Consider the following 57,671-nt stretch of genomic DNA (forward strand, 5'->3'; position numbering starts at 1 on the left):
ATTATACGGAATTACGGATAAAACTATACAAAACGGGGGGTATTTTCTTATGTGAGAGAAATAACTTCTACGACAATTTACTAAGAAAGCAATTAGCCTATAGTTATTTTTGCACTAGACACCTTACTTTAACTTTCCTCATACATCTGAGTAGCTACTTTAAGCAATCTTTTTTGCTCTTTTTTAAGCTCTCGTTTGCGACGAAAATATTTTAGTAATTCTTCGCTGACTTTTGCTCCGCGTACTCCAGAAGTAACCTCAGGGATATGATTCATTGTAAAGTCCGAGTACAGGTTAAATCTACCACCTATAGCACCCGTTTTAAAATCTTGTGCTCCAAAAACTATGCGTGCACAACGAGCATGTAAAATTGCTCCTGCACACATTGGACAAGGCTCAAGAGTAGTATAAATAGTCGAACCAACCAGACGATAATTTTCTACCCTTCTCCCCGCTTCCCTAATAGCTAACACTTCAGCGTGTGCTGTTGCGTCTTGTAAAATTATTGAATTGTTTAAACCTATGCCTACAATTCTATCATCTAGCACTACCATAGCTGCTATAGGGATTTCTCCATAATTTTCTGCTATTTTTGTTAACTCTAAGCATAGTTCCATAAAGAATAGATCTTTATCTTCTTGGCTAGTGGTGTCGACAAAAATAGGTTTTAAATTATAAAAGGGCTCTAATTCTCGAGCTATTGCTTCTGGATAGATAGATAGTGCCATATTTCTCTAGTTATAGAATTTCTCTACAAAGTCATTGTCATTTTTGTTCGAAAATTTCTTTTTATTCTTTTGTGAAATTTTCTCAGCTAACTGTTTACGTTTTTCGTGTTGCTCTTTGTTCTTTTCATCTTGTACTCGAGCTTGTTTGCCACGATACTTACTATCTTTGAAAATAGCACGTTTAATTGTACGTAAATGCTTAGCTTTCTGACGTTTAGCTTCAGATTTAGTTTGTCCTGCAAAATCAGATGGTCTAAATCCTTCAGTTTCAGGTGCTAGACCTACTAAACCTCTTAACATATTAATTTCGTCTAGGTCTGCTTCTAAGTATCCAGATTGCGGAATACTTAATTGACGATTTAAACGGATTCCTGCGTACTCAACACGAATTAAACGAGAAACAATCACGGCTTGACTTTCCCAAATACGACGTACTTCGTGCTTACGCCCTTCACTTAAAGAAACTTCAAACCAAGCATTTGCTTTTTTACGTTGATTATTATTTCCTTCATCAGCTTCTAAACCTGAAATAGGACGAACTTCATCAAATTTAGCAATGCCATCTTCTAATTCAATACCGTCAGTGATTTTTTTGATCATCTGATCAGTTACTTCACCATAAACACGACATAAGTATTTACGTTCAATGTTATAAGATGGGTGCATTAAACGATGTGCTAATTCACCATCATTGGTAAATAATAATAAGCCTGAAGTATTAGCATCTAGACGACCAACTTGTACCCAACGACCAACTGATAAACGTGGTAAACGATCAAATACAGTTTTACGACCTTCTGGATCTTTACGTGAAGAAATTTCACCTTCAGCTTTATGATAGATCAGTACTTGACAAGGCTCTCTTAAAGACGCGCGGTGTTTAATAATTTCTCCATCAACACGTACTTTAATTGAAGAGTCATTTAAGTCAATTTGTTGACCAACTAAAGCTCTTTCGCCATTAACAGAAACTCGCCCTTCTCTAATAAGTTGTTCAGCTTTGCGATTTGAACAAATACCTGTACGAGCTATTACTTTATGTAATCTTTCAGGTCTTACCCCTTTAGATTGTTGTTTAATAGTTTTTAACTTAATTTTACCCGTACTTGAGATATCTGCTACTTCAGCTTTTGCTTTACTTAAGCCTTCAAGGTAAGCTTCACCAACTTGCTCTGCTTCGTAAATTTCTGCTGAACGCGCTAAGATTGAACGACGATGTAAGTTCTTACGAGCTTGTTCTTTTTTTTGTTGTTTTTCTTTTGCTTTTTTAGCGTCTAAAGATTTTTTTTCTTTAGTTGCTTTAATTAATTTTAAAACTTTTTCTGTTATTGACATGATATTTTTCCAATAAAACGGATCTAGTTGTATCTCTACAAATAAACACCTGATTCTAAACTATTTATTATTAAGGAGAAATTAATTTTACTAATTATAGCACAATAAAGTTTAATTTCTCCATAGCTAAACTATCTAATGTAATTACCTTGATCGTTTAATTTAAGTAAGTGTAAATAATTGTAAGACTTAATTAAAGAATTAACATCAAAAACATTACGATTAAGTAAAATCTCGCTAATGCTTTCGTTGTAGAGCTCCATAAATAAACGTCTAAATGGTAATTTAGCATTGGAATTTAACGGTTTATTAATTCCTGTAAAGCTAATAACAACTGGTAAATTATAAGATGGTTTAGGATCTAAATCAGCGTATTTTACAACCTCAATTTCTAGTTTATTTAAAGCGATTAGCTCTTCATTAATATAATCTACCTGATAATTAAATTTGTCAGGTAAAGGTTGCCAATCTAGTCTATGAGTTAAATTTAGATATAGATTTACATGAGGTAAAGCTTTAACAAAATCACTAGTTAAATACTGCAGGTAGTGCTTGCTAATTTGTTGCTCACGAAGTCTCTTTAAATTTAACAACATTACTTGCGAACTAAACACCTCAATTTCTTCAGGATATTTAGCTAAACCACGTTTATACAAATATTTAAAACTATTTAAATAACTATCTTTTAGCTCAAATCTTAAAGATCTTTCTAATAAGTGATCATGACACGCATAAATACTTACATCATCTGCCATTGGATAGTTAAGTAACTCATGTAGATCTTGTAGAACAATAGTTTCAGTATCTAAAAATAGTACTTGATCTTCATTAGGGAGAAGATCTGCAATCAGCAACTTACCATACATGGATTTGTAGAATAAATTACTCGCAAAAGTTAAATTATCCAATACTTCTTTTTGTTCAGCACTTAAAGAACGCACTTTAATTTGGCAATTTTTTAAATGCTTTTGACATTGCTTAACATAATGTAAAAGTAGATCTGACGGATAATCGTAATTTATTAGGTAGATAGTTGTTTCTTCTCTACCATTGGTCGCTAAGAAAATACTTTTGAGAAGAACTTCAAGGTATTGACTTAAACGATGATCAGCAAAAATAACAATACTTCTGGTCATAAAACCTACTTGTGCTAATAATTTAATTTATTTCTAGATTACTATCAACTGGTAGAAGACCATTATCCTCAAAAAACACTTCCATATATTTAAATACTGTACGAGGTTGCTCAGCATGTAACCAGTGAGTAGCACCTTCAACACAGTAGAGTTTTGAACGTGGGAATTGACGAGGAATTGCTAATTGACGCTCTTGGTCAACATATGGAGAATCTCCACCGTAAATAAAAGCACTCGGTCCAGCATAAACACTCTCTTGCCAGATTCCAATGTGATCGTATTCTCTTTCTAAAATAAGCGCATTGAATAAGAACTTATGAGGCTCTTCATTTGTAAAACTTTTTAATAAAAAGTTAATTACTCCAGGATTATCTAGATTTGCTTTTAGGATATCACGACACTCTTCTCTTTCTGTACAATTATTAGCAATTACTTGGTTGATTGCATAGAAAATATCATCGTGTCCACGCTTACCATAAATTACTGGCGCCATATCCAAAACTACTAAACCGCGGCAATAATCAGGATAGTCAAAAGAAATTCGCATAGAAACTTTACCACCCATAGAATGCCCTACAGGAATAATCTCCTTAATGCCATAGTGACTTACTACTTTTAGGACATCAGCAGCCATTTCACTGTATTCCATCTGGTTGCGGTAAAAACTATGACCATGATTTACCAGATCAACACGTAAAATATTAAAACGATCTGCAAAGTGACGACCAATCATGCCTAAATTTTGTAAATCCCCCATTAAACCGTGAATTAACACCAAAGTTGGGCGATCTTTTAAATTTTCATTAAAAGTATATTCGTGATTTAATAAATCTGGATTACGAATTATTGTCATTATCCTCTTTCCTTAAATTACTAATCGCTTTTAGCAGGTTAATTACAAAGTAATTAACCCTCTAAACAACGATTAACAAACGTTACTTATTTAAAATAAACAACTGCATATAGTCAGTTGCTCTTACCGCTTCAGTTGCGACAAAACTATATTTCGAATTTTCTTTTTGCTCAAGAAGATTATTTACACTAATCATTCCTACATGTTCCCTAAATGCTTGGGCATATCTTTCCCTTGGGTATAGTTTTTCTTTAGCAAGATGGTGATTTAAAATTTCATAGAAATTATAGATTTTAGTTACAACTGGTACAGGAATACGTGGTAAAGCAACCTGAATTTTACTATAGGTATTTTTATTTTGCCAAAGATTGAAAAAATCTTCTTCATAATCTTCGACTTCAAGTGACAAATTATAGTCTTCGGTAAAAGTGCGCTCGGTAGTCCCAGAGTACAATCTTTGTTCCCAATCCTTTTCTATTTGCTCATCAGTAAAGTTATAAACAACTAAAGAGCTACCACTTTGTCCTTTACCTATAGCTAACTCAGAAGCAAAAGCATTTGCTTTATGAACCTCATCCAAACCACCTAAAAGTGAAGTTTGTAAAACTTGATTAAACTCTTCTATCTTATCTTCTAGATAATGAAGTTTGTCGCTATAAGTAACTAAGTTATAGCGTAAGACGTTTTTATCTTCTGCTTCTTGATCCAAGCCTAAATTGGCAGGCATTAATTCATAAGACTGTACGGGAAAAAGTTCAGTATAAAGAAAATCATTTTGCAATGAATAAGTATATTGCCCTGCAATGATAGCTTTATACTTAGCTAAATCTTCTTTACTTGTTTCTTTTAAAATTTCTAAAAGATTTTTTGCCGTAAACGCAGTACTTGGAGTAGTTACAAGACAAGCAAGTTTATTAAGGTCTGTTGCAAAACCTGTAGAACTATATTCTTTAGTTCTCAAAGCAAGATTACCTGAAGTTGCAGCTTTAAGATCAGTTACCTCAGCTATTTTTTGTAAATCCTGATCAGTAAATTTCGTTAAGTAATCATGGATTACATCATTTAGCATACTATGAGGCTTTTGAATATAATTCTTTGATTTTTTATCACTGTGTTTTTTGAAGGTAGCTACCTTCATCATAGAACCTCCAAGAAAAAACTAGCTTCTTTAAGTAAGAGAAATTAGAATTCAGCTTTAAATCTGAATTCTAATTTCCTCGTTTCCTAGACTTTTTAATCCTCGTCGTTATCATAAAAGTAAGGATCACTGTCGTAGAAAATAAAATCATCTTCGCCGTCCTCACTACTTAGAAGAAGATCTGGTCCTATTAACCTTGCAAGATCTGCCATTTGCTCTGGATCTATGACAAAATCACTTAGACCACTTTCATCTCTAGTATGTGTAAGGCTTTGAAAGAGTTCTTCATTAGTTTGCGTACTAGCCTTTTCTATATCAAGTAATTTAATTTTGCTATATAGAGGAGCAATTGCTTTCTGCTCATTTAACGAACTAAAATTATCAGGCTCTAATTTTACTTTATCAGCTAATAAAACTAAATTGCGCAGGTTAAATTGCTCTTTTTCATAATAATGGCTAATTAAACCTTTACTTGCTAAATGTGATTTCAGAGCATGTCTTCCCATGCGAGTTAAATCATAGCGTTCAAAAAGTAAGTTATCGTCGCTCTTAGTATCGAGAATCATCTCTTCAATTGAAGCTGGGATAACTGCAATTTGTTTAATTGAGCCAATTACTTGGTAACTTGCAAAGAAATCAGCTAGATCTTTAAAACCTATGAGATATTGATTTTCACTGTACTCAACATCCGCTAGTTTACTACTAACTGCGGGATCGAATAGATCCCAAGTGATTTCACAATCACCAACCAGTCTGTCGTTATGATGAACTGGTGAAGCAAGCTCATACTGCCCTGTTGCATGATTTTTACGTAAGCAATAACCAAGTCCAGCAATAGGTTTAACAATACTTGAGTTTAAATCTTGCGTAAAACTATAACTCATAGGCTCAACGTACCAATTTAAATCCAAGCCATAGCTAAATTTACTTGGGATAACTTCAGCTGAATTATCTCCATACTTAACTAGAGTTTCATATAAACCAGGAACAAAACTAAATAAATTTAGTACCTTATCCTGATGTTCTGGAGTTAACTCTAAAAATTGTAAACCAAACTTACCAGCTAAAATTTCATTATAGCCAACAACTTGAGAGTATTTATTTTCTAAATCTACTGCTGTATAACTATCTTCATCATAAGCGTGATTTAAATCGAACGTACTATGTGCTAAATAGTTGATTGCCACTTGTTCAGTATTACTTAATCTAACTTCTTCTTGCGCTTCCTGTAAGTAAATAATACTAAATCTATCGCTAAAGTTATCTTTAACTAAATAATAGTTATTTGCTTCAACTTTACGAGGACTTGCGTTAAAGAATTCAACTCGCATTTGTAGATGATGAAGCTTGTCAAAGTTTACACTTAAACGATCTTCACTATTTACTAACCAACGCTCTAAAGCATGACCTTTTGCATTGAGTGCAATATTTAATGAACCAAGCTTTTCTTTAGAGTTTAAATGATTTTTACTAAAATCTAGTAACTCTTCATTAAATTTATAGCTTAATGCGCGAGGTAATCTAGTAAAGTTTTGACGCACTAAAATAGCACGTTTAACAATTTTACGTAAACTCTCGTAGAACTTATCGTAAGGTAAGCCTGTAGCCTGGGCTAAGCTCGTTGGTAAAAAGTTACCAGCTTGACTAGCTAAAAATCTGCTACTAAGAATTGCATTTTCTCTTAATTTAAAATTAAAGTACTCTGGACTTTGTGCTTGATAGATTTCATTACTATTTTGCTTTAGTTTTACTTTTAAAGTATCAAGACTTTTAGGTCTTGAAGCTAAAGCACGATTGAAAAATATCTCACTTACCCCTTTATTCGGCAGCCCCTCTAACTCTAAATCTGACTCAATCTTAAATAAAGTATCATTTTTATTAGCTAGACCTACGAGCATATCTGACACAGTTAAAGTATAGAAATTATTTTTACGATCTTTTGCAAAAAAGTTTTCTACTTTCGGCTTGATATTACCAATTTCTTTAAAGAATTTAGTTGTCTCAAAACCATAGGTTTTAAAGATATCTGCATTACGCTTATGAGTATATTCACGGAAGCCTGCTGCTTGAGATGTATATAGAGATAAGAGTTCTTCTGGCGAAATATTATTTAGTTCTAATGGGTTTTTATTAAACCAATTAATTGCACCAAAAGGATTGAAACCTAAACGTTTATATACGTATAAATTAGTATAAGCTTGTGAATGCTCTTTAGCAGTATCTTCTATATCAATCTCTTTTAATGAAGGATAATCAAAGCCTGAAGCACGATAATTATAATCGTATAAGTTACTAATTAATCCAGCACGATTATTTTTATAAACAAAAGCAAAATCTGTTGACAGTTGGTAATGACTTGCACTGTAATTACTTGGTTGTCTAGCTAAATCTTTAATTTCTCGTTGAACAATTGCTGAATTTTGTAACGTAAAAATATCTGTTAGATATTTCCCCTCTTCAAAAGAATAACCAAAATCAAAATTTAAGTTAGCTTTCAAGAAAATGTTAAAACGCGAAACATCTATTCCAGGCATTTGAATAAAAGTTGATAACAATGTTGAGTTATCACCTGGATTAGGCACTCCAATTTGATAAGCTAGTTCACGTCCAAATAATAAATCACCAATATTTTGCTGATTATAATTAGTTATATAATTATAAGCTTCATTATAATTAGCATCGAGCACAGCATAAACATTTGCTAGAAAATAGTTATACTGCAGTTTTAACATAGTTAAACTTTTTGCAGTCATGCTACGCACAGAAGCTTCAGTTAACCAAAGGTTAAACACCTCTAATAGTGGTGCAATTTGGTTCCAGTCACTTAGTGGATAGGTTGGATGCCAAGCAAAAGATGAACTTAAAGTGCTAATCCCTAGCTGGAATAATGTTGGCTGATCATATCGAACGATGAAATCATTTTCTTGTTCAACTACTAAATTATTATAGAGATCTTTTACCTCTTTAATAGCATTAGCATTGACATTTGCTATCTCATCTGTTTGTAAAAGATTACTAAATAAGAAAGCAGACTTATCTAATGGATGCTGTACTACCCCATGATCATGGAGATATCTTTTAATAAGACCTTTTTTATGAAAGTTAGTATAAAAGTAAGAGAATGGAGTTTTAAAGCCTGATGAGAAATTATCATTTAATAAAACATCACGATAGTTAGTTTGTACTAAAGCTAAATCTTTTAAACTAGAAATCACTTGAGCACGATAAGATTCTTTTACTTTACTAAGTAACTCTTCATGTACAGCAAAAGCTGTTAAATTATCTTTGGCAATTAACTTACCAGCCAAAGGAAGCTTATTGTAAAGAGCAAATTCATCTTCTGGAACATAACCATGAATTTTTTCTTCTAAAGCTCTAACCTCTTCTTGCAAGTTAGCAATATTTTTAAAAAGTGCAGGTAATACTGTGTTTTGAACTAATAACTCATTCTTGTGAGTTTCTAATTGTTCAGTAATTAGTTTACTACTTAGGGCAAAGTGTTTTTCTAAGAACTTTAACAGTTCTGGATGAGGAGAATGTGCAGTAGGAGCTAAATAGTTCGCATGTAAGCGTACATAAGCTTCAGTGATAACTTCGCTATCATTTATATCCTTAACCTGAATACCATCTTCATCAGTCTCAACCTTTAGTTCTTCAATATTCTTATCAAAAATATTTGACTTACTTGAAAGGTAAGACATGTGATTAGTACGAAACAACTGTGGGGTAATTCTGTACGACCCCTGCGGTTGAGTTACTAAAGGATTGGTATTTCCTTTCTCTACCTCTTCTTTAACGTTGTCAATTAAACGTTTTAGGTCTTTTCTTACAAAAGTTTCGTAATCTTTACGAACCATACTTCCTCTAAAATAAAGTAAAGTAAAATTAAAATAAAAGGGATGGTTGTACCATCCCCTTTACTTTTATCACTTCGGAGATCTCTTAAATTCTAGCTTTAAGCTCTACTGTTAAGTTGAATACTGCTTTATCAGCTGTTGAGTCTTCATCTTTACAGTAATAACCATTACGTTCAAATTGATAAGAATCTCCAACTTTAGCTTGTTCTAAAGAAGGCTCAATAAAGCCATTAAATGTAACTAAGCTATTTGGATTTAAAATTTCATGAATATCAAAAGATCCAGGAGTTTTGCTTGTAAATAAGTGATCATAGTGACGGAATTCAGCAGGTTTTGCAGTTTTTGCATTTACCCAGTGAATAACACCTTTCACCTTACGACCTTCTGGTTTTTTACCTAAAGTATCTTTATCGTAAGTAGCGTATACCGTTGTTACATTACCAGAAGCATCAGTTTCATATTCCTCTGCCTTGATTACATATGAACCACGTAAACGTACTTCACCTTTATGTAATAGGCGTTTAAAACCTTTGTCTTCTGTTGTAATTGCAAAATCTTCACGCTCAATGTAAAGCTCTGGTCCAAATTCAACTACACGATTACCAAAACTCTCATTTTGTGGGTGATTTGAAATTGTTAAATCCTCTGTACCTTCATAGTTAGTGATAACTACTTTAATAGGATTTAATACAGCCATAGCGCGAGGAGCTTTTTCATTTAGATCATCACGAATACAAGCTTCTAATGCTTGATACTCTACTAAGTTATCTTGTTTTGATACCCCGATACGACGGCAGAACTCACGTAATGCAGCTGGTGTATAACCTCTACGTCTTAAACCTGCTACTGTTGGCATACGAGGGTCGTCCCAACCATTTACTAAGCCTTCATCAACTAATTGCGTTAACTTACGTTTTGAAGTTAGAACATACTCTAAATTTAAACGTGCAAATTCATATTGATGAGGAGTTGCGTCGATAGTAATATTCTCTAATACCCAATCGTAAAGACGACGGTTATCTTGGAATTCTAAAGTACAAATTGAGTGAGTAATCCCCTCAATCGCATCAGAAATACAGTGAGTAAAATCGTACATTGGGTAAATGCACCATTTATCACCTGTTTGGTGGTGACTTGCGAATTTAATACGGTATAGCACAGGGTCACGCATTACCATAAATGGAGAAGCCATATCAATTTTGGCACGTAGACTTGCTTTACCTTCTGCAAATTCACCATTGCGCATTTTTTCAAATAAAGCTAAATTTTCTTCTACCGAGCGATCACGATATGGTGAGTTTTTACCTGGAGAAGTTAAATCACCACGGTACTCTCTAATTTCTTCTGGACTTAACTCGTCTACGTAAGCTAATCCTTTTTTGATTAACTCAATTGCATAACCGTATAGTGCGTCAAAGTAATCAGATGCGTAACGTACTTCACCATCCCACTCAAAACCTAACCAACGTACATCTTTTTCAATTGACTGTACAAAGTCTACTTTTTCTTTTACTGGGTTAGTATCATCAAAACGTAAATTACATTTACCATTAAAGTCTTCTTTAATACCAAAGTTTAAACAGATTGATTTTACATGCCCAATGTGTAAATAACCATTTGGTTCAGGAGGAAAACGCGTGTAAGTTGTTTGATACTTACCTGAAGATAAATCTTCTTCTATAATGTTATAGATAAAATTTGAAGGGCGTTCAACCGACATAAATTCTTTACCTTTTTCAAGCCAGCGTTATAAAATATTTTACGTTGCTCATTATATCATTTTAATCGAGCTAGTACTCTAGTTTATCATAAACTCCCTCATTCTCTTGCTCCAAACTACTAAAAAGTTTAACTTCTTCATTTTAGTGTGCTATATTTAGAGTTGAAAAAATTATTTTTAATTCCTAAAATGTTGCAAATTTTCAAGATCTCTAACTAACAACAGAGGCTTACATGGCAAAATCTTTAGTGATTGTTGAGTCCCCAAATAAAACCGCTACAATCAAAAAGTATCTATCAGAGGACTATATAGTTCTATCCTCAGTAGGACATATTAGAGACCTTCCTACTAACTCTTCTTTTGCGCCTCCTGCAAAAAAAGGCGTTAAGCAAACTCAAGATCAGAAACTACAAAACGCTGTTTTAAAAATGGGTATTAACCCAACTACTTGGGAAGGTGATTTCCAAATTATGGCAGACAAGCTTAAAGTTGTAAAAGAACTTAAGCATGTTGCAAAAAATTGTGATGTTATCTACCTAGCAACCGATTTGGATCGCGAGGGAGAAGCTATTGCATGGCACCTACAAGAAGTTCTTGGACCAGGTAAAACTTATAAACGCGTAATCTTTAATGAAATTACTAAGTCAGCAATTCAAAAAGCATTTGCTAATCCTATTGAACTTAATATGGATCGTGTACATGCGCAACAAACTAGACGTTACTTAGATAGAATTGTTGGTTTCTTAATTTCTCCACTTTTATTTAAAAAAGCTGGTCGTGGGTTATCTGCTGGACGTGTACAATCAGTAGCAACACGCTTAACGGTAGAAAGAGAGCGTGAAATTCGTGCATTTGTGCCTACTGAATACTGGCAAGTTGAAGCCAAGTCAGGTGATTTCCTGTTCAACTTACACTCAATTAATAACACACGCTTAACTACACCTTTAGATAAAAATCCTTACTTTATTGGCAATGAAGAATTAATAAAAGAACATATTGCTAATATAAAATCAGGTAAAGGAATTATTAAATCTATTGAAGTAAAAGATACGGTAACTGCACCAAAAGCACCTTTTACTACCTCTACTTTACAACAACGAGCTTCAACTGTATTAGGTTACGATGTGCGTACAACTATGAGTATTGCCCAGTTCCTATATGAATCTGGTTATATTACTTATATGCGTACTGACTCGGTAAACATTTCACAAGACGCTCGTAATATGGCAAAAGATTATATCTTAGCTAATTATGGTGACGATTATTGGGATGGAGAACGTAGTTACACTTCAGGAAATGATAATTCGCAAGAAGCCCATGAAGCTATTCGTCCAACTAATTTAAACGCGATTTTACCGGCGAACTCAAGAGGCTACAAACTTTATAATTTAATTAAGCAACAGTTCCTTTCTTCATTAATGTCTAATGCTGTTTTCCAAAGCACAACCATCAACTTAGAAGTTGATAACAAAGAGAACTACTTACTTAAATTCTCTGAAAGTTTATTAAAATTTGCTGGTTTCCAAAAAGTATTTGGACGTGAACCAGATAAATTAGTTGATATAACAAGTGGCTTCACTCAAGGGCAAGAGTTATCTTTAACTCAAATAGAAGGCTTACAAAACTTTACAAGCCCTCCAAACCGCTACTCCGAAGCATCACTGGTTAAAGAGCTTGAAAAACGTTCAATTGGTAGACCATCTACCTATGCTAGCATTATTTCAACTATCCAAGAAAGAGGCTATGTAACTCTTGAAAACAAGCGCTTTATGGTGCAAAAAATTGCTGAAATTGTTACAGATAGCTTAGAAGTTAGCTTCCCTGAAATCATGGATTATGACTTCACTGCCCAAATGGAAAAATCTTTAGACGAAATCGCTAAAGGTGATAAGTTATGGACTGAAGAACTTGATGATTTCTGGAAAGAATTTAAACTAAAACTTATTAAGGCAGAATTACCTCCTGAAGAGGGGGGTATGCCTAATAAAGAAGTAGTTGAAACTAATTTTGAATGTCCTTCATGTCATAAGCATAAAATGGCAATTCAGTTCTCTAAGAGCGGAACTTTCTTATCTTGTTTAGGTTATGAAGCTAAAGGTGAAGATAAGTGTAAACATTCTTTAACCTTAGTTAAAGTTGAAGACATGTTAGGCGATGAATATGTGGCTGATAAAGAACTACAACATTGTCCAAAATGTAATTCAAAATTAGAAGAGTACTTTATTGACGCTAAACATAAAATGCAAATTTGCTCTAATGTACCTTATTGTAATTTTACTGAAGTTGAAGAAGGTAACTTTATGAAAGGTTCAAGTTTAGCTAAAGTTCCTTGTGATAAATGTGAAACAATTATGACCTTGCATATGGGACCATTTGGTCGTTATCTACGCTGTGATAATTGTGGTAACACGCGTCGTATTCTAGCTAGTGGTGAAGTAGCTCCTCCACGTAAAGAAGCAATCGAGTTCCCAGAGTTAAAATGTGAAAACGGTACTTCTTTCTTTGTACTAAGAGAATCAGCTAAAGGTATTTTCTTAGGAGCAAACAACTTCCCTCGTTGTCGTGAAACAAAACTAATTACGGTAAAAATTCTTAATCAATTCCGTGATCGCTTACCTGAACATCTGCTATATCTTGCAGATGCTCCAGAAGAAGATCAAGAGGGTAATGATACTGTTGTCCGTTACTCTACTAAGGACAAAATTCAATTCTTAGGTTCAATTGATAAAGAAAGCAACAAGTACACTAAGTTCCGTATGGAATACCTTGATGGTGCTTGGGTAATAGTTGAAAACGCAACAACGGCTAAAAAAGCAACAGCTAAGAAAACTACAAAAAAGGCTAAAACAACTAAGAAAAAAGTTGTTGAATCTTAAATAAAAAAAATAGTCCGCTTATTTGAGCGGACTATTTTTAATTTAAAAACTTAATTTAATTTCTCTGGTTCTGAAACAAAACCAATTTTACTTATACCTGCAGACTTAACTAAATCTAGTAAGCTAATAACATATTTATAGCTTACTTCTTGATCTGCACGGATTGTAACTACAAGATCTGGATTAGTTTGAAACTCTTTGGTTAGGAGTTCTGTCAGATTTTCTTTAGTATAAACTTGATCTTTATAAAAATATTCTCCCTCTTTATTAACTACTAAAGCAACCATTTGAGGAGCTTCTATCATCTTTTGTTGTGATGATTTAGGTAAGCTAATATTTACAGAAGAGGTAAATACTGGCATAGCCAACATAAAAACAATTAGCAGAACAAGCATAACATCAACTAACGGTGTTATGTTGATTTCTGACATTTCTTCGTCTTGGGAATTAAAACTTCCAAAAGCCATTATTCCCCCTTACTTTTTATGTTTAGTAATAAAAGAGTTATATAGGTCATGGGCAAAACCGTCTAACTTACGATTAAAGAGACGATTTCTACGTACAAAGATGTTGTAACACATAACCGCAGGGATAGCAACAAATAAACCAAAAGCTGTGGCAATTAGCACTTCACCAATTGGTCCTGCAATAGTTGCTATGTTTGCGTTACCAGTAGCTGTAATTGAAATTAAAGCACGGTAAATACCCCACACAGTACCAAATAAACCAATAAATGGTGCTGTAGCTCCAATTGTTGCTAAGGCTGATAAACCACCATCTAAAGAGTTTGAAGATCTTTCTAAACTATGACGAATATTACGTTGTAAGTACTCTGCATAGTCTAAAGAATTTGACATAACTCCTTCAGCGCGGGCAAACTCTTCTTTTGACTCAACGGCACTAGCTACTAAAGTTTTTATAAATGAATTACCCTCCATAGCCTGATATGCAGCTTCATATGTAGGGTAGTTTTTAGAATATAGAATCTTTAAGTGCTTTTTACTTTTTGTGCTTACTAAATAAGATTTTATTGCACGGTAAATAATTACTGTCCAGCTATATACACTCATAATTACAAGAATTAAGAAGGTAAACTTTAATACGGCGTCACCTTCATTTAATAATAAGTGCATTACTCCTAAATCCGTAGTAGCTGGAGTCGTGCTTGCTAGTTGCGTAACCTCTTCGCTAATTACTTGTTGTCCTTCATTGGTAGTTGCATTCGTTTCAACTAGGTTAGCTACAGCTGATAAAAAAATGTTAAACATAATTTAAATTGTTAGAGTGATGAATTAATATTAGCTTTAACGCTGATCCAAATAAAATTCTATCGCAAAATCATAAGTCGATCTTACAGGAACTCCACCTTTTGTTGCTGGGATAAAGGTATAGTAGTCTCTTACTGTATTTAGCGCAGCACGATCTAGACGTGGGTAACCTGAAGACTTTTTAATTTGCACACTTGAAGGTTTACCATTTGCCTCAACCACAACAGTTAAGACCACTGTACCTTGCTCGCCTCTTTCTAAAGATTGAAAAGGGTAATTAGGTTTAGGATTATTTAAGTATCCTCCTAGGTGATTAGCACTAGTAGCTACATCTTTACCTACTCCCTCGTTACCTTTAGCTTCACGACCTTGTGCACTTTGTTCTGTATTACTTTTCTGGTTTTGCTTTTCTGTAGATTTTGCTTTAGGTTTAGTTTGTGGCTTTACCTTAGGTTTTGCTTTTTGCTCTACTTTAGGCTTATCCTCTACTTTCTTTTCAGGTTCTTTTTTTTCTGGTTCTTTTTTCTCTGGTTCAGGATTAACATCTGGAGCCTCTTCTGTTTTTACCGATATAGGCTCTTGTTTCACCTCTTGTACCTGAGGAATTTCAGCAACCTCAAAAAACTCTACTTTTGCCGTAGCCTGAAATTTACCAGCAGTCTGATCTAAATAAGTATTAGAAACCAATTTAATTGGCTGATTATTGTTTGATAACAGAGCATATACTACAGCTATATGTCCAAAAATAACCATACTTAAAGCTAATAGTTTTAATCCAATTCCTTCTGAATTATTCTCTTTCATTGTGAATTGTGGATAAATCTAAATAAGAATGATTAATATTAACTAGTTTAAAGTATAGCATAAAGATAATGTTAAAAAGAAAAAACTAAAGCCACCTCTCAAGAAAAAGAGGTAGCTTTAGTTTTTTGATTTTCGCTTAGTTCAAGTTCTTAAACCATTGAACCTAATTTATTTCCACCAATTAAGTGCATGTGGATATGAAAAACTTCTTGTCCAGCATCGCTATTAGTATTTACTGTTAAGCGGTATCCTGACTTATCAATGCCATATTCACGAGCTAAATGACGAGCTACAGTAAACAGTCTACCTAATGCAGGTTCATCTGCTTCTGTAACATCATTAACTGTAGGGATTTCCTTTTTAGGAACAATTAAAAAGTGGTATTTTGCTTGTGGATTAATATCACTAAAAGCAATTACAAGGTCATCTTCATAAACAATGTTAGAAGGGATTTGACGATTAATAATTTTTGTAAAAATTGATTCGCTCATAAATTAATCAAAACCTCATATAATTGTTAAAGGTACAAGTCTATAATACCTTATTTAAATAAGGAAAAGAATAGATTAAATTAATTTTTAATCTTATTTGATTTCCTATATAATTATAAAAAAGATTTCCTTTTAACTTTCCTTTATTGCAAAGGACATTTATTTATTTTATTTTTATGAAGAATTCTCATTACAGCGATGATCAAGACGCATTACATCATAGCTTAGAACATACTGATTTTCGTACAGATGCTATTTGTAGTTTAGAAACTATTAACGATTTTATTCGTTGGACTTACTCTTACTTAAATCAAAATGATGTTTTCTTCGGTCACGGTTATGACAACGCATGGGACGAAGCACGTACTTTAGTTTTACATGTAGTTTCGTTACCATACAATACTGATCAAGATTACCTATTAAGTGCTCGTTTAACAGAAGCTGAAAAAACTAAAATTTTAGATCTACTCTACGCACGTGTGCATAAGCGTATTCCATTAGCTTACTTAATTAATACTTCACGTTTCTTAAACCGTGAATATTATGTTGATGAACGTGTAATTATTCCTCGTTCACCAATTGGCGAGTTAATTCAAGATGGTTTTAAAGAAGTGATGCATGCTTCACCAAGTACTATTCTTGACTTATGTACAGGTTCTGGGGTTCTAGCTTTAGCTTTAGCACAACGTTTCCCAGACGCACAAGTGGATGGAATTGATATTTCTCCAGATGCGATTGATGTAGCTAATATCAACTTAGAATTAGCTAATGATCACCTTCTATCAGATCGTATGGCATTTATTGAATCAGATCTATTTAATGCTTTACCAGAAGGGATTACTTACGATTTAATTGTTTCAAATCCTCCATATGTAGATTCAGACGATTTAGCAAATATGCCTGAAGAATTTAGACATGAGCCAAGTATCTCTTTAGGCTCTGGTGATGACGGTCTAGATATTACTGCGCGTATCCTAAATGAATCAGCAAAACACCTAAATCAAGGTGGGGTATTAGTAGTTGAAGTTGGTAATAGTCGCTATGCCTTAGAAGAGTACCTGCCAAATGTACCATTTAACTGGTTAAATCTAGAAAATGGTGGTCATGGTGTATTCTCTTTAACGAAAAAGGATTTAGAAGAATATGCTGATGATTTTGCTAAATTTGCTCAATTCAAACTTGAGCAACAAGATAATCAGTAATCAACTTTCATATTAACTTTTTTTAATAAACACAGTTGGCTTCAACTGTGTTTTTTGAGTGTTATAAATAATGATGTATGAAGTAAAGGATTACGACTTTAATCTTCCAGAAGAACTTATTGCTCGTTTTCCTACCCCAAACCGTGATGATTCTCGTCTTCTCCACATCTTAGGAGATGATAATCAATCTATCAATGACTTAAAATTTACTAATATTGTTGACCTAATTCCAGAAAATTCTGTTTTAGTTCGCAATAATACCAGAGTTATTCCTGCACGTTGCTATGGACGTAAACCGTCTGGAGCTAAAATTGAAGTTCTGGTAGAGCGTATTGTAAGTGAGTTTGAATTCCTAGCGCATGTTAGAGCAAACCGCAGTCCAAAACCTGGGCAAATTCTTGTTCTTGGAGAGGATAAGATTGGTGCTTCAAGTTTAAATGAGCAAGATTTTGTTTCTTTAGAAAAACTTGCTCAACAATTAAATACTGCTCAAGATTTACAAGATTTAGCAAAAGCAAACAACTACCTAGAGAAAATCCAGCAAATTCTTGACGATAAAGGTTATATCGTCATGTGTACAGGTAGATCTGGTAGTCTATTTAGATTACAAGGCTTAAATAAAGAATCAATTCTTTCTGTGCTTCAACAAATTGGTCATATGCCTCTTCCTCCATATATGGAACGTGAAGATCAAGACTCTGATACCGAAAGATACCAAACTGTGTATGCTAAAGTACCAGGAGCGGTAGCTGCTCCTACCGCTGGGTTACACTTTACCGATAACTTAATAGAAAAACTCCAAGCTAAAGGAGTTGAAATTCTAGAAGTTACACTGCATGTAGGTGCTGGTACTTTTATGCCTATAAAAGTGGATAATATCCGAGAACATCAAATGCACGCAGAGTGGATTGAAATTAGACAAGAAGTTGCGGATAAATTAAATCAAGCTAAAAAAGCTGGTAAAAAAATCGTTGCTATAGGAACGACCTCGGTACGCTCTTTAGAAACTATGGTGCAATATAGTATCAATAAATATATTGACCAACTTGCAGATGATCACCCTAGCAAACTGTACCGTAAACTACTTACGCTTAGAGATTTGCTTGATAAAATTCCTCAAGAAAAACTTATTGAACTTTTACATGAAAGTACAGAAGTTGTTAACTTAACTCCTGAAGAAAAAGTAGCTCAAGAAGCTTTACAAAACTTTTGTGTAAGTAAAAAAAGTTTTGATCAGTTAGCATTCAACCAAGAAAGTAATGCTACATTCTTAGAACAAAGCTGGTCACTGCTGTTAAATCTAGCTCTGCAACACAAAGAGGTATTTAACTCTAGTAATCAAGCAACTTTAGATTTTATTGCAGACTTAGAACAAAGCGAAAAAGAAAAAGATTATAGCTTTACCAACCACTACATTAATACAAAGCTAGAATTAGGAGTTGATATCCCTCTGTTACCTTACACTGGTAATACGGAAATCTTTATCCACCCAGGGCATAAAGTACACTTAGTTGACCACATTGTCACTAACTTCCACTTACCTAAGTCGACTCTTATAATGCTGGTTGCAGGATTTATTGGTTTCGATTATTGCTTAAAAGCATATAACCATGCGATTGCGCAAAAATATCGCTTTTATAGCTACGGAGATTCATCATTTATACCTAATCTCCTAGGTAATGAAGAAATCGAATATCTACTCTAAATCCTTTAATTTATTTATATTTTTTGTTAGTTACTACCTAAAAAATGGTATAATTTACTTCTGTTAATATAGGTAGATAACTTCATAGTTTTAATATCCTTAATAAAGTAGTTTTGCTACTTCTAATTTTTATAAATAAATATGTTATCTTTTAAAAAGTTTAAGCAAGAAGGGTACGCTCGCCGTGGTGAAATTACCATCACTAGAGCTGACGGAAGTGTACACACTATCCAAACTCCTGCTTTTATGCCAGTGGGTACTTATGGTACTGTAAAATCTATGACTCCTGAAGAAGTCAAAGAAATTGGCGCAGAGATTATCTTAGGTAATACTTTCCACCTTTGGTTAAGACCAGGCATGGAAATTATGCGTAAGGCTGGTGGCTTACATAATTTTATGCAGTGGAATAAACCTATCCTTACTGATTCAGGTGGCTTCCAAGTATTCAGTTTAGGCGATATCCGTAAAATCAAAGAGGAAGGTGTTTACTTTAGATCACCAGTAGATGGTTCTAATGTTTTCCTTAGTCCAGAGATTTCAATGGATGTTCAATATGCTCTAAACTCTGACATTGTCATGATTTTTGATGAGTGTGCTCCATATCCTTCAACTTATGACTATACCCTAAACTCTATGAACCTATCTTTACGTTGGGCTAAACGTTGTCGCGATAGATTTAATGAGTTAGGTAATACCAATGCTCTTTTTGGAATTATCCAAGGGGGTGTTTATAACGATCTACGTAAAGCTAGCTTAGCAGGCTTAACTGATATAGGTTTTGATGGGTATGCTATTGGTGGTTTAGCTGTAGGTGAACCAAAAGAAGAAATGCACAAAACTCTAGAGTTCATTACTCCATTAATCCCAGATAACAAACCTAGATACTTAATGGGTGTTGGTAAACCTGAAGACTTAGTTGAGTGTGTACGCCGTGGTGTTGATATGTTCGACTGTGTAATGCCTACCCGTAATGCTCGTAACGGACATTTATTTACCTTCACAGGTAACGTACGCATCCGTAACGCGAAATACAAAGAAGACTTTAGTCCAATCGAAGAAGGTTGTGATTGTTATACTTGTAAAAATTACACACGTGCTTACCTACATCACCTAGATAAATGTGGTGAAATCTTAGGTGCTCGCTTAAATACTTTCCACAACTTACGCTTCTACCAAAGACTAATGCAACGCATGCGCGATGCTTTAGATGCAGGAAAATTTGATGAATTTGTACAAAAATTCTATGCTGATTTAGGTCAAGAAGTTCCTGCACTAGGTGAGTTTTCAGATAATCGTTACGCTTTTGTTGATAAAGACGACCGCGTAAACTAAACCTTTACTTAAAAATAACTTAACTCGGAGTTCATACAAATGAATTTATTTTTAGACGCTGCGCAACAGCAACAAAGTCCAATCTTTTTAATTGTTCTAATCGTAATTATGTTTGCGTTTATTTATTTCTTCCAATGGAGACCAAATAAAAAACGTCAAGCTGAGTACAAAAAACTTTTAGAATCTTTAGAAGTTGGTAGTGAAGTTTTATTAAACGGTGGTTTATTAGGTACTATCACAAAATTACGTCCTGAAGATGATTTAGTTTTAGTTGAAATTGCTAAAGGCGTTATTATCACTACTAAACGTGGTTTTATCGTACAAGTTCTACCTAACGGTACTATTGATTCAATCGTTAACGAGAACAAACCAAGCAAAAAAGCAAAAACTGAAGAAAACAATTCTGAAGCTAAATAATTTTTTTCTAAATCTTGGGGACAATCCCCAAGATTTTACCAAATATAAGATTTTCCAAAAATAAGGTTATTACCGTGCAAAATCAGTACCCACTTTGGAAAAACCTTTTAATTGTCTTTACTATTATTGTTGGTTGTATCTACGCTTTACCAAACTTATTCCCAGAGAAACCATCTCTACAAATTGCTGGTAGCCGTGGTCGTGAAATTGAGTTAGCTTCTTACAACCAAATTCAACAAACTGTTGAAAACGCTGGTATTACTTTATCACGTTCAACTTTTAAAGACGGTAAGGTTAACCTAGTATTCGAAACTGAAGAAGAACAACAAAAAGCTTCTCAAGTACTAGATAGTACATTAGGAGATAACTACACTACAGCTCTAAGCTATACTTCAGCAACTCCAGCTTGGTTAACAAGCATTAGAGCAGAGCCTATGAAATTAGGTCTAGACTTACGTGGTGGTGTTCGTTTCTTAATGGAAGTAGATATTAATACTCTATTAGATCGTAACTACGATAGCTTAGCTAAATTTATCCAAGATCAAGCACGCCAACAAGGCATTTCGATTAACTCTGTAACCTATGACTCACAAAATAAACGTCTAGAAGCAGTAGTTTCAAATCAAGATTCTTTACGTGCTTTAAATAGCTTCTTACACAGCTCATCAGGTTTAGGTAGTGAAGTTGCTACGCAAACTTCAGGTTTAACTGTATATATTAACTATACAAATGCTAAACTTGATCAAACTACTAACTACGCAGTAGAGCAATCATTATTAATTCTTCGTAACCGTGTTACTGAGATCGGGGTAGCTGAACCAGTTATCCAACGTCAAGGTAGTACGAATATTATCGTAGAATTACCTGGTATTCACGATGTTGCACGTGCTAAAGAAATTATCGGAGCAACTGCAACTTTAAGTTTTAACTTAGTTAATACTAATGTTACGCAACAACAAATTGAGGCAAACTTAATTCCAGTTGGTACAGTAGTTTTATCTAATGCAGCAGGTTACAAGTACGCTTTATACCGCAACGAAATTATTTCAGGGCAAAACATTATTGACGCTTCTGCTGGTCGTGCTGAAAATGGTGGTCCACAAGTTAGCATTCGCCTAGACTCAGAAGGTGCTCGTTTAATTTCTGAAGCAACTAAGAGTGCCATTGGTCGCCCTATGGCTACAGTTTACTCTGAGTATAAAGACACTGGTCGTAAAGACGAAGATGGTAAACCTATTTTACGTAAGATTGATGAAGTTGCTAATGTTGCAACAATTCAAGCACGTTTAGGTGCTAGCTTTGTTATTACAGGTCTTTCTTCAATGGCTGAAGCTAATAACTTAGCTCTAGTTTTACGTTCTGGTGCTTTAGTTGCGCCAATCCAAATTATCTCTGAAAAAGTTATAGGTCCTTCATTAGGTGCGGCTAACATTAAGCAAGGTTTAATTGCAAGTGTTAGTGCTTTAGTTGTAACTATCTTACTAATGACAGTGGTTTATCGTTTCTTTGGGTTTATTGCTGGCTTTGTATTAATTTTCAATATTATTCTCTTAATCGCAGCGCTATCTATTCTTCCAGGAACGACTCTAACCATGCCGGGGATAGCAGGTATCGTTCTAACCATTGGTATGTCCATTGACGCCAACGTACTAATTTACTCAAGGATTATCGACGAATTACGTTTAGGTAAATCACCTAAAGTAGCTCTTGCTGAAGGTTATTCAGGTGCTTGGACATCTATCTTTGATGCTAACCTAACCTCTGTATTAACTGCTGTAATTCTCTTTATCTTTGGTACTGGTCCAATTAAAGGCTTTGCGATTACTTTAGCTCTAGGGGTATTAATCTCTATGTTTACAGCTATTGTTGCAAGTAGAATGATCTTCAATATGGTTTATTCACGTAAAGCAACTAAGCTTCATATTTAGGATAGGGGTGTAAATCATAATGAGCAAACAAGTAGAAAAATATACTCGTGGAGTTAACACTCCTTACCCAAATAGATTTAGTAAAAAAGCTTATATTACAGAAAATGGCGTTGTTCTTGCACGTCCAATTATTCACTTCTTAAAAGAACGTAAATATTGCTATATCTTCTCTGCAATATTAATGTTAGCGTGTATCGTTTCATTTTTTGTACGCGGATTAAATCTAGGTTTAGACTATACAGGTGGTACTGTAGCTGAAGTGAGTTACTCAAAAGCAGTAACAACTCAAGAAATTAGTGCAGTTTTAAGTGCACAATACCCTGGGATTGAAGTTACATCTACAGGTGCACGTGAAACTACAATTCGTATCCCTGCTAAACTAGTTACAAGTACAACTACTCAAGATGTACAAAAATTATTACAAGATACAGTAGACACAAATGCAGTAATCACTTCTGCTGAATTCGTTGGTCCTAAAGCTGGTGCTGATCTAATCTACGCTTCTGTGATGTCTATGATATGTACAATTGTCATGATGCTAATTTACATATCTTTCCGTTTCCAATGGCGTTTATCATTAGGAGCGGTGGCTTCACTAGTCCATGACGTAGTTGCAGTAATCGGTATCTTCTCAATGTTCCAAATTGACATTGACTTAAACTTTGTCGCTGCAATTCTTTCAGTAGTAGGTTACTCTATTAACGATACTATCGTGGTGTATGACCGTATGCGTGAAAACATTCGTAAAATGCATCGTATCTCTGTACAAGAATGTATTGACATCTCTTTAACTGAGACTCTTAACCGTACAATTATGACTTCATTAACGACTTTAGTTTCTGTAGTTATCTTATTATTCTTCGGTGGTAGTTCGTTATACATCTTCTCACTATGTTTAACTATCGGTATTATTATCGGTACTTACTCATCTGTATTCGTTGCTGTGGCTATCTCTTATGACGTTGGTCTAACAAAAGAAGACATGTTAGTTCGTCAAGTTAATAAAGATGGTCTTGAAGAATATGAAAGTTAAAAAAAGGAGTTCAGGTTTTTACCTGAACTCTTTTTTTATTTATTTTTTATTGAATCGAGTTAGAAGAGCATTGAATTTTTCTTCCATATTAACTTTTTTCTCTTTAACACGATTATTGCTAAATTTACCTTTTGGAGCTGATTTTTGCGCTTTATTAGCATTAGGTTTTACTTTACCTTTATGCTTAGACTCATTTTTAGCTCTATGTTCATTTTTAGCTTTGTTATTTTGATTATGCTGTGGTTTTGCTAATAGCTTAAATAGTTTTAAATCTACTTCAAGACCAGCATTTTCTGCTTGTGCTAGGTATTCTTTTTGTTGCTCTAGTACAGCATTTAAACGTTGCGCTTCCTCTTCTGATTTAATTTTTGATACATGATATTTTGGAGCTGTTTTCTTTTGTCCTTCAAAAATCATGGTTAAATCAATACGATTACGAGCAACATCTACCGCAAAAACTTGCACTTGGATTTGCTCACCTGATTTTAAGAAATCATAAGGATCTGCAATAAAGCTACTACTCATGCGAGAAATATGCACTAGACCATCTGTGTGCACACCAATATCAACAAAGGCACCGAAGTCAGTTACATTAGTAACTAAACCATTCATAATCATACCAACTTCTAGTTGCTTGATATCTTCAATGCCTTCTTTATATTGAATTGGTTCATACACTCCACGTGGATCACGTCCAGGTTTTTCCAACTCTTTAATAATATCTTCAATTGTTGGTAAACCAAACTTTTTACTTACGTAATTTTGTGGATCTAATTGTTGTAAAAGCTCAGTATTTCCTACTAGAGTAGCTAACTCAACTCCAAGATCAGATGCCATTTTTTCTACAACTGCATAAGCTTCTGGGTGTACTGCAGAGTTGTCTAACACATTAGTATTTTCTCCAACTACACGTAAGAAACCAGCACATTGCTCAAAAGCTTTTGGACCTAAACGACTAACTTTTAATAAGTCTTGGCGTGAGGTAAAGAAGCCATTTTCTTCACGGAACTTAACTATATTAGAAGCTGTAATTTTATTTAAACCTGAAATACGGCGTAATAAGTATTCTGAAGCTGTATTTAAGTTAACCCCTACGTAGTTAACACAGTCTTCAATGGTTGCTTCCAGACGATTTGTTAATTCACGCGCATTTAAGTCGTGTTGGTATTGACCCACACCAATTGATTTAGGATCAATTTTAACTAACTCTGCTAATGGATCTAAAGCACGACGTGCAATTGAAACCGCCCCTCTAATACTCACATCTAGCTCTGGGAATTCTGCTACAGCTAGCTCAGAAGCAGAATAAACAGAAGCTCCAGCTTCGTTTACTACTAAAGTATGTACATCCGTAATATTATTATCTTTAAAAGTTTTTTCTACAAACTCTAAAGTTTCACGACAAGCAGTACCATTTCCGATTACTACTAAAGTAACTTGATGTTTCTTAACTTGCTCAAGTAGTTTTTGCGCAGCTTTTTCTTTACTTTCGATTAAGTAAATTACACCGTGATCTAATAGTTTGGTTTGTCCATCAATAGTTGCAAACTTAATACCAGTACGAATACCAGGATCTAAACCTAAGATATTTTGTGATTTTACTGGAGATTTTAGCAGTAATGATTTTAAGTTATGCGCAAATGAATTATAAGCATCAGGCTCTGCCATTTCATGACGCGCATTTAATAATTCTGTTTCAAGAATTGAGCTTAATTTTACTTTCCAAGTCCAGCTAAGAGCTTGTCTACGCCATGAGTTTAATGGTGTATTTGGCACTAAATCGATTGCTAAATCCTTAGTTGCATGTTTTTCAATAATATAATCAACAGGATTTACCGGAATATTTGCTGGGTTAGGATTTAAATGTAAACTTAAAACACCTTCAGCACGACCACGCCATAGAGCTAAGAAACGGTGGCTCTTAATGTGACATAATACTTCGCTATAGTCAAAGTAGTCTTTAAATTTATCACCTTCTTTTTCTTTGCCCTCAATTACTTTAGCTTCAATAGTTGCTACTGAATTTAAGTAATCTTTTAACTCAGAAAGAAGATTAGTATTATCAGCAAAGTTATCTACTAGGATCAGTAAAGCTCCATCCAAAGATGCTTTGGTTGTATTATATTCTTCGCTTAAATAAGGTGCTACTACCTTATCTAAATCTAAGTTTACATCAGTACTTTGCCAAAGTTCTAAAGCTAAAGGTTCTAATCCTGCCTCTCTTGCTTTAGTCGCCTTAGTTTTACGTTTTGGTCGATATGGAATATATAAGTATTCTAAATCCGCTTTAACTAAACAATCATTGATTTGTTGCTCTAATTCTGGAGTTAACTTGCCTTGCTCACTAATCGAAGAAATAATACTTTTCTTTCTATCTTCTAGATCTGTTAGGTAGTTAAAACGAACTTGAAACTCACGTAACTGTTCGTCAGTTAAACCTTCAGTTTCTTCTTTACGATATCTCGCAATAAAAGGAATTGTTGCTCCTTCATTGATTAGTCTGATTGCGGCTTCGATTTGTCTAGGATTTACTTCTAATTCCTGAGCTATACGCTTCTCAATACTTAGCATAATTATTAATGATTTATATTAGTGAAAAAGAACTCTTTCTCGGTTAGTTAAAACAGCATTCAAAATACTTATTTGTAGTAAGAATGCTCGCCAGTTTGGTGTTCAGTTACGTCTCTTACTCCATGCACTTCATCAGGGAATTGTTCAAGTAACTGACCTTCAATACCTTGTTTTAAAGTTACATCAACCATTGAGCAACCATTACAGCCACCACCAAATTGAATTACACAGTAACCATCTTTTATCTCAATTAAAGTAATTCTACCACTGTGATTGCGTAATTGTGGATTGATTACTGTTTCAATGTAATACTCTACACGATCTATTAAAGGCGCGTCGCTATCAGGACGTTTCATTTTAGCGTTTGGAGCTTTAATTGTAAGTTGAGATTCTAATCCCTCAGTTACAAAATCTAAAACTGCCTCATTTAAGAAAGGCCAAGAAATAGGATCAACGTAAACTTTAAAAGCGTCATAGTCAACAACATGATCTACTTCTTCAACATTATCAGGTGGGCAAAATGATACTCCACATTCAGCGTTATAAGAACCAGGGTGAACAACGAAAACTCTAATCCCCGTACCTGGCTCTTGCCCTTCTAATAGTTGTACAAATTGATTAATTGCAGGTTTTGTAATTAAAATATATGAATTATCCATAAATTTTGGCTTGAAAAATTAAATTAAAGCTTAAACCTACGTTTAAGCCAAAAAAACTATTATGTCAACTTCTTCTTTACTTAAGTTAACCGGTTTATTCTATCACAAAAGCCTTAGTTTTACAGAATTACCCCTCTTTTATTCCGTCAAGTAAACGGTATAAATTAAGAATAATTATCTTTTACAGTAAAGGGAAAGAAAGAATACTTTAATTTCACTTTGATAGATAAGCCTTAATCTAAGGTATAATATTATTAAAGCACATATTTAAGGAGCTTTATGCAAGGAAGATCTTATTCTATATTCACCTATATAATTTATGGGTTTATGATGCTTCTGCAAAGAAAAGCTTACCACTCAGACAAATATGAAAAGTTATTTATCTTTAGAAATAATTATCGTCGTCTGGTTAATATGTGGAAAGCTAGTGTAATTATTATTTTTGTCCTAATGCAAGGTTACTATTTTATTTATCACTATATTAGCTATAGTAATATTATCGCTTTTAGTATCTTCTTTATTCTTATTTCGACCTTAACCCTTTACTCAATTGGTCTTTATGCTCTTTTTCCGATTAAGCAAGAACAAAGTTTACTTTATTACACCTTACTAGATATAGTTGCAAATGAACAAGAAGATCCAAATGTAGGCTTAAATATGACTTACTATGGCTTTGCAGTTTTACTTAATCGTTTTGATAAACTTCCAGCGGTTAAATTTCCTGAAGTGTATAAAATGATTAAGCAATTATCACGCGCTGAAGATGAGTTCTCTAACAACCAAGAGCAAAGCGAAGAAGATAAGCGTCAAGCAGAGCTAAGAAAGAAGTTAGAAAAACAAGCTGAAGAAGAGTTTAAAAAATCAACTTCTCCTGCAAAAGATGATCAAGATAATAAGGACAGTAAGGAGTAATTGAGCATTTCTCACTAAAAAGCCTTATCTTTAGTGTATAAAAGCAATCGCTACGAAAGTATGATAAAATCGGCAATCCTTTACCTCGTCGGTAACAATTTGGTAACCATTTAATCGTTTTTTCATTATAGCATACCCAACTTTTAAACACTAAGGATAAAGCTCTTAAACAGTTCAACATCACCCAACAGCAAACAGGCAACATACAAATCATTAAAATCTTTAAGCTTCAAAGCACCACTCTTAACTAGTTTGCTTTGTACATAAGCCTCTAAAGAATTGTTATCAAATTGTAATAATTTAAGCCTGTCGATAAGGACCAACTTCTGTGGATCACTTACTGGAGGGACTAGCCACTCTACAGTGCACTGTCTGGACTTATCTCTACACTTCTTCAGCTCTGGTAACTCTCGCTTAGGGTTGCCATTGCTATCTCTATCATCATCAGCTAAAGCTAAAACTTTACTGTATGAACATATCGAACCAATAAATTCTACAACACTGTGTAAATTCCCAAGACTAAAACATATAGCCACGTCCGTAGTCTGATCATTAACCAAATCAAGGGCTAACTTCACACTTGCACCAGTTGCATAACCCTCGCATAGAATTATCCTACTAGGGACGTTAACATTGCGTAATTTCAGTATGCCATTCTTTACCCCATAATTCTTCATAAAACGCTTTTGACCGTCGGGTTTAATAACTTGATAGCTCATCAACTTACTAGTCTCACAACTGTAAATTGGTACCAGTAAATCACCCCTAAATACTCTAGCCGTAGAGTTTGGCGGGGGAGGAGTATCTTCTAAGCAAACCTGTACTAAACCGTCGTAATCCAAGCCCTTAAGTTGTAAGTAATCCTGTACTAACTCATAGCGTGTTGCAAAGTTATCTTTGTACTCATTAAACCAAGCAGTAAGCTTTTCTGACTTCTCTTCAGGATCCAAATCAAAATCTACCTGCTCGAGTTTCTTATTTTCTCTTTCTTGAGCATAGTAGGCTCTGTTCACCGTGTCAAAATAAGCACGCTCTTGTTTAGTTAGTTGCTTACCCTCTTCATTGGTTACGCCCTTATAAACACTCTTACGGTACACTTGGTCAGAGTAGTTATAAACAATTAGCGTACAGCAATTAGATGACAGCATGCAAATGTACCCTACAGATTTCTTTTTAGAGTTTCGGGTTGGTATTCTTATCCAGTCCTTAGTATGCTTACTAAGCTTAAAACCTCTACATGATGTGAGGTCACCACCACAATCCTCAATTATCTTTTTAGCCCACTGTTCTGCGGTAGCAAAATCTACCTGATCAGTGAGATTATAGTGATAGGGTTTATAGTCCTCAAGACCAGAGAATTCTTCAGTCAGTATTCTAATATCTTCGCTTTGGATAGCCCAGAGCTTAATGTCATTATCTGTACAAAAAATTACCCTAGCGTTATAACCTAAATGCCTTAGCTCTTTCTTGGCTTCAGCTTTAAATAAATCCTTATCTGCATGCTTAACTGCGAAATATCTGGTATACATATCTTTCCTTGTTACATTGTCACATTTTGCGATCTAAGAGATTGATTTTTGCTAGAAATTCTCTAGAAAAAGATTAGTTTTTAGGCTATTGCTAGGGTAAATGTAGCTGTAAGTTTATAAGAGGCTTTTAAATATAACTATGCTTAATAATCAATAAATTACGTTTATTTACAACTTGTATGCCCGTTGTTTATCAAATTGAAGCTAAAATAATAACTACAAAGAAAATAGCAAGCAGGCAAAGGTAAAAATAGTACTCAAACATAAAAACCTCTGTTTGTAATAGTTAAATGAAAAACGAAATGATGTATAAAATCTTAAGCCAAAAAATAATCTTAAGTATTAGTTTAATCTTTGGCGGTAGTGCTAACCCTAAATCCATTAACGAAGCTAAGTATCTTCCTTTCATTGTTCTTTTCCTTTATCGTTGTAAGTTGCAATTATCAATTACTTGATGTAAAATAGATTTACATGTTTAGCAAGGGTATGCCTTTCTTTTGAGCATAGCTTTGTTATTTTGCTGTTTATACCTTTGGGTATAATGTTTTTGGTTAGGGTTATGCAGGGTTTGCACTCTGTATAACCTTTTTTCCGTCTAGGGGCATAACGAAATTTATATAGTAGATTTTATTAAAATTCCTACCTATGTCACAAAGATCTCTATCTACTAACTTAATTCTTAGACCTGTGCCAGATTTTATTCTACCCTCAAAATCATGTAGTAAAAATCTTTTAAAATGATAGAACAATTGATCACATTCAGAGTAAATTATAAAAGCCTGACGGTTCCCTCGCTCTATCTGCGAAAATAATTTATATCTATCCTCAGCACTATCTAACTTATTTAGCTCTTTTATAATATCAAAAAGTTTTTCATAGTAAGGTAGTAAGCTATCATTATAGCTAGCAACTATGAAATTTCTACACATTGTAAGCCAATACGAACTAGCCTTAACTGTGTCAATAACAAAATCAGTCCCTACGGTTTCATCAAAAGCATGCGCATACTTTAGATAATTACTAGGGATATAAATTCTTCCTCTAACAGTAACTAACGCTCGCATGTTGTTAAGCGCTTCAATAAATTTCTCAAAATTCTCACTGTTAATTTTCATTTATTGTTACCTACCTAATCGATTGATCTAAAAACACTACTGGCGATAAGCCCCTAAAATCAAAGTGCACAAAATAAAGATCCTTAGGCTTCTTAAGTGGATTAAAACATATATCCGTAAAGTTAACCTTAATACCTGTGGCAGTTAACATAACGTCAGGTAAATTAGCCACGATCAGCTTCTTAACTTTTGCTAGCAAACTTATAACCTTTTTAGTAATGATTTGCTCTTTGTCCGTTAGCACTGAAAGCGGTTTAGCCATCTTCTTGCTATGGATATGCTTCATTAATTCCCATATGCCTGCAGAAGTCTCTTTACCAATTTTTAACACTTCTTTACAGTGATGTAGCATTTCATGGATAAAGACATCACACTGAACAGTTCTCACGCCTACAGGATATTTTTCTACTACCTTTTGTGGACTGTGGTATTTACCAGAGTTAACGCCGTCACCATTATAAATCCTAATTAATTTATTTCTAATCATCTTGGGATTTGTTAACTCTCTGTTTAGCTTGTCAAGAGCATTTATCAGCCCGTCGTAATCTTTTTCAGCTAATTTATAAATCTTCACGATAGCCTACCTTAAAGACATAAATCTTCTACAGAGATTTCAGTGATTTCTAAAAATTCTTCACTACCCTCAAAGAAGTTATGCACATTTAACTCTAAATTACGCTCACGAAATTCTTCTGACGTTGACACTTCTACAACCCAATCGTAAAAACTCTTAAAGCTTAGACTTGTCCATAGTGGTTCAGTAGCAAAAGCTAGGTCAAATAACTCTGAAGTAGTTTTCAAATTATAGTTATAACTATCTGTTTCTTCGGGATTAACTTGCTCTAAAAATTTTCGCATAAAAAATAAATTACAAAAATCTTTAACTTTAAAACAACAAGTCCCATCTCTAGGTTCAAACTTCTGTAAGAGAAAATCTCTATAAAAATCAGCTAGTTGATCATCGTTAAAGAACAGACTAGCATATTGCATCATAACCAGCGTTCTTTTAAGTTCTTTAATATGTCTGCTTTTTACTTCTTTTAAATCTAATTCTAACATGTTTGCGTTCCTTGTTTTTGGTTAGGGTTTCATGATCAAAATGTCACCTTCAACTAAAGCAACTATACATATGCCTTTTAACTTCCCATTAATGCCCTCTAAATTGCATTCTAAGAAGCTTTTGAAGTCTGACCAATACTTTATTAGCTTCGAACTCTCTTGCTCTGAAAATGACTTTAAAATGACCGCAGCGTCAAAGACAGGTTCATCTAAGCCTTGGTTAAAATAATCGTTTAGCTTTTCACATAAAACCTTATTGGCAAATAATACTCTCGCTACGCGATATTGAACAGCTAGCTCGCTTAACCTCGTAAATAACCTAACGCAGTAATCTACTCCAGCGCCCCCTAAAATCTCTTTAATACAATGATCAACTTTATTCAATTCTGTCATTCAAGCCTCCTTAACTAGGTTTATATTCTCTATCTTCCAGAAGAATTCCATACTCAATAAGTGAAAATTTACAATGTAAAGATAAAGCTCTTCTCAATTGCTGAAAGTTTTTGCAAATGTAATCCTCCAAACTGTTAACGAAATCGTCATAGTCTTCCTTATAGTTGTCAGCTATGTAGTTTGCTAATCCAATTCCTAACAGTCGGTGAAGTTCTTCATCTTCTTCTTTGCCAGCATACAGCTTTTCTTTGACTTTCTCGGTAATCAAGAAGTTCAATAACTGGCGGTATTTGATATAAGTCGATACCCTGCGATTATTACGCTTTAGCAACTGTATCGCCATTTCTTCAATACTGTAGCTGAAGATTTCCTCTATGAAGTCAATTACTTTTTCCATGTTTAACTCGCTTTGACCTTGTTACAACATTGGCATATTTCAGATTCACAATCATGATCATGTAAAATCACATAATCACCATCTACCTTAACTCTACAGTGTTCTCGCATACCCTCCTTAATATATGGCAAATGACTGATTATTAAGTGTTTGGTATGTCCTAATATAGTATTAAAATCTTCAGGGCATTTATCCTTGAAAAATTCACCAAATAAAAATCCTTTGTTAAACCAGTACTTTTCTGAAACTTTATCGTCATACACGTGATACCAATTTGCAAACCAATCCCCAAAGGTAGAGTAAACAATCTCCTCTAAAGAGTAAATAGTACGCTCTCCTTTTCTATTTAAGCGTTTCAATGCAGAAATTAAATTATTGTGATGTATAACTTCATAAGCCATTCTTTTGGTTAATACTAGCCCCATTTACTTGTCCTCCGTCCAGCATAGAGTTGAGATCCTTATGTGATCCTTAAACTTAGAATAAACTAATTCTTCATCTCTAAATGTTAAGTCGTCAAAGTTACGAGAGTTGTTAATGATTTCCATATACTTGTCATAATACTCTTCGTTGTAGCCTCTCATTTTGTGATATCTATACAAATATGCGTAAGAGGCTCCCATACTTACCTGTGGATGAAGCTTTCGAAACTCTTCCAGTAAAACCGAACGATAGCATTCGTCGTATCTTATTTCATAATGTCGATAATATGCGTATTCTTTCTTCAGAAAAGCTTTAAGAATACCAATTGCTTCTTCTGTTGATAGCTTCCTAGCAATCTCATCGAAATCTTTTTTGATCGTTTCGTCATCTACTAACAGCGGTTTAGGTGCCATTTACTTGTCCTCATAAAAATGTAAGTGCTCATTACCAACCACAAAGTGCACTTCCTTGCCATTAATAACCAGAGTTCTGTCATAATCGCCATTCACTAAGTAGTCGTAAAATCTATATGCGTTATCTTCAAAGCAATCCAAACTAAACGGATGGGTAGTACCAACAAATGGGTAAGCTACTTCAGGGTAAGGTAATTCTTGCTGAACTTCTGGATAACGCCCAACTGTATGCTCATACGCAAGCTTATGAAAAACATTTATCCAGTTAATCATAAACTCACCGTTCTTAGGTTCGTAAACTTCCTCTACATGTTCCAAAAAGATCGCTAGTATCATTTCATTACCTAGTTCAGCGAACTCGTTTAAACCAAAATCTACCCAATCATTTGTTTCCATAATTATTTCCTTTTAATTTTCTAACCTTTCTTAACCCAGTGTAAGTACCTCTCAAAATTATCAACTCCGTAAAGAGTTTTTCCCTCTCGTGTGGTTGTTCTTTCTGAAAATCCATATTGACCATGTAAAAATATAGGTCGAGAATGTACACTCACGCGCCCGATACGGTTCTTCACAATGCTTACCCAAACCTTGCTAAAACCGTTATCCCTTAACTCTCTAAGAGGGGCTTTCTCGGTTTCTGGCATGCTAGGTAATTCAGTTAAGTTAGCCTTACACAGCGTTATAATCATGTCAGCGTCTTGTGTGTAGTTTCGGCTTCCCTTTATAGAACTCGCTGGGGGTGGGTTATGCTCATCGTAATCTTTGCCATCAGCGGTTAATACCTGTGCTAAAGCAAAAGTTACAAGCTTGTATTTGCGGGTTATGTCTCGTATTGTGGCAGTTATAACGTTGTGACGTTCAAAATCCCCGCCATTAATTGCTCTATCCTCCGTATCCAGTATTTGTAAGTAATCGATTAGAATAACGTCAGGCGTCTTGCCCTGTGATGACATTAAGTCAATATCGCGCTTAATATCTTCAACTGTCGCAATCTGATCCCTATCTTTGATATCTAGGTACTTATCCCAACCGCTTGCCTCAAGAAATACCTGAAACGCTCTGACACACTTAAGCAAGTGAGCCTGAAGCCTTTGCCCTGTTAATTCCTTATTGAGAAAGTTATCAGAGAATTCTTTTTTGTTAAAGTAAAAGGTATATTGCCCATTCTGATACCAAAAATATTTAGCTAACTGAAGATATATGTCTTGAAGAGGTAACTCGGCAGAGTAGAATACAATTCTCTTTTTTGGCGAGCCTGCACGTTGATTATTGAGTAATAATTGAGCCACTTGTTGGACTGCGTAAGCAGTCTTCCCGACACCAGGTAATGCCCCAATGATCACATACTTACCTTTAGGGATAGCTCCGCCGTTTGTAATTAAGTGATCTAGTTTTATAGGTGATAGCATTACAGGATGATCGTCAGCAATATTCTCTATATCTTCAGTAGCTAATTTTAAACATAAGGCTAAATTATTCTCTTCTACTTTAGCTTTGTTAACCTCTCTGCTGAGTTGCGTCAAATCCTCGATAAGATTGCTTAAGTCATTAGGGTCTCCATTTGTATGCTCCTTATATACGTAGGCAATATAATCGGTTTTTGCGCGTGTGTAGTCTCCAACAACTACGTCTAAAATTCGTTTGTAGTATTTAAAATCAATCTCACATTTTAAAAACTTAGTGCTTTCAAGCCTTATATCCTCAAATACTTTTTTAAGGCGTGAGATTGATACATGGCGCTCTTTATCATCTTTAGAGCGAGACCCTATGGTTGCCACCATTTTATTGTAGGTTTCTACAAGTATTAACCCTAACTCGTTCTCTATAGCATTTAAATCTGTTTGTTTATCATTCTTTAAATTGCTAAATTCATCTTGTAAAAGCTTATAGTAACCCACTAGTACCGGCTCGTCCATCATGTTGCAGGTCTGACTTCTCAAATCTTTTAATATTTCTTGGCGATCCTTAACATGTGGGTTACTTAATACTGTTATGAAAAGACCTATTAAAGCGGCACCATAATCTCGTTTTACTTGTTGCCCTTGTTCTTTCATTATTTAATATCAAGGTTAAATTAATCGGGTTCTACCTCTATGATCCGCTTTAAGTTTGTCAATTTGGGTAGCAATAATAGGGATCTGCGATTCAAAGAAATGCTTCACACCGTCGATTAAAGAGTACTTAGGGATAATTCCCCTATCGGATAATCTGATTAAAAAATCCGGTTTAGCCTTGACTTTCTTAGCTACAGTAGCTACGCGAACAAGGTTATCTGGTGATGTACGGTTACTAATTACAGCCATGTTTTGCGCTAAAGGCTCAATAATGGACATCGCCTGATTATGCTTTTCAGAATATTCTTTAACTAGATCCGCTAATTGGGCTACTAATTTATTGGTCTCTGAAAGGCGATCATCGAGAGGTAATGTTACTAGATCGTACACTTTATCCACTAAGTCAGCAGTATTTAGAGTAACTTTTTGTCTAGTGCTCATATGTTAACCTCCCTATCTTTTTTTATGGATTTCCATAAATCTCGTAGCACTCGCGTTATAAAAAATATTGTTATTTTCGCTCTCCAATACAATGTATTGGGTTTTAGTTCCTTCAAGTGCTAATTTTGCTAAGGTTTGTAACATTAACTCATCTAATTCTTTACTCATACTAGAACGCTCCGCCTAATAATTGTTCATATTGATCTTCAAATTCTTTTTTGCTGTTCTCTTGCTCTTCCGCTGTAGCTTCTCGCATTAATTTGCCGTAGTACCAACGTTTAGCTTTCCACTCTAAGCCCCTAGTTGCGTGGATCTTATAGTGAGGGTTATCTTCAAGATATTCAGCAACGATTTCCTTGGTTTTGTGTTTCTGTTCGTATAATGTAGGCACTGTTTGTAAAAGTTCTGCATAGTCCGGTAGGTCTGATCTATCCACAATCTGCTGACCGAAACCACTGTATAAAATATAATCAACTTTTACTTTCTTAGCGATTTCTGTATAAGCTGCATGTCCAATGCCCGATAGTTTTAAAGCCTCTTCGTAGCTTGTTGTTTGCGGTAATTGACGGATTTTAGCTACCTTTTCCTCTACTTCTTTGTTTAAGGTTTCTAGACGCTCTAGGTAGATCTTTTGACGTTCAGGGTCAGCTTTAATAGTTAAAACCACTAACATGTTATCCACATTACACTCTGGTCTGAAAGCTACGAAGTGACAGTATTTAGCTCCAGTAACTAGTAGCTGGTGCTCCATTTGCAGAATATAGTCCTCGTTGATATATTTAGGATCTCTAAAGTCTGCTAAAGCTTTGTGGTTCTCTGCGCTTAGGGTTTTAATCTCAATTAAACCCTCTAGGTTGCCATTGTTATCGAAGATTAAACCGTCTGGACTGCCTGCAATATAATCGTAATCTTTCATTACTAAAAGCCCACATTGTGCTAGTGTGTACCCTTGCGGTAAGTATGCTTCTTTGTAAAATCTAAAAGCATACGATTCGCCAACAATACCACGATCCACAAGCATAGGGTTGCGAGGCTCTTCAAGTTCAGCGAGTGTTAAGAAGTAATCCTCCTGATCCTTACGAGCACGTGCGAAAGCAATGCTATCAATCGCTCTTAATGTCTCTACCGAGGTACCACCGCGTTTAAGAACTTTAGCGTAAACCTTAGCATTGCTAGCGGTGAAGCGGGTAGATCTAGCCTTAAACCACTCCGGTGTGCGTTGCTCTGCAGTAATCTCGTAGCAGTTTGGTAGGTTTAGTTTCATAATAGTAGCCTCCTTTTAGGCGGGTAAATGTTTGTTTATAAATCAAATAAGTACTTAATTGCACGTTTGTCGAAGTCCGTTAAATGCTCACTATTTAAGGCTTGAAGTGCTTGTTCTTGGTTCTGGATGTCGTAAACATCTACAGATAGATAAAGGTCATTAACTTCAGCGTAAATTGCCAAGTAATGCCACTTAGTGATCTTAATGGTCTGCCCTTGTGTCCAAGCTTTTAGTCTTGATTTCTCAAGGTTGACTACATTATGGATCTCTTGTATGTTATAATCTTTTCTGAACTTCTCTGACGTGAGCTGTAAGTCATTACAGTAGTTCTTGAACGCTTCTTCAGAGAAGATTTCACCGTTGTTAATTTTCGGGGATGTATACCCTACTCTCTCGCATTTAACAATGAGGTCAAAATGAAATTCGAAATCACGCTTCTGGATAGTCTTATCAACTTCCTCGAACGTCTTTCCGTCGGTAGTACGTTTCTGTTTTATCGTGCAAATAAATGGTAACTCTAGGTTTGCAATGTATGATAAGACGTCATCGTTAGCCCTGCTAATCATCATGTGATCCCTCATATTAAGGTTTCCTGATTTATTAGCGAACGCTTTGCCGAAAATTCCATTTTTACCATTCCAGCCGGGTGATATGCTATCTACCATAATGCACTTATAATCCATGCTTTTCGCTTGCTCTACGCACTTTTTCATTGTCGCGTAATTAAATTCATCGTCATTAACTAGGGCAATGTCAAAGTAGTTTTTGTTAGCTCCAGCATGTGTAAATGCGGTTTTTATCGCTCCGGCTTCTGTGTCAATCACAGCAATCCTATAGTTGTCCGGATTAGGATCTAGACGTCTAAACGCTTCGGCTAATTGTACTGCGTGAACCGTCTTGCCTGATCCGGCTTTTCCTATAAATGCAGCCTTTAAAACTTTCTTTAATTGGTCGGCTTTAATAAACATTTTTTAGTATTTCCTCCCAGTTGTATCTTCTTACCACGCCATTAGCTGTTAAGTACTCTTCTCGTCCTACCAACATATTAGGCTCAATCTCTTCAAATTGTTCATAAAAGACCTCTTTAGCCTTTAAGTCCTCACTATCAACAATTGGCTTTAATACGTGGTTTATGACTATGAACGATAACGCAATCTTTCGAAACACTTCAAAATTGATTTCCCTGTTTAACTTACCTCCACGTAACTCATCGAAGCTCTTGCCAATTAAGTAGTTTTTTACGTACGCTTCAAATGCTTTCTCATAGTGAGTAATCAAGATATACAAGGTTGCGTCGTTTTGCATTCGTAAATGCTGGTAGTAGATTAAATCTGGGTTATTACTTGAAATCATATCTTTCACTCTTTGGTTTAACTCTTCAGCTCTCTTCGCCTTTTCAAGGTCGGGCTCTTCAGGTACCACATTCAAGACACCCGTGTCTCTCTTAACAACCCTATAAAATAGCTCTGTTAGTCTTTTCGTGAGGGTTTCGTCTGAAGCTAGAGACTTATTAGTAGTGTCAGCCATACCGATCCTCTTGTATCCATTACGCAAATGTATCCAAAACGTCTTTATACTTTTCATCAAGTCTATCTTTAAGTACTTTAAATTCATTATCTGTTATCATCAAATAAGATTGTAAATTTCTTAAACAATCAAACAACATTACAAATTGGTCTTTTCTACTTTCTAAGATTAGTCGTTCATTACCCTCATCCTTTTCTCCTTCTACAGTAACGCCTAATATTCTTTCTGCATTCCTAGAATAGTAGTACACGTCAAATCTATTTAAGTAGGTGGTTATGTCGTCCACATTATCCAAGTATTTATTTACCATTTCGTTAACAGTGTCAGCGCCTTGTGCGAAGAAAGAATCTAGTTTCAAAGTGTTAGCTATTTCAGTGCTAAACTTCCAAGACATTTCTTCAAAGTCAGATATAGCTTTACGTAATCCCTTATTTATAAAATGGGTATACATTACTAGATCTGATATATTTGATAAGGTCAAACGTCCAGCATTAATACGACGCTGTGGTTTTACCTTAGTCTCTTCCAACTCTGGTGCTGCTTGTTGAAATTGTTCTTTATTTTCTTGTGTCATGGGTTTGTCCTAATTATTGTCAGAGCCTGTTGCAAAGACCTTTTTGTCTAGCATAGAGACCTTTGCAACATCTCCGTAATGTCATGTTAATTTGCTGTTATTGGTTAGGGTTTTTAGAGTTCATCTTTGTTTAACATTTCGTAGTACTCTTCAAAATCTAACTCTTCATCTTGTGGTTTAGCTTTAGTAGTAACTTGATCGTGTTCAAAAAGTTTTTGTTCAACCATGTAGTCGATAGTTAGATCGATGTTATTGTGTAAGTATGAGAACACATCTTCATGTTGATCTAATCTTTCCTCTACGTTTGCTTTTAACTCTTTGATTTCTTCACACAGTGCAGTGCATTCTTCTTCACAACCCTCAAGGTTTTCTGCTAATTCTTGGTTAGTTTCTTCGATTGAGCTTAACTTCTCTTCTAGCTCATCTACGCGATCTTTAAGATTGGCTGTATCGTTTTTATAGTCTGGTAAGTCGTCTAAATCTTCTACTGTCTCTTCTAATTTTTCAACTTTCCATTCTAAATCGCTAACTGAACTCTCTAGGTCGTTAAGTTGACTATTGTGTTCATCATAGTGTCTATCTAGAGCTTCTACTGTCTCTTCAAGGTCAGCAAACTTTTCGAAGAGTTGATCTAGTTGGCTCTCTACTGTGCCGTCAACCTTTTCAGTTAAGTCAGAGCATTCAGTTTCACAGTATGAGATACGTTCAACTAGTGCCTCGTGATCAGCTTCGTAACCTTTTACTTTGCTTTCTAGGTTGTCTACTTTAGCTAATAAGTTTTGTACTAATGCAACTAATTCGTTAGTGTTTAAAGCGTTTAAAGTGTTGGTAGTCATAATGTTATTCCTTGTTGTTTTGAGGGTTGAAGTTAATTTGTAAATATTATTTTTAGTTTTAGTACTCTACTCTAACGTATGGTTTGTTACCTGTAGAGCTTGTTAACAGTCTGCCAGATGATAATTTAGCTTTTACTCTGAAGTAGCGAACTGTTTGCTTGTCTCTAATCTCTTTAATCAGGCGTTGTAACGTTGCAGTGTAATCTTGTGTTACTTTAGAGTAGTGATTAGTGTCTGCTACTCTTGTTTCTTTTACTGATTTGAAATCCGAGTTTGTAATCTCTTGATCTAATGGGATATCTTGACTTGATGATAACCAGTAGATTGAGTAGCCTAGTACATGCTCGTTTTCGTCCATTTGCATTAGCTTGATGTTGATATTATTAATTGCTTGTACGAACTTGCATGTTGTTGATGATGAAGAATGGATTAATTTATTTACCATTTATTTTTATACCTTTTTTAATTGTTAATTTTTTCAAATGGATCTACGTTACCCATTTACTACCTTTTTCTATCATTTTGTTAGTACCATTTTATACCTTTTCATATACCCAATCAATACCCTAAGAATATCTTTTTCTTGATTTCGTTGATAATTAAGTCAAAATAATTTTACAAAAATAAAAAAAGACCGGCTAAATTAGCCGATCCATAAAAATTAATTATTATTTTTTCTAAAAATGTAGGAACAAACACCTACTATTTTTATTTTTTTAAATTCTTTTAAAGTGTAAAAAGCAGCGTTATCTATTCTTTTAGATACAAAATAATGCTTTCTATCATTAGAAACCACTTCCATAATATGGCATAAACTTTCCTCTTCTCCCTCATTTATTAAGTAAATACCAGACGATACAAATTTATCATGAGGTAAAAATTCCACAATATCATCCTTCCAAACTTTAGGTACAAGATTGTAATTAACAGCTACTCTAAATATAGGGGTTTTCCCTTGCCATTCTTTTAAATCTTCAGCACCTGCTTGTTCTGCTATAACAGTGTGATCCCTTAAGTTAACTATGTAGCCTGCTAGTTTACTTATACTCTCACTTAGTTCGTCCCAATCTATTGCCTCTTTATTTGTTGATGAGTAATTATAGTATTTTAAAAATCTAGGATCTTTAATAAACTCTGACTTATCCACCCAACCTTTAAAATTACAATAATCAAAGAACTCTTTAAATAAAGCTCCTCTTAAATTAAATCTTAATGATAAGCAATCGATCAATCTATTAGGTATCTTTTTATTTTGTTTAACCTTATAAAGGTAGTTATGAGAAAGTCCTAATTCAATGCTTAAATTGCCATAACTTAATTCTAACTCTTGACAGAAATCTTCTAAAAGTTCAAAAATTTGCTCGTCTGTCAGTTGTATAAAGGCAGTTACTAAATGTTTAGAATTATCCACCTTTAAAGGTTGATACATCTTAATTTTATCTACATCACTATTTAATATATCAAAGATATCAATAGAATACATGTCACAGAATTGCAAGAGCTGGTGATTACTAGTTTTTATTTTAAACTTATTATAAAAAATTCCGTCACCATCATTAATAACATCGACTAATCTATAGTTATTATTTTTAATAATAGTTTTAATTACTTGACGATTGTCTAAGTTAAACTTATCGTCTTTAGTTTCATTATACCAATCCAAAAATTTTATAACGGACGGTTGCTTAGTCGCTCTTATAAATTTAAATAGATTTTCTTTCATCGTACATCTTTTAATTCTTCTTAGGGTAAATTTTAAAATTGCCTGTTAATGCAAATTTTGATTTGGACAGTATTATACAATTAATTGTAATTTTGGGTATACCTTTTTAGCACCTTTTTCTTATTTTTAGGTAGCAATTGGGTAAATTATTTTGTTCTTCCTTACCAAGATAGTTGTACTATACTGTTTCTACCTCAAAATTCCCATATAGAAGTCTATTCTAAGAATAACCTTAAATTTATAAGGGTCTTTAGGTGGGCTTAAAAACTTTCTTCTTCTAAAAATCAACAATTTAAAATTTAAACGACCAAAAAGAAAATAAAATTTTTCTGCAAAATTTTGAAAAATATGCTACCCTAGAAAAAAGATTATTCTTTAAAGATCCTATAAAAACAATATACTTACCTTGCTAGGCAAGGGCTAATCCACCCCTCGGGGTGAAACCCTGCGAGGGGTGGGGTAAGATTAGCCCGCAAGCCGACGCAAACGTAAATATTACAAACGTGTCTTTAAGCAGAGAATAACCTTTAATAAAAGATTATTACCCAGCGGTAGCTGATGAATACCTAAGACATTCTGAGAATAAATATTATTACCCAGCTTTAGCTGATGTATATCTAAATTAAATATTAAAAACTTTTTAAAACAATTTCTATATAACATTATAGAAAAAACTTTTTAAGATAATCTCTATATACATTGTATATAGGGATTTTCTTTTTTTTTGCGAAAAATTTTTTCAAAAAGTTTTTGGCTATTTTGATCCAAAAGTTTCATCAGCTACCGCTGGGTAAAAATATTTTTTTTAAGTCTCCTTTTATATTTAATCTTACTTTAAGAATATCCATTTTTTAACTTCTTATCGCACCCCCTTATACGCTCCCCTTGACGGTACGCTAGGGGGCGCTTGAAGTTAAAAAGGTAGCAATCGTACAAAAATGTATTGACTTGGTATATAAAATAGTATAAAATGGTACCAACAAAATCAACTTTAAGTTACCCATAAACTACCTTTTAAAAGTTAACTTAAAGTAAGGATTTTTTTAAATGAGTACATATATCACTATTAAAGGACGTCTAGGGCGAGATCCTGAAACATTTCAGTCTGACAATAAAACGTATTGTAGATTGTCAGTCGCTGTAACATATAGATCCTTTAGTAATGAAACAAATGCTTGGGAGGACGTTTTCACAGAATGGTACAACGTCTTCATCGCTCAACTATATTTAGTTAGTAGAGCTTCACTCTTAAAAAAAGGTTGTGAGGTTATAGTTAGCGGTAACATATCTTTTAATAAGTACCAAGATAAAAATACAGGCGAAGAAAGAGTAGGTAAAAATATGAACTGCTCTGAACTGTATTTCACTACTACCAACGATCAATCATTACAACAATGTGTACAGATCGCAACGAGTAACTTCGGTAATACTCAACCACAAAGTGGCGGTTTTAATAATAACCAAAATAATGGTTTCAACAACCAACCACAACAGAACGGCTTTAGAAACCAAAGCCAACAAGGTTTTAGTAATCAGCAAGGCTTTAAGCCACAACAGGCTAATCCAACTCCTGTGCCGCAATACCAACAAGCTCCACAGCAACCACAACAACAGCCTGTTCAAAATGTTCAGACTCAACCACAGTTTAAACCAAATGGCGAGATAGATACAACTATCAACCCAGTAACTGGTCAGCCATTCCAACAATCGAACCCATACCAGCCTACTAACCAACCAATGAAACAGGTTAATAGACCGGTACAAGAATACTCTGATGATAGTGCAGTATCAGTACCAGAAGAGAGTATACCTTTTTAATTAGCGCCTAAACCTTGGTCGTTATTTAGAAGTTTTGATTTTTTCCTTTATTATTATTTAATATTTTAGACATTTTTTCAGTAGTTCTATAGCTATTTAATTTTGTTTAATTATTCTTTGTTGTTGATAGCCTTAGAGAACTGCTTCGGTAGTCCATTTTCATAAAGCGGGGCTAAGGCTATTTTTCTCTCAACAAGTAATAATAAAGACAACTAAAAGGTATACAATGTTCGGTCCATTCTCTGCTCAAACTATCGCTAACTATTTCATTCTATTTAATGAAAAGCACCCTGACAAGCTTACCAATCTAACAGAGCGTAAGCTCCAGCTTTTATTATATTTCGCACAACTATTAGCTGTTGGCAAATACCTAGAGCCTATCTTCGAAGACGCTGTCAAAGTAGAGCCTAAACTAGGTCCTTATATCCCAAGCGTGTCTATACGTGTAACTTCTCCATTTAAAGAAGAGACAAATAAAAACGGTAAACTAGAGTATCGGCATGCTTATAAACTCACAGGTAATACGTTTCAAGAAACCAAAACTATGGGACTGCTAAACGCTGTGGTGGATATCTACGGTAAGCTAACAGAAGAGCAACTCACAGAGCTAGCAACTCAAAAAGGCTCTGCATTTACAAGAGCTCTTAATGATGTGAGATTTTATATCGATATCAGGGACTACGTAAAAGACTACTCCAGTCAAGAACGTAAGCTCAAATGGTCTAAATCTAAAAATCCAATTGTAAAAGCCATTAAGAACCTTAAAGTTATGATATTTAGGTAGGATTGTGGTATAATTGGCTAAGACGAGTATGTTTTAGCCATTTATATGCTCCGATCTAAATGTTAGACAAGGAAATGCGTGAACCCTAGCTAATTTAGCTGGGGTTCATTTTTATTTGGCTAGATTATCAATTTCAAATCAGTAAAGTTAAAAAATTATTAAAATATTTTTAATAAAGTATTGTATTTAGAAAAATGGTATTGTATAATGTAAGGGATAGAAAAGTATATTTAATAGATTATATTCGCATTTATTAAGCACCGATAAAGAAGTACCGCGTAATTATTTTTAAGCATTTTTATAAAAATCTTTATCAATAAGCATAATTCTTAATTTTAGAGAATTTTTTATATCCTTTTTCAGAACATTATACTCCGATATACACTTATGGCTAAAACATAGCTATAAGTGTATTTTTTATGCCTAAAATTCCAAATCAACTCAGTCTTACCCTAGATTATCCTGTGAGTGCCAATGTAATGTACCAATACTTTGTAAGCAAAGGTACAGGTCGAAAAGGCTATAAGGCTGGTATGTCACAGAGATATCTATCACCAAAATACAAAGAATTCAAAAACAAAAACATCTTTGTAATCAAACAAACAATCAACGAACAAGAATGGCAGACGTCAGAAGATGACGAGTTTGCCTTACATATAGAGCTAGTACAAAAAGATAAGCGTAAAAGAGATATAGATAACTATAGCAAGACGTTACTAGACCTGCTAACCAATGCAGGGGCTTATCCTGATGATAGCCAAATTCAAGAGCTGTACGTGAAAAAGAAAACACAACCCACGGCACATGCCGCTTATTGTAAAGTAACGCTTACTAAGATAACCGAAGAACAAAAAGAAGAATGAAGAAATTAATAACCTTTCTACTAATAGCTATCATATCTTGGTGTCTGTGGCTCTATTTAGCATTCAACTATTCAATCTAAGGATATACACATATGACCAAAGTTTACAAGCTTCTAGCTATCCTAGAAGCCCTTAGGTTTGGGGTCTACTATCCACTCTCGTATATGTATGCCAATGAAATGGTTAGTAATTTCACCCTATACCTTTACTACTACCTTACAGGTTTCTTTTACCATTACACATACCTAGTAGTGGTTCTAATCTTCCTAATTGCTAGTTTCTTAAACAACAACGGACAACCCAAACAAAACGATATTAGCATTCCAAGGCAATACTCTAAAAAACATTAATAGGTAACCAACCATGAGCTTGCCAACAGGTGAGTGGTTTGAAGTATTTACTAATATCTCTCTCTTCCTAGAGTTCTTTGTAAACCTACAATCTGTGAAATGGTCTCTAATAGGCGTAGCCTTTGCCATATTCAAATTCAAAAAAGACGGTAGGGTAAAAGTACTAAGGTTTTGGTGGGAGCTCTTATTCGTATTCTTAGCCGTTTATATTGGCTCACCTATTGCAATCTTGAACGGGATACCAGAGCAATACTTACCAGTGTTAGCGGCAATTATTGGCTACTCTGGGGTCGACGGTATTGTCAAGACTGTCAAAAAGTTTCTGCACTTTTGGCTAGAGTATTTTATCGAAAAGAAAACCAACAAAACCTTTAAAAAGAAACAGGACTATGACGATGATCCAAACTAATTTAAATAACTTAACTAAAGAAGAAAAAGCTCTGAAGATTGCTATCAAGTACATCGCAAGGTTCGAGGGGTTTAAATCTAAGGTATATCTGGATCCAATTGGTATTCCAACCGTAGGATATGGTTTTACTGATAAGAAGCTAATCGAGCTGTACAGTAAGCCAGGTATGTCAATGTCAAAGCATGAAGCTAACCAGTACCTAGAGAAAGAATACCTACCGCGTATGGTGCAAGCCCTCAAGAAGTATTTAGATTTTAATACCCTTAATCATTTCCAGCTAGCTGCGATCTACAGCTTTGTGTATAACTTTGGGATTAGCAAGTTCCTAAACTACACACTGTACAGAAAGATCAAAAGCAGTCCAAACGATCAAGGTATTAATGACCTCTTTGATATGTACGTTTGGGGCACTGATAGAGTAACAAAACAAAGAGTTAAGCTCAAAGGATTAGTTATCAGACGTCAAGAAGAGAGATTACTATATTTCACCCCTCCAGATACACCGGTAGAGAAATATGTTTAAAGCTTTATTATTTCTTCTTAATAAGGGCTATAAGAGCCCTGTATCGCTTCTTATGATTATCCTAATGGGTTTCCTAGGGATAACTCAATACCAAGCGCAAAAACGTGATTATGAGCTATTTACGCTAACTCAACAGAATGCAGTCTACTTAGAGCAACTTAGACAAGAGCAAGAGGCTGCTAAAGAAATGCGTGAAAAGATTTATGAAATGCAACAACGCATTCAGATTTTAGCTCAAGAGAAGAACGACCTTAATAACCAATTTCATAACGCTTTATTAGCGATATCCAATGACTTACAAAAAGATCAATGTGCTGTACAGCCTATTTCTGATAGTCTTCTTAAGTGGCTGTCAAGCACCAATCCAACCAGTTCAACCGCAAGCACTGCAAACAAATAGATTAACTTTTGTGGAGCTAATACCTGCGGAGTTGTTTGTTCGTTGTTCAATTCTAGATTTTCAAGGCAAGACATGGGGCGAACTATATAAGTACACGCTCGAGCTTCAGCTAGCGTCAAGGACATGCGCCGCAACGCATAACGCCCTGCTTGACTTGATTTTAAAAGAGAGGACAACGATCTCTAATAAGAGTAGCTAGGCTTAGGTTTCTAAGTCTAGTTTACTCATATCTCTATGCCAGAGTGGGCAAGGGAGTAAGTTTGTTTAGTTAAGAAGCAATAGAGAGGTATTAACCCATAGCTATCATAGGACACGAGGGTGATAGCTAGCCTTTCAATTACCCCCATGAGTTTAGAGGGGAGTTAGGGATGTTAGCTAACCTAACTTAATCTAAGGGGTAAGTTGCAGACTGATTATCTTTCTTAGAGTGTATAGCCAGCACCAAGGAGGAGAAAGAGATCAGGGTAGTTAAGCAAATGTTAATACCCCCTTGCATTGTAGTAGCCTATTGATTCAGTAGGTTATGAGGGAGGGTTGTCCTAGGCAACACAGGGAGGGCTTTGAGCTTAGAGATTGATAGGGGCAGGCTGTGATAGGGGCTTATATATGGCACCCATACAGCCTGATATACCTTTATCTATCATTATATGAGATAAATGTAAAAATGACATTTATGTCCTATGCTGATATATGGGTACCCCTACCCCTTTACCATAAAAATTATTATTTTTTTAATTTGTGAAGCAAAGTTAATAAAAATAATTAAATTATTGCAAAAAAGAGGGGCAATGAGGTAAAAAGTAGGTTCTTCTAGTGTGCATAAACCTACCGGACTCACGGGAAAGCCCGGGATTCTGACATGAGTGGGCAAAAAACCTAATTTGTTGATGTTTTTAGCCCAAAATCGAAAAAAATTGACAAAAAATTGGCGTTTTTTAGCCTAATTTTGGCTTTCAAATAGACGTCTTTTCACTGAAGAAATCGGCGTTTATTTTATATTGATATCATTTTTTAGAGTTGATTTATGCTTGAGTAGAAAAGTAGACAAGATAGAACAAAATACCTTTGCCTTAATTACTTGTTTCTTGTCGTTTCAAGGAGGAGATTATGGCGGGTAAAAAGAAGAATGTAGAGATCAAGAAAGAACTGGATCGCATTAATCTTAAGACGATTGCGAACATTCTAAACGTTGATTTTCGTACGATTAAAAAGCACTATACCGAAGTTTTAAAGCTTGATATTGATAACAATAGCGTAGACCCTAAGGATCTATTTCAGTGGCTTTTTGATTATGCTCAAGGCTTTGATAAGCGTAAAAATCAGAACAAAGCTAAACATGATACAGGCGGTATCCCTCAATTAAGTGACGATCTTACTGAAGCTGAAGCAAAGGAAGCGTTTGAGTTATTTGGTACCTTACACTTAACTGATCCGGCTAGATATAAAACGGTTCAGGAGAGTGTCTACCTTTACATTAAGAACCAACTAGCTATGCAAAAGCTGATTAACATTGATGACGCTAGGAGGATCTTTTTCGATATCTTGACTGGTATTCAGGAGACGGTCAGCGGGTTTTTAAACTACCTTAAGGAAGAAATGGGGGCAACCCCTGAAGAGCTGGATAGGATGGAGATCCTTATACGTGAGCTTCAAGTGTTGATCCATAAAGACACCGTTGAGGTTGTTGACAAAATCCCATTAGTAGAGGGTGAGAAGATAACCATTAAGCAGGCTGTTAATGGTAAAGGTGTAGAGTACTATGTGATTGCCCCGTCGATTGTAAAGGTAGGCTTTAAAGATGAAGAAAAACCAAATTGATAATATTGATGACGTTGATCTTTTAGAAGAGGAGTTACTGGCAGGGACCACCTTGGTTGCCGCTGAGAACTTAGTTACAGATTATGAAGTTCGTGAGTTCGTAGCTAAGAATAACTTTAACGGGTTGCCACCTTTACCGTCGTTTTATGATTTCTTTAGTTCAATTATTGACATACTTAAACCGGAGCCACTGGAGCCTGTAAGTACAACAATAGAGAGAATAATGCGTATACCTGCCACTAGAGGATTATCTAAGCCCTTTAGTGTACGCGGTAGAGCTGCATATATGCGTGAACCACTGGATACCTTAAATAGCCGTCATTACAATGAGCTAATCTTTATGGGTTGCGCACGTTCTGGTAAAACGCAGGCACTAGTGACAGGTTTCGCTAGTTATGCAATGTACACTGCTCGCCCGATAATTGTCTTTCAGATGAACGGGGAGAAAGCCTTAGAGTTCGCTAAGAAAGAATTTATCCCAACAGTAAACGCTAGCCCTGATTTAGCAAAGCTATTAGGTACAAGCCGTGAGGATAAAAACCTCACAATGTACAAATTGAAATCAGGTTCATACGTGTTAATTAGAAAGCCCGCAGTTGCTGATATGGCTTCTACAACAATCCAGTGCGTGGCATTGACAGACTTCGATCGTATGCCTACTAACGTAGAGGGTGAGGGTAACCCTTGGGATCTAGCAAAAGCAAGGACTACAACGTATGGGATTGACGCCATGGCTGTGGCAGAAAGCTCGCCCGGCTTTGATGTTAAGAACCCTGACAAGCGTTTAGATCCTCATGATAGTTATTCATGCGACGGGATTGCCGCTCTATATAACGTTGGCGACAAGCGCTGCTATTACTTTCAATGCTTAGCTTGTCAGGAGTATTTTTGGGCTACCCCTGAAACTATTACTTATGACGTGATTGAGGGGAATATCCGAGGTTCATCTAAGACCGCAAGAGTAGAGTGCCCACACTGTGGACGTCATCATACAGACCAAGAAAGAATTAGGCACCTAATACCTAAAGGCGTATGGTTAAAGAAAGGTCAAAAGATCGATAAGCACGGGAATATTACTGGCGAGGTGGTTGAGAATACTAGGGCTTCGTTCTGGTTACGTGCCCCAGCGTGTGGGTTTATTAGCTTAGAGGAGATTGTTTTTCGATACCTTACGGCTAAACAGCAGTATGAAGACACTGGAGACGACCAGAGTTTAAAAGTAGTAGTAAATACTACATTCGGCGATCCATACGTACCAGTAGCGTCAAAAGGCGCAGCAGAAGCTGTATACCAGAAAGAGTTAGATTCAGCAATGAACAACGAGATAGGTGTAGCACCTAGGGATACGGTTTCAATTGTAGCTTGTGTGGACGTTCAGAATGGTAAGGATTCGCGCTTCATTGTTCAGATCTTTGCTTACACACGTGAGGGTAAAATTCACCTGATAGATCGTTTCTCAATCAGAAAGTGGAAAGGTAAAAAAATCCATACGGATATTAACGATTCTACTGACTGGGAGGCTATCGAGTACGATGTAATGGAGTATAGGGCTCGCATTAAAGACACAAACCTGACAATGCGCCCTAGAATGACGTTAGTCGATAGTGGTGGTCGTAACTATACCACTGATAACGCATATAACTTTTATGAGCATATTGTACGCTCTGGTAAAAGTGCTAGATTACGTTTAGTTAAAGGTATGACTACGCCATTAAATTTCAATGGAGGGCAAGCTTGGGCAGTATGGGATACAGCTGTTAGAAAAGATACTAAGCTAGCTAAAAGGGGATTTCGTCTGTTTAAAATCTTCCCTGACCCATTCAAAAACATGGTTTACAACCTGTTACAGCGTCCTCTGGATCAACCTAAAAGCATTTCATTTAACAAAGGTATACCTAAAGAGGTATACGAAGAATTAGCGGCCGAGTCGTTAGGGCTTGACGGTAAATATAGCCTTGACGCCCCAGACAAGCGTAACGAAGCGTTAGACTTATTTGTTTACTTCTTAGCTTACCTACAAGAATCTAATTTAGAGTTATCGGTAAGAATGGGTAGGAGTAACGCTGAAATATGCACAGCAGAAGAGGGTAATATTAACGCTTTCGACGCCGTGACAAATACCCCAGTTATAGACGCTAGTCCGCAACAAGACGAAAGCGAAGAAGAGTTAGAAGCCGAAATTGTTGATGACTTCAACTTCGGTAGAAGAAAATTATTTTAGTGGAGGTAACAGTGACTGAAGAAAATACAAATGAACAATTAGAGCCGGTTACCACAGAGCAAGAGCAATCAGAGGATACTGAAGTTCTTTCATTTGATGATTTTGAGAAAGAATTCGATAAGTATGGATTGAGTTATTTTCAGCGAACATACCAAAATTTGGTATCTAGAATTGAACGAGTAGATCCTACAGGGCAGGATATAGATTTAGCTATGAAATGGGCAAGTTATCAGACTGCATTTAGAGATCTAATCAAACTGTACCGTTCAAATAACTCAAATATCCGCTCAATTAGTGAAGATAGTAGCAAAGTTGAGTTTATTGGCTCTTATCAGGTAATGAGTAATTTTAATAAAGCGGCAAGGGAGTTGGATCTAGCTCTCAAAAAAGCAGAGGGTGAGTTAGATGATGCGCAAACCATTCAAATCGTTAAAGTGATTTCAATGAGAGGGCGTTAAGATGTGGCCGTTTAAAAGTAAAAAAGCCAAAGAGTTAGAAGCTTTACAAGAAGAGCAACAGTTAAAGAAAGCTGAAATTGCAGTTCTAGAAGCACATGCTGAAAAGATACGTTTAGAGAATTTAGTATCACAGCAACGTCAGCAACTGTTGGCTAACGAGAAGTTAAAAAACCTATACGACGCTACTGTACCTACGGATTTTCATACCCCTAAATTCGATAATTTAAATATTAATGACACCTTAGCCATTGAGGGACAGTCATTAATGCAACAAGCGCGTAATGCGGTAGCAAATAACCCTATCGCTGCGGCAATTATTCATAGATATCAGGCGTTATTGGTAGGTAAAAATGGGTATAGTTTACAACCCCAACCGTTAGATTTAGACGGTAAGGTAGACGAAGAGCTAGCTAAAAGATTATCAACCGCTTGGTCAAAGTTCTGCCGTAACCCTGCAGTTAATGCGAAAAATCTTAACTTTATGGGGGTTTTGAACTTAATAGTCTCTAGTTGGTTAACTGACGGTGACTGCTTTGCTCAAATAATCCGTGATTACAAAAAAGGCGAGTTTAAAATTCGCTTGTGGACAGCAGACTGTTTAGATTACAACAGCTCATCGTTAGTAAATATTGGAGCAAAATCAACCCGTCCACCAATTGAAGTAGATGAGTATGGGGTACCAACTAAATACTACTTCAAAGTTAAGAGTGTAGACAAGACGCAGGTGGAAAAAGTAATCCCAGTAGACGGCAATGATGTGCTTCATATCTTGGATAAACGTGAACCTGAACAGCTAAGAGGTGTGCCTGTTTTCGCCAACTCATTCTTACTCATGGAGCAGGTAAAGGTATACATGTCTAACGAGATTATTGCTTCATCTCTTAGTGCGCAAATATTAGGTACTTTACAGCAAGTTTCGACTGATGTTATTGATCAAAACCCAAAAATAAAAATGGGTAAACTTGGACATGATATTGGTTATTTTAAAGTACCACCTGGGTACAACCTTACCTTTAACAATGCTACTACAAGGGTTAACCAAGTAGTTGACGCCTATACCAAAGCTATGCTTAGACAGATAGGTAGCGGTACGGCATTGGACGCTGAAAGTTTATCAAACAGTTTTGAGAGCTCTTACTCTGCAGCACGTCAATCTATGATCTACACAGAGTTAAAAGCTGCGTCAAAGATCAATATCTTAATCTCGACTTTTGTACAGCCGTTATACACTGCTTTCGTAGATTTTTATATGGATATGTACGAGCTAGGTGTTACAAGTAAGAACGATTACTCATGGATTGACAACGTGATCATTAATAAACCACGTTCGCCTAGTATTGACCCAGTTAAAGACGCTACAGCTAATAAGCTTAACTTGCAATTAGGGATTACTACTTTAGATAAATTAGCTAATGAAGCTGGTGGCAATATCAACGATAATTTAAACGCTATCGCTGATTTAAAACATCGCTGTGATGAGCTAGGTATAGAGGAACTCTACAACGGGTTATATGATTTTGAAATGCCAACAGAAAGCGGCAACTCTGGTGGTCCTCAATCATCAGAAGAAGATGAAGAGCAAGATACAGAGCAACAAGAACAACAGGAGGACGCTAAGCAACTAGATGATTAAGTTTCAAAACAAAGGCGAGGTTAACGAGCTTCACTTAATCGGGGTAGTAGGTTGGTCTTTTACCTCTCAAGAAGTTGAAGAAGCGTTAACTGCGGACGAAGTAGATACTAGCTTACCGTTAAATATCTACTTAGATAGCCCTGGAGGTTTTATACATGACGGTTTTAGGCTCTTAGGTTTGCTAAGTACCTACAAGGGCGAGAAACATGTCAGAGTGGGTTATCAAGCCTCTTCTATTGCTTCATTCTTAGCATTAGCAGGTAAGACCTTGAGAATGTCATCAGTGTCGGAGATGATTGTTCACTCATGCAATGTAACCTATGCGTTAGCTACGTTTACTTTAAGAGATGTTGAAGACCTAGGTGCAATGATGAGGGGCATGAACAAGCGCCTAAAAGAAGCTTACAAGAGTATTTTTAAAGGCAAATCTCTAGATCAAGAGCATGTTCAAGGGCTAGCTAAGAAGTTCGGCCAGTACGTAGACAATGGTAGGGATAATATCCTTACAGCCGGAGATTTAGAAGAGTTACAACTATGTGATGAAGTGCTTAGTCTCGACCAAATCGTGCCTTTTTCATCAATGCAGGAAATGCGAGAAAGTTATTCAGGCTACCTGAACGTTAAAAATGAGACCCCAATTAGGGATTTATTCTTACGTTATAAAGACTTTCAGGACTTTGAGGATAACGGCACAGATGAGCAAAAAGAGCAACTTCAGAACTTAGTTAGCAGAGAAGTTAACAATGATCTATTTGTTAATTTAAATGAGCATTTTAACCAACTACGTGGAGTAGAAATGAGAGATCAAGAAATTGATTTAATGAACAGCTCTTCAGATGAAGAAGAGAAAGAAAAAGAGCAAGAGAATAACGACACAGAAGAAGAAAAAGAAGAAGAGAAAGAAAACTCTACATCTTCATCAGATGACGAAGAAGAAGCTAAGAACTCTGCAGAAGAAGAGGACGAAGACGAAGATACTGATGACGATGAAGAGGAAGAAGAAAAGAAAAAACAGGAGCAGAACCGAGTGGCAGATTTAGCAACAAAAGAGAATAAACGCCGTGACGACATCATTAAATTATTTGAAGATCGTTTAGATGTGCCAGGTATGGCGAACTTAATGACAGAATGCCTTAAAAACAAAGTTAGCGTGGATAAAGCTAAGGATTTAGTGTTAGATAAGCTTCACAATATGCACAAAACTAAAGTTGAAGAGGTGACTATTGTGCCTAAGAATTTATCTAATGAAGTTAACTACCGCGAAATGTTACTGCATTTCATGTACTCAAGATTAGACTATTCTAATGTTAAAGCAGATTGGGTACGCGCTATTAAAGAAAAATTTAATGGTGTAAGCCCTAAAGAAGAGCAATTATGTAATCAGTTTTTACAAGAGTGTAATGGCAATAGTACTAAAACAGCAGAAGCTCAACTTGAGAATATGCTTAGAAAATACGCCCCAGAAGGGTACTTAAACAGAAGTATCTACGCAACTGGTGGAGGAACAGTGGATCGCTTTGGTTTAACTAACTTAACTTCAGGCGATTTTGAGTACTTAACATTACATTTCTATTCTGTATTCTATGAAGAAGCTAAAAAGAGAGAAGACTTAGATCAACTTTTAAAATTAACTAAAAATATTATTGTACCTGACCTTAACCCGATCAAAATCTTCAAAAATATTACGCCTGTAACACAATTTGAACGTGTTGGTGAAGAGGCTAATACGAAGTTTATTGATTTTCAATACAAACAAGAAGAGCTTGAGTTATATGAGTATGGCTTAGGTTTCAAAATGACTTACAACGAGTTACACATGAACACGGGTAGTATTAATCTGTTCTTTGATAAATTACAACATATTGCCAAAAATTACGTTAATACTCTTCGAGTACGTTTATTACAGGTTCTTACAGGTGTATGTATTAAAGCAGAAGCAGATAAAGTACCAGTATTCGAACTTGCAGTGGACGAACCTATCTATGTGGGTGATTTACTAGCTAAAATTAGACTAGCATATGGTTCTTTAGTTGATTCAGCAGGTACCCCGTACAATGTTACGCCTAAATATTTATTAGGTAATCTAGAGGTTAAAGAAGCATTTGAAACTTTCTTTACTCAAAGCATTTTACCAGGAGCAGTAACTGCAGAATTTAACCCTTATAGAGGTTATTTAGAGGGGCTTTACGATGTTGGTGTGAGTGAGTTTAATAAAGCTATTAGTTATAACGAGAACGATATCTTTATCTTACCTGAAGATCCATGTAACCTTTATTCATTAGGTCCTCAAGGTGTAACTAATCACGGTCGTATTAATGTTACGCCAGAGCAAACTGTAGAAGTACGCTCACGTTTAGACTTTCAGCCTTATGTTATGTACCCTGAACATGTACTTCACATCAAATTTAAGAAAGGCAAAAAAATTAGTGACTTATTACTACCACAGCGTCCAGTACATGTAGTTACACATCCAACAACAGCGCAAGCTTCTAGTTAATAAATAAGGAGATTTTTTAATATGGCACACATGGTTCGACATGAGGGCACGGTAACCTTTACGGCTACTGCAGACATTGCTAACGGTGAGTTAGTTTTAGTTGGTGATGTTGTAGGAGTTGCTTCAAAAAGTTATAAGAAAAATGAAGTAGCTACTATGTACACTAAGGACGTTTATCAGGTAAAAGCTAAGGACGGTGATACCTTTAACCAAGGAGATATTGTTTATTTTGACGCAACCACTAAGTCGGTTACCAAAACCGCAACAAATAACAAAAAAGTAGGTTACGTAGATATCCCACCAGAGAAAACAGGTAAAAATCGTCTTATCTGTGTAGCCTTAGAACGTTAATTATTTGCCCGCTTGCGCATAGTGGGCGGGCTTTAAATTACACATGAGTATATTCGAACAAATTAAACAAGATACAGGCTATCACGACTTAATTAAATCACATTTTTGGGACGATTTTCATATCTGTTTTCATGGTCAGGATTACTTACAATCCTTAAATGATGTTATCCCTAATGATGATTTATTTAAGGTAGTTTCAGCTCGTATCCTTAAAGATAACGAAGCTAGAGAAAGCAGTGATTTACTTGGTTTTAAGCCGATTTTAACCCGCATACTAGTCAAAACTTTATATAAAAATTTGCTGGAGACCTTTGAGGGCATACAGGTTGCCCTTGAGGAGTTAAACTCACAACAAGAGGATAATGCTTATTACGAAAACGTTAATAAACCGGTAATTTTAGGTAGAGAAACACAGGTTTCACGTTGTTATAAGCTTATTACTTGGAGAGTTGATGGTAGTTATATTTACTTAACTTTCGAAGCGCTTGGTTTTGACGTATGGGGTGGTAGTAATCCAACTTTTTAAGGAGGCTTAAATGGTTGACAATGAGAAGAGTTTAGCTAGGTTAAGAGAGCTAGCAGACAAATTCAGAAAAGGTAAAGGTATACGTGAGGGCGCAGAGCGTGTAATTACTAGAGGGGCTCTTCGAGTAATGAAGTATTACGCTAAGCTTACCAGATCACGCTTACATGTGCTACCTGTAGGTACTGATACCAAGCAGGACTATATGAGGGGCGTGGTAGGTAGAAACAAGATCTTCTCAAAATCTAAAAACCGCCTGATTAAAGCTCTCGACATGAAAAAGAGCGGTAACAAATTTCAGGTTACTGGGACGATTAAGACCTTAAAACGTGTTCGCAATACCAAGGACAAAACCATGATCAGTAGGGAGTTTGTCTACAATGGCTTCAAAAACTACCATATGAAGCTTAAGTACATGTTTAAGGTACAAGATCAAGAGCTAGGCTCATTTAGCTATAACTATGAAATTAAGCTAGATAGAGGCTTTTTCATTGAGAAAAAGGACGGTAAACGCTTCGTTATGCAAAATACCCCAGGTATTTATTTTGGACATGATTATATCGCCCCTTGGCATGTGAGAACCTTAAAAACAGGCGAGCAATTAACCATTTACGGGGCTGTGATCCCTATAAGAGACGTTTACGATTCTGCCACGAAAGCTTTGTTTAGTGGTCAAGCTTTAAAAGGGCAATTTGGGGTTAAGGACTTTGAGATTATGTTTAAAAAGTTCTATGGGATTAGAAAAAAATGATTATTTTTCACTTCGCTAAGTGCAGTATTAGCGAGATTTTACAGCAGTATGCCGAGAAGTATAAAGTTAACGTAACTGCAGACAATAGTCGCAAGGAGCCAGTTAATAATTTACCTGTTACCTTGTGCTATGGGTTTGAAGAGATCCAGCCTATATTTTCAGTAGGAGATAATATAGTTAATAGGGTAGAATTCACAGTTAACTTTAGGTTAATTAAGGCAATTAATACAGCTAAACCGGTATCTCTTGCTATGTATTCAGAGGGGTTGCTGCGTGTTCTGTCGAGTTGGCATGAAGTTGATCCAGATGATTACCAGCCGGAGGGATTAGGAGATTTTGCAGATTTAGAGGGCATTGTAAAAGAGTACAAGAAAACCAATTATATGCTAACCCCTAAGGAGTTGGGTGCTATGCTTGACGACGACCCTAGGGTGGAGACTATGCTTTTCGCTTGCACTTTTACTATGTACCCTATTCATAAGTAGAAATTATTAACAGAGGGTAAAAACTGATGGCGACGAAAACTAGAACCGGTATGAAAGTTATTACCGGGGATAAA

At 35.3% G+C, this 57,671-nt stretch carries 57 protein-coding genes (1 of these 57 running past the window's edge); 25 read left to right on the forward strand and 32 right to left on the reverse strand.

What is annotated here, in order from left to right; translation table 11 throughout:
• Nucleotides 1-128 precede the first annotated feature (128 nt).
• The 7 genes from tadA to glnS all read right to left on the reverse strand — a co-directional run bounded on the left by tadA (nt 129) and on the right by glnS (nt 10,767).
• Nucleotides 129-728 carry a tRNA adenosine(34) deaminase TadA gene (tadA, locus tag CKF54_RS00195; protein WP_222987450.1) on the reverse strand — a complete coding sequence of 200 codons (600 nt, stop codon included), beginning with the start codon at nt 726-728 and terminating at the stop codon, nt 129-131.
• A 6-nt stretch (nt 729-734) separates the two neighbouring features.
• On the reverse strand, nt 735-2,063 hold the full coding sequence (locus CKF54_RS00200; protein ID WP_119524177.1) for a pseudouridine synthase: 1,329 nt from the start codon (nt 2,061-2,063) through the stop codon (nt 735-737).
• 131 nt (nt 2,064-2,194) lie between these two features.
• Nucleotides 2,195-3,199 carry a glycosyltransferase family 8 protein gene (locus tag CKF54_RS00205; RefSeq protein WP_119524178.1) on the reverse strand — a complete coding sequence of 335 codons (1,005 nt, stop codon included), beginning with the start codon at nt 3,197-3,199 and terminating at the stop codon, nt 2,195-2,197.
• 22 nt (nt 3,200-3,221) lie between these two features.
• On the reverse strand, nt 3,222-4,052 hold the full coding sequence (locus tag CKF54_RS00210; protein WP_119524179.1) for an alpha/beta fold hydrolase: 831 nt from the start codon (nt 4,050-4,052) through the stop codon (nt 3,222-3,224).
• An 82-nt stretch (nt 4,053-4,134) separates the two neighbouring features.
• Entirely contained in the window at nt 4,135-5,121 is a 987-nt protein-coding gene (locus CKF54_RS00215; RefSeq protein WP_222987451.1) for a hypothetical protein, read from the reverse strand.
• Nucleotides 5,122-5,285: 164 nt separating this feature from the next.
• Nucleotides 5,286-9,047 carry a hypothetical protein gene (locus tag CKF54_RS00220; protein ID WP_119524181.1) on the reverse strand — a complete coding sequence of 1,254 codons (3,762 nt, stop codon included), beginning with the start codon at nt 9,045-9,047 and terminating at the stop codon, nt 5,286-5,288.
• Nucleotides 9,048-9,132: 85 nt separating this feature from the next.
• Nucleotides 9,133-10,767, reverse strand: a complete 1,635-nt coding sequence (gene glnS / locus CKF54_RS00225) for a glutamine--tRNA ligase (protein ID WP_119524182.1) — start codon at nt 10,765-10,767, stop codon at nt 9,133-9,135.
• Between the two features lie 233 nt (nt 10,768-11,000).
• On the opposite strand from glnS, the gene topA reads away from it, so the two are divergent.
• Nucleotides 11,001-13,643, forward strand: a complete 2,643-nt coding sequence (gene topA / locus CKF54_RS00230) for a type I DNA topoisomerase (protein ID WP_119524183.1) — start codon at nt 11,001-11,003, stop codon at nt 13,641-13,643.
• Nucleotides 13,644-13,693: 50 nt separating this feature from the next.
• Here topA and CKF54_RS00235 read toward each other — a convergent pair whose 3' ends face one another.
• The 4 genes from CKF54_RS00235 to CKF54_RS00250 form a co-directional block, all read right to left on the reverse strand.
• Nucleotides 13,694-14,110, reverse strand: coding sequence for an ExbD/TolR family protein (locus tag CKF54_RS00235; RefSeq protein ID WP_119524184.1), 417 nt, complete (start codon nt 14,108-14,110; stop codon nt 13,694-13,696).
• A gap of 9 nt (nt 14,111-14,119) precedes the next feature.
• Nucleotides 14,120-14,911 (reverse strand): MotA/TolQ/ExbB proton channel family protein, encoded by a 792-nt coding sequence (locus tag CKF54_RS00240; protein WP_119524185.1) that lies wholly within the window; start codon nt 14,909-14,911, stop codon nt 14,120-14,122.
• 36 nt (nt 14,912-14,947) lie between these two features.
• Nucleotides 14,948-15,715 carry an energy transducer TonB gene (locus CKF54_RS00245; RefSeq protein ID WP_119524186.1) on the reverse strand — a complete coding sequence of 256 codons (768 nt, stop codon included), beginning with the start codon at nt 15,713-15,715 and terminating at the stop codon, nt 14,948-14,950.
• A gap of 149 nt (nt 15,716-15,864) precedes the next feature.
• Complete coding sequence (locus CKF54_RS00250; protein WP_119524188.1) at nt 15,865-16,206, reverse strand: histidine triad nucleotide-binding protein; 342 nt, start codon at nt 16,204-16,206, stop codon at nt 15,865-15,867.
• Nucleotides 16,207-16,382: 176 nt separating this feature from the next.
• Between CKF54_RS00250 and prmB the strand changes: the two genes are divergently transcribed.
• The 6 genes from prmB (at nt 16,383) to secF (ending at nt 23,823) form a co-directional block, all read left to right on the forward strand.
• Nucleotides 16,383-17,408: a 50S ribosomal protein L3 N(5)-glutamine methyltransferase gene (gene prmB / locus CKF54_RS00255; protein ID WP_119524190.1), complete on the forward strand. Its 1,026-nt coding sequence runs from the start codon at nt 16,383-16,385 to the stop codon at nt 17,406-17,408.
• A gap of 70 nt (nt 17,409-17,478) precedes the next feature.
• Nucleotides 17,479-19,113 carry an S-adenosylmethionine:tRNA ribosyltransferase-isomerase gene (locus CKF54_RS08310; protein ID WP_119524192.1) on the forward strand — a complete coding sequence of 545 codons (1,635 nt, stop codon included), beginning with the start codon at nt 17,479-17,481 and terminating at the stop codon, nt 19,111-19,113.
• Between the two features lie 141 nt (nt 19,114-19,254).
• Nucleotides 19,255-20,445: a tRNA guanosine(34) transglycosylase Tgt gene (gene tgt / locus CKF54_RS00265; protein WP_119524194.1), complete on the forward strand. Its 1,191-nt coding sequence runs from the start codon at nt 19,255-19,257 to the stop codon at nt 20,443-20,445.
• 39 nt (nt 20,446-20,484) lie between these two features.
• Nucleotides 20,485-20,862: a preprotein translocase subunit YajC gene (gene yajC / locus CKF54_RS00270; RefSeq protein WP_119524196.1), complete on the forward strand. Its 378-nt coding sequence runs from the start codon at nt 20,485-20,487 to the stop codon at nt 20,860-20,862.
• A gap of 74 nt (nt 20,863-20,936) precedes the next feature.
• A complete protein-coding gene (gene secD / locus CKF54_RS00275) occupies nt 20,937-22,790 on the forward strand; it encodes a protein translocase subunit SecD (protein WP_147396787.1) in 1,854 nt (617 codons plus the stop codon).
• 19 nt (nt 22,791-22,809) lie between these two features.
• Entirely contained in the window at nt 22,810-23,823 is a 1,014-nt protein-coding gene (secF, locus tag CKF54_RS00280) for a protein translocase subunit SecF (protein ID WP_119524199.1), read from the forward strand.
• A gap of 39 nt (nt 23,824-23,862) precedes the next feature.
• Here the strand turns inward: secF and CKF54_RS00285 are convergent, their stop codons facing one another.
• Nucleotides 23,863-26,394, reverse strand: a complete 2,532-nt coding sequence (locus CKF54_RS00285) for a Tex family protein (RefSeq protein WP_119524201.1) — start codon at nt 26,392-26,394, stop codon at nt 23,863-23,865.
• 68 nt (nt 26,395-26,462) lie between these two features.
• Nucleotides 26,463-27,053, reverse strand: coding sequence for a Fe-S biogenesis protein NfuA (gene nfuA, locus CKF54_RS00290; RefSeq protein ID WP_119524202.1), 591 nt, complete (start codon nt 27,051-27,053; stop codon nt 26,463-26,465).
• A 279-nt stretch (nt 27,054-27,332) separates the two neighbouring features.
• Between nfuA and CKF54_RS00295 the strand changes: the two genes are divergently transcribed.
• Nucleotides 27,333-27,965 (forward strand): hypothetical protein, encoded by a 633-nt coding sequence (locus CKF54_RS00295; RefSeq protein WP_147396788.1) that lies wholly within the window; start codon nt 27,333-27,335, stop codon nt 27,963-27,965.
• Between the two features lie 143 nt (nt 27,966-28,108).
• Here the strand turns inward: CKF54_RS00295 and CKF54_RS00300 are convergent, their stop codons facing one another.
• The 8 genes from CKF54_RS00300 to CKF54_RS08080 all read right to left on the reverse strand — a co-directional run bounded on the left by CKF54_RS00300 (nt 28,109) and on the right by CKF54_RS08080 (nt 33,042).
• Nucleotides 28,109-29,494, reverse strand: coding sequence for a hypothetical protein (locus CKF54_RS00300; RefSeq protein ID WP_119524206.1), 1,386 nt, complete (start codon nt 29,492-29,494; stop codon nt 28,109-28,111).
• Between the two features lie 557 nt (nt 29,495-30,051).
• Nucleotides 30,052-30,609 (reverse strand): hypothetical protein, encoded by a 558-nt coding sequence (locus CKF54_RS00305; RefSeq protein ID WP_119524208.1) that lies wholly within the window; start codon nt 30,607-30,609, stop codon nt 30,052-30,054.
• Between the two features lie 10 nt (nt 30,610-30,619).
• Nucleotides 30,620-31,183 (reverse strand): hypothetical protein, encoded by a 564-nt coding sequence (locus CKF54_RS00310; RefSeq protein WP_119524210.1) that lies wholly within the window; start codon nt 31,181-31,183, stop codon nt 30,620-30,622.
• An 11-nt stretch (nt 31,184-31,194) separates the two neighbouring features.
• Entirely contained in the window at nt 31,195-31,668 is a 474-nt protein-coding gene (locus CKF54_RS00315; RefSeq protein WP_119524212.1) for a hypothetical protein, read from the reverse strand.
• A gap of 21 nt (nt 31,669-31,689) precedes the next feature.
• Nucleotides 31,690-32,061, reverse strand: a complete 372-nt coding sequence (locus CKF54_RS00320; protein WP_119524214.1) for a hypothetical protein — start codon at nt 32,059-32,061, stop codon at nt 31,690-31,692.
• A gap of 10 nt (nt 32,062-32,071) precedes the next feature.
• Nucleotides 32,072-32,458 (reverse strand): hypothetical protein, encoded by a 387-nt coding sequence (locus tag CKF54_RS00325; RefSeq protein WP_119524216.1) that lies wholly within the window; start codon nt 32,456-32,458, stop codon nt 32,072-32,074.
• A gap of 2 nt (nt 32,459-32,460) precedes the next feature.
• Entirely contained in the window at nt 32,461-32,883 is a 423-nt protein-coding gene (locus CKF54_RS00330) for a hypothetical protein (protein WP_119524218.1), read from the reverse strand.
• On the reverse strand, nt 32,884-33,042 hold the full coding sequence (locus CKF54_RS08080) for a hypothetical protein (RefSeq protein ID WP_222987452.1): 159 nt from the start codon (nt 33,040-33,042) through the stop codon (nt 32,884-32,886).
• A gap of 20 nt (nt 33,043-33,062) precedes the next feature.
• On the opposite strand from CKF54_RS08080, the gene CKF54_RS08240 reads away from it, so the two are divergent.
• Entirely contained in the window at nt 33,063-33,197 is a 135-nt protein-coding gene (locus CKF54_RS08240; protein WP_262407783.1) for a hypothetical protein, read from the forward strand.
• A 97-nt stretch (nt 33,198-33,294) separates the two neighbouring features.
• Here CKF54_RS08240 and CKF54_RS00340 read toward each other — a convergent pair whose 3' ends face one another.
• From CKF54_RS00340 to CKF54_RS00385, 11 genes are all read right to left on the reverse strand, one after another.
• Nucleotides 33,295-33,690, reverse strand: a complete 396-nt coding sequence (locus CKF54_RS00340; protein ID WP_119524222.1) for a hypothetical protein — start codon at nt 33,688-33,690, stop codon at nt 33,295-33,297.
• 20 nt (nt 33,691-33,710) lie between these two features.
• Nucleotides 33,711-35,348, reverse strand: a complete 1,638-nt coding sequence (locus CKF54_RS00345) for a DnaB-like helicase C-terminal domain-containing protein (RefSeq protein ID WP_119524224.1) — start codon at nt 35,346-35,348, stop codon at nt 33,711-33,713.
• Nucleotides 35,349-35,363: 15 nt separating this feature from the next.
• The gene (locus CKF54_RS00350) at nt 35,364-35,789 is read right to left on the reverse strand and encodes a hypothetical protein (protein WP_119524226.1); all 426 of its coding nucleotides are present in this window, start codon (nt 35,787-35,789) and stop codon (nt 35,364-35,366) included.
• A 12-nt stretch (nt 35,790-35,801) separates the two neighbouring features.
• A complete protein-coding gene (locus CKF54_RS08085; protein WP_222987453.1) occupies nt 35,802-35,957 on the reverse strand; it encodes a hypothetical protein in 156 nt (51 codons plus the stop codon).
• A 1-nt stretch (nt 35,958) separates the two neighbouring features.
• A complete protein-coding gene (locus CKF54_RS00355) occupies nt 35,959-37,053 on the reverse strand; it encodes a lambda exonuclease family protein (protein ID WP_119524228.1) in 1,095 nt (364 codons plus the stop codon).
• Nucleotides 37,054-37,088: 35 nt separating this feature from the next.
• Nucleotides 37,089-37,766, reverse strand: a complete 678-nt coding sequence (locus tag CKF54_RS00360) for a hypothetical protein (RefSeq protein WP_147396789.1) — start codon at nt 37,764-37,766, stop codon at nt 37,089-37,091.
• Between the two features lie 244 nt (nt 37,767-38,010).
• Entirely contained in the window at nt 38,011-38,580 is a 570-nt protein-coding gene (locus tag CKF54_RS00365) for a hypothetical protein (protein WP_147396790.1), read from the reverse strand.
• A gap of 19 nt (nt 38,581-38,599) precedes the next feature.
• Nucleotides 38,600-39,154, reverse strand: a complete 555-nt coding sequence (locus tag CKF54_RS00370) for a hypothetical protein (RefSeq protein ID WP_119524232.1) — start codon at nt 39,152-39,154, stop codon at nt 38,600-38,602.
• Between the two features lie 113 nt (nt 39,155-39,267).
• A complete protein-coding gene (locus CKF54_RS00375) occupies nt 39,268-39,990 on the reverse strand; it encodes a hypothetical protein (RefSeq protein WP_119524234.1) in 723 nt (240 codons plus the stop codon).
• A gap of 58 nt (nt 39,991-40,048) precedes the next feature.
• Nucleotides 40,049-40,435: a hypothetical protein gene (locus CKF54_RS00380; protein WP_119524236.1), complete on the reverse strand. Its 387-nt coding sequence runs from the start codon at nt 40,433-40,435 to the stop codon at nt 40,049-40,051.
• Between the two features lie 216 nt (nt 40,436-40,651).
• Entirely contained in the window at nt 40,652-41,713 is a 1,062-nt protein-coding gene (locus tag CKF54_RS00385) for a hypothetical protein (protein WP_119524238.1), read from the reverse strand.
• Nucleotides 41,714-42,760: 1,047 nt separating this feature from the next.
• Between CKF54_RS00385 and CKF54_RS00390 the strand changes: the two genes are divergently transcribed.
• From CKF54_RS00390 to CKF54_RS00470, 16 genes are all read left to right on the forward strand, one after another.
• Complete coding sequence (locus CKF54_RS00390) at nt 42,761-43,531, forward strand: single-stranded DNA-binding protein (protein WP_119524240.1); 771 nt, start codon at nt 42,761-42,763, stop codon at nt 43,529-43,531.
• Between the two features lie 226 nt (nt 43,532-43,757).
• Nucleotides 43,758-44,315 carry a type II toxin-antitoxin system antitoxin SocA domain-containing protein gene (locus CKF54_RS00395; protein WP_119524242.1) on the forward strand — a complete coding sequence of 186 codons (558 nt, stop codon included), beginning with the start codon at nt 43,758-43,760 and terminating at the stop codon, nt 44,313-44,315.
• Between the two features lie 419 nt (nt 44,316-44,734).
• A complete protein-coding gene (locus tag CKF54_RS00400) occupies nt 44,735-45,178 on the forward strand; it encodes a RusA family crossover junction endodeoxyribonuclease (RefSeq protein ID WP_119524243.1) in 444 nt (147 codons plus the stop codon).
• Nucleotides 45,179-45,541: 363 nt separating this feature from the next.
• The gene (locus CKF54_RS00410; protein WP_119524247.1) at nt 45,542-45,937 is read left to right on the forward strand and encodes a hypothetical protein; all 396 of its coding nucleotides are present in this window, start codon (nt 45,542-45,544) and stop codon (nt 45,935-45,937) included.
• On the forward strand, nt 45,924-46,460 hold the full coding sequence (locus CKF54_RS00415) for a lysozyme (protein ID WP_119524249.1): 537 nt from the start codon (nt 45,924-45,926) through the stop codon (nt 46,458-46,460). Before CKF54_RS00410 ends, CKF54_RS00415 begins: the two co-directional genes overlap by 14 nt.
• Before the next feature lie 52 nt (nt 46,461-46,512).
• Nucleotides 46,513-46,860 carry a hypothetical protein gene (locus CKF54_RS00420; RefSeq protein WP_147396791.1) on the forward strand — a complete coding sequence of 116 codons (348 nt, stop codon included), beginning with the start codon at nt 46,513-46,515 and terminating at the stop codon, nt 46,858-46,860.
• A 1,107-nt stretch (nt 46,861-47,967) separates the two neighbouring features.
• A complete protein-coding gene (locus tag CKF54_RS00425; RefSeq protein ID WP_119524253.1) occupies nt 47,968-48,678 on the forward strand; it encodes a hypothetical protein in 711 nt (236 codons plus the stop codon).
• Nucleotides 48,659-50,899 carry a terminase gpA endonuclease subunit gene (locus CKF54_RS00430; RefSeq protein WP_119524255.1) on the forward strand — a complete coding sequence of 747 codons (2,241 nt, stop codon included), beginning with the start codon at nt 48,659-48,661 and terminating at the stop codon, nt 50,897-50,899. The genes CKF54_RS00425 and CKF54_RS00430 overlap by 20 nt, the downstream gene beginning before the upstream one ends.
• 11 nt (nt 50,900-50,910) lie before the next feature.
• Nucleotides 50,911-51,357, forward strand: coding sequence for a hypothetical protein (locus tag CKF54_RS00435; RefSeq protein WP_147396792.1), 447 nt, complete (start codon nt 50,911-50,913; stop codon nt 51,355-51,357).
• Between the two features lies 1 nt (nt 51,358).
• Nucleotides 51,359-52,990: a phage portal protein gene (locus CKF54_RS00440; RefSeq protein ID WP_119524259.1), complete on the forward strand. Its 1,632-nt coding sequence runs from the start codon at nt 51,359-51,361 to the stop codon at nt 52,988-52,990.
• Nucleotides 52,983-55,487 carry an ATP-dependent Clp protease proteolytic subunit gene (locus tag CKF54_RS00445; protein WP_119524261.1) on the forward strand — a complete coding sequence of 835 codons (2,505 nt, stop codon included), beginning with the start codon at nt 52,983-52,985 and terminating at the stop codon, nt 55,485-55,487. The genes CKF54_RS00440 and CKF54_RS00445 overlap by 8 nt, the downstream gene beginning before the upstream one ends.
• Before the next feature lie 21 nt (nt 55,488-55,508).
• Entirely contained in the window at nt 55,509-55,838 is a 330-nt protein-coding gene (locus CKF54_RS00450; RefSeq protein WP_119524263.1) for a DUF2190 family protein, read from the forward strand.
• A 43-nt stretch (nt 55,839-55,881) separates the two neighbouring features.
• The gene (locus CKF54_RS00455) at nt 55,882-56,364 is read left to right on the forward strand and encodes a hypothetical protein (RefSeq protein ID WP_119524264.1); all 483 of its coding nucleotides are present in this window, start codon (nt 55,882-55,884) and stop codon (nt 56,362-56,364) included.
• Nucleotides 56,365-56,374: 10 nt separating this feature from the next.
• Nucleotides 56,375-57,112, forward strand: coding sequence for a hypothetical protein (locus CKF54_RS00460; RefSeq protein WP_119524265.1), 738 nt, complete (start codon nt 56,375-56,377; stop codon nt 57,110-57,112).
• On the forward strand, nt 57,109-57,597 hold the full coding sequence (locus CKF54_RS00465; RefSeq protein WP_119524267.1) for a hypothetical protein: 489 nt from the start codon (nt 57,109-57,111) through the stop codon (nt 57,595-57,597). Before CKF54_RS00460 ends, CKF54_RS00465 begins: the two co-directional genes overlap by 4 nt.
• A 26-nt stretch (nt 57,598-57,623) precedes the next feature.
• On the forward strand, nt 57,624-57,671 hold the start of the coding sequence (locus CKF54_RS00470; RefSeq protein ID WP_119524269.1) for an autotransporter outer membrane beta-barrel domain-containing protein. It continues 681 nt past the right edge of the window; 48 of the gene's 729 nt are visible here — the first part of the coding sequence; it begins with the start codon at nt 57,624-57,626; the stop codon falls past the right edge of the window.

The organism is Psittacicella hinzii (genome assembly GCF_003585885.1).
GTDB lineage: Bacteria > Pseudomonadota > Gammaproteobacteria > Enterobacterales > Psittacicellaceae > Psittacicella.

Excerpts from the sequence above, each read along its gene's own strand:
- CKF54_RS00440 (WP_119524259.1), top strand. The coding sequence starts at position 51,359 with ATGTGGCCGTTTAAAAGTAAAAAAGCCAAAGAGTTAGAAGCTTTACAA.
- topA (WP_119524183.1), top strand. The coding sequence starts at position 11,001 with ATGGCAAAATCTTTAGTGATTGTTGAGTCCCCAAATAAAACCGCTACA.
- CKF54_RS00360 (WP_147396789.1), bottom strand. The coding sequence starts at position 37,766 with ATGAAAAAGTGCGTAGAGCAAGCGAAAAGCATGGATTATAAGTGCATT.
- CKF54_RS00455 (WP_119524264.1), top strand. The coding sequence starts at position 55,882 with ATGAGTATATTCGAACAAATTAAACAAGATACAGGCTATCACGACTTA.
- CKF54_RS00340 (WP_119524222.1), bottom strand. The coding sequence starts at position 33,690 with ATGGAAACAAATGATTGGGTAGATTTTGGTTTAAACGAGTTCGCTGAA.
- CKF54_RS00400 (WP_119524243.1), top strand. The coding sequence starts at position 44,735 with ATGCCTAAAATTCCAAATCAACTCAGTCTTACCCTAGATTATCCTGTG.
- CKF54_RS08080 (WP_222987452.1), bottom strand. The coding sequence starts at position 33,042 with ATGAGAGGCTACAACGAAGAGTATTATGACAAGTATATGGAAATCATT.
- CKF54_RS00205 (WP_119524178.1), bottom strand. The coding sequence starts at position 3,199 with ATGACCAGAAGTATTGTTATTTTTGCTGATCATCGTTTAAGTCAATAC.
- CKF54_RS00320 (WP_119524214.1), bottom strand. The coding sequence starts at position 32,061 with ATGACAGAATTGAATAAAGTTGATCATTGTATTAAAGAGATTTTAGGG.
- CKF54_RS00465 (WP_119524267.1), top strand. The coding sequence starts at position 57,109 with ATGATTATTTTTCACTTCGCTAAGTGCAGTATTAGCGAGATTTTACAG.
- CKF54_RS00355 (WP_119524228.1), bottom strand. The coding sequence starts at position 37,053 with ATGAAACTAAACCTACCAAACTGCTACGAGATTACTGCAGAGCAACGC.
- CKF54_RS00460 (WP_119524265.1), top strand. The coding sequence starts at position 56,375 with ATGGTTGACAATGAGAAGAGTTTAGCTAGGTTAAGAGAGCTAGCAGAC.
- nfuA (WP_119524202.1), bottom strand. The coding sequence starts at position 27,053 with ATGGATAATTCATATATTTTAATTACAAAACCTGCAATTAATCAATTT.
- CKF54_RS00240 (WP_119524185.1), bottom strand. The coding sequence starts at position 14,911 with ATGTTTAACATTTTTTTATCAGCTGTAGCTAACCTAGTTGAAACGAAT.
- CKF54_RS00410 (WP_119524247.1), top strand. The coding sequence starts at position 45,542 with ATGAGCTTGCCAACAGGTGAGTGGTTTGAAGTATTTACTAATATCTCT.
- CKF54_RS00375 (WP_119524234.1), bottom strand. The coding sequence starts at position 39,990 with ATGACTACCAACACTTTAAACGCTTTAAACACTAACGAATTAGTTGCA.
- CKF54_RS00285 (WP_119524201.1), bottom strand. The coding sequence starts at position 26,394 with ATGCTAAGTATTGAGAAGCGTATAGCTCAGGAATTAGAAGTAAATCCT.
- glnS (WP_119524182.1), bottom strand. The coding sequence starts at position 10,767 with ATGTCGGTTGAACGCCCTTCAAATTTTATCTATAACATTATAGAAGAA.
- CKF54_RS00220 (WP_119524181.1), bottom strand. The coding sequence starts at position 9,047 with ATGGTTCGTAAAGATTACGAAACTTTTGTAAGAAAAGACCTAAAACGT.
- CKF54_RS00305 (WP_119524208.1), bottom strand. The coding sequence starts at position 30,609 with ATGAAAATTAACAGTGAGAATTTTGAGAAATTTATTGAAGCGCTTAAC.
- CKF54_RS00365 (WP_147396790.1), bottom strand. The coding sequence starts at position 38,580 with ATGGCTGACACTACTAATAAGTCTCTAGCTTCAGACGAAACCCTCACG.
- CKF54_RS00315 (WP_119524212.1), bottom strand. The coding sequence starts at position 31,668 with ATGTTAGAATTAGATTTAAAAGAAGTAAAAAGCAGACATATTAAAGAA.
- secF (WP_119524199.1), top strand. The coding sequence starts at position 22,810 with ATGAGCAAACAAGTAGAAAAATATACTCGTGGAGTTAACACTCCTTAC.
- prmB (WP_119524190.1), top strand. The coding sequence starts at position 16,383 with ATGAAGAATTCTCATTACAGCGATGATCAAGACGCATTACATCATAGC.
- CKF54_RS00295 (WP_147396788.1), top strand. The coding sequence starts at position 27,333 with ATGCAAGGAAGATCTTATTCTATATTCACCTATATAATTTATGGGTTT.
- CKF54_RS00215 (WP_222987451.1), bottom strand. The coding sequence starts at position 5,121 with ATGCTAAATGATGTAATCCATGATTACTTAACGAAATTTACTGATCAG.
- CKF54_RS00200 (WP_119524177.1), bottom strand. The coding sequence starts at position 2,063 with ATGTCAATAACAGAAAAAGTTTTAAAATTAATTAAAGCAACTAAAGAA.
- CKF54_RS00380 (WP_119524236.1), bottom strand. The coding sequence starts at position 40,435 with ATGGTAAATAAATTAATCCATTCTTCATCATCAACAACATGCAAGTTC.
- CKF54_RS00395 (WP_119524242.1), top strand. The coding sequence starts at position 43,758 with ATGTTCGGTCCATTCTCTGCTCAAACTATCGCTAACTATTTCATTCTA.
- CKF54_RS00420 (WP_147396791.1), top strand. The coding sequence starts at position 46,513 with ATGATTATCCTAATGGGTTTCCTAGGGATAACTCAATACCAAGCGCAA.
- CKF54_RS08310 (WP_119524192.1), top strand. The coding sequence starts at position 17,479 with ATGATGTATGAAGTAAAGGATTACGACTTTAATCTTCCAGAAGAACTT.
- CKF54_RS00430 (WP_119524255.1), top strand. The coding sequence starts at position 48,659 with ATGAAGAAAAACCAAATTGATAATATTGATGACGTTGATCTTTTAGAA.
- tgt (WP_119524194.1), top strand. The coding sequence starts at position 19,255 with ATGTTATCTTTTAAAAAGTTTAAGCAAGAAGGGTACGCTCGCCGTGGT.
- CKF54_RS00370 (WP_119524232.1), bottom strand. The coding sequence starts at position 39,154 with ATGACACAAGAAAATAAAGAACAATTTCAACAAGCAGCACCAGAGTTG.
- tadA (WP_222987450.1), bottom strand. The coding sequence starts at position 728 with ATGGCACTATCTATCTATCCAGAAGCAATAGCTCGAGAATTAGAGCCC.
- CKF54_RS00210 (WP_119524179.1), bottom strand. The coding sequence starts at position 4,052 with ATGACAATAATTCGTAATCCAGATTTATTAAATCACGAATATACTTTT.
- CKF54_RS00450 (WP_119524263.1), top strand. The coding sequence starts at position 55,509 with ATGGCACACATGGTTCGACATGAGGGCACGGTAACCTTTACGGCTACT.
- CKF54_RS00425 (WP_119524253.1), top strand. The coding sequence starts at position 47,968 with ATGGCGGGTAAAAAGAAGAATGTAGAGATCAAGAAAGAACTGGATCGC.
- CKF54_RS00250 (WP_119524188.1), bottom strand. The coding sequence starts at position 16,206 with ATGAGCGAATCAATTTTTACAAAAATTATTAATCGTCAAATCCCTTCT.
- CKF54_RS00445 (WP_119524261.1), top strand. The coding sequence starts at position 52,983 with ATGATTAAGTTTCAAAACAAAGGCGAGGTTAACGAGCTTCACTTAATC.
- CKF54_RS00350 (WP_119524226.1), bottom strand. The coding sequence starts at position 35,789 with ATGAGCACTAGACAAAAAGTTACTCTAAATACTGCTGACTTAGTGGAT.
- CKF54_RS00345 (WP_119524224.1), bottom strand. The coding sequence starts at position 35,348 with ATGAAAGAACAAGGGCAACAAGTAAAACGAGATTATGGTGCCGCTTTA.
- CKF54_RS00385 (WP_119524238.1), bottom strand. The coding sequence starts at position 41,713 with ATGAAAGAAAATCTATTTAAATTTATAAGAGCGACTAAGCAACCGTCC.
- CKF54_RS00235 (WP_119524184.1), bottom strand. The coding sequence starts at position 14,110 with ATGGCTTTTGGAAGTTTTAATTCCCAAGACGAAGAAATGTCAGAAATC.
- CKF54_RS00300 (WP_119524206.1), bottom strand. The coding sequence starts at position 29,494 with ATGTATACCAGATATTTCGCAGTTAAGCATGCAGATAAGGATTTATTT.
- CKF54_RS00325 (WP_119524216.1), bottom strand. The coding sequence starts at position 32,458 with ATGGAAAAAGTAATTGACTTCATAGAGGAAATCTTCAGCTACAGTATT.
- CKF54_RS00245 (WP_119524186.1), bottom strand. The coding sequence starts at position 15,715 with ATGAAAGAGAATAATTCAGAAGGAATTGGATTAAAACTATTAGCTTTA.
- CKF54_RS08085 (WP_222987453.1), bottom strand. The coding sequence starts at position 35,957 with ATGAGTAAAGAATTAGATGAGTTAATGTTACAAACCTTAGCAAAATTA.
- CKF54_RS08240 (WP_262407783.1), top strand. The coding sequence starts at position 33,063 with ATGCGTAAGAGGCTCCCATACTTACCTGTGGATGAAGCTTTCGAAACT.
- CKF54_RS00415 (WP_119524249.1), top strand. The coding sequence starts at position 45,924 with ATGATCCAAACTAATTTAAATAACTTAACTAAAGAAGAAAAAGCTCTG.
- CKF54_RS00330 (WP_119524218.1), bottom strand. The coding sequence starts at position 32,883 with ATGGGGCTAGTATTAACCAAAAGAATGGCTTATGAAGTTATACATCAC.
- yajC (WP_119524196.1), top strand. The coding sequence starts at position 20,485 with ATGAATTTATTTTTAGACGCTGCGCAACAGCAACAAAGTCCAATCTTT.
- CKF54_RS00390 (WP_119524240.1), top strand. The coding sequence starts at position 42,761 with ATGAGTACATATATCACTATTAAAGGACGTCTAGGGCGAGATCCTGAA.